The organism is Rhodococcus sp. IEGM 1366, assembly GCF_033142425.1.
Lineage (GTDB): Bacteria > Actinomycetota > Actinomycetes > Mycobacteriales > Mycobacteriaceae > Rhodococcus_F > Rhodococcus_F globerula.
In genome coordinates this window covers 1-57,671 of the sequence record NZ_JAWLRZ010000004.1, presented here as the reverse complement: position 1 = coordinate 57,671, position 57,671 = coordinate 1, and the positions used below count along the sequence as shown (strand labels likewise).

The following is a 57,671-nucleotide window of genomic DNA, read 5'->3' as shown; positions in this document are numbered from 1 at the left end:
TCGCCGGGATATCCCAGCGAAGATGCTGTAATCGCGCGGGCCGAAAAGCAGTTGCGGCTGATCATTCTGGGTATGGCTACCTGGGATCCCTCTCGAACCTAGAAACAGAGTCGAACACTACGAACTCGTACACGAGGCGTAGTTCCGGTCAGTAGTGGATCCGGAACCCGCCGATGAATGTCAGGGTGTTGCCGTCAGGATCGCTGATGCTCGACAACTGCACACCTTTGTTTGCATCCACCACCGCATCCAGCGTCAGTCCTCGCGCACCGATCGCCTCACGGTGCGTCGTGAGGTCGTCCACGGCAAAGTTGAGCAGCGCCAGACCCGCACGGCGAGTGTCCACCGTGACCTGCACCCATCCGGTGTCAGTCACGCGCCATTCCGCCAAGTTCACCATCGGGCGATTGTCAGGCCCGCGGCCGAACAGACTCGAGTACCACTGCACTGCCTCTGTCAGATCTCGAACGGGGACAACAGCGAGAACATGATCGATCGACATAAGTGTTTGTACCTCTCGACGTAGACGATGGCGCTCGTACTTAGATACTGACCCGACAGACCGGGCTAACTCATCGGCGAATTGCTTCTCTTATCGCAGCGTTCGCGAACATTCCAACGCAGCACACACCTGTTCTGCCGCGATCCGTGAGACCCTCGACGCATGAGCGATGTCATCATCATCGGTTCCGGATTCGCCGGATTATGGGCCGCGCTCGGCGCTGCTCGGCGGCTCGACGAACTCGGGATACCGGCCGGGCAGGTGTCGATCACGGTGCTCAGCGCCCAGCCCTTCCACGACATCCGGGTGCGCAACTACGAGGCCGATCTCAGCGCCTGCCGCATCCCGCTGGCCGATGTCCTCAACCCGGCCGGGATCGCCTATGTCACCGCGGAGGTGACCGCAATCGACACCGGTGCGCGGACCGTCTCCGCAAACGTCGGTGGTCAGTCGCAGACGTACGGCTACGACCGCCTCGTTCTGGCGGCAGGTAGCCGTGTAGCCCGACCCGATATCCCGGGTCTGACGGAGTTCGGGTTCGACGTCGATACCTACGACGGCGCAATGAAACTCGACGCTCATTTGACCCTGCTGGCCGAAGGACCCGTCACACCCGCCGCGGCGACCGTGGTGGTGGTCGGGGCCGGCCTGACGGGCATCGAAACCGCCTGCGAGCTGCCAGGCCGGCTCACTGCCCTGTTTGGCACCGACGTGACCTCGCGCGTGGTGCTGGTGGACCACAACCCCAACGTCGGATCGGATATGGGTGCGTCGGCGAGGCCGGTCATCGAAGCGGCATTGTCCAACACCGGAGTCGAGACACTGACCGGGATGAGTGTGACCACGGTGGACCAGGGTGGGGTCACACTGTCTTCGGATGAGATGGTGCCTGCTGCGACGGTCATCTGGTGCGCCGGCATGAAGGCAAACCCGTTGACGGCGCAATTCCCGGTCGAACGTGATCGGCTCGGACGGCTCCCGGTCGACGACTATCTCCAGGTGATCGGCGTACCAGGCGTATTCGCTGCCGGCGACGTCGCCACCGCGAAGATGGACAATCAGCATCAGTCGGTGATGTCCTGCCAGCACAGCCGGCCGATGGGCCGCTACGCCGGGTACAACGTGATCGGCGATCTGCTCGGCAATCCGATGCTGACCCTCCGCATCCCGTGGTATGTCACGGTTTTGGACCTAGGCCCGGCAGGTGCGGTCTACACCGAAGGCTGGGATCGGCAAGTTGTGGCGACCGGCGCACAGGCAAAGGCCACCAAGAACACCATCAATACCCAACGCATCTATCCGCCGTTGACCCGCGATCGGGCCGCCCTACTGACCGCCGCCGCACCGGTACTACAGACACGGCCGGCCCACGGACACCAGTAGCCTGCCTTTCGCACACCTTCCCGCAAGCGTATCGCCTGCTGAGGTGGCCGGCGGTCATCAATTCAGTCCGAATTGTGGTGTGGATCCGGAGTTGCCTCGTACGGTGGCACCATGTCCTCCACGAATACGTTTCGGATTCCTGTCGGCGACCTGACCTTCGACGTCCTGATTTCCGGTCCGGACGACGGCGTCCCGCTTCTTGCCTTGCATGGATTCCCCGAAAGCGCCGCGTCCTGGGGCAAAGTGACTCCCCTACTGACGTCCGCCGGATTTCGCGTCATAGCGCCGCATCAGCGCGGATATTCCCCCGATGCCCGTCCCTCCGGCGTCGACGCCTATCGCATCGAGCACCTTGTTGCCGATACCGTCGGCCTGCTCGACGCCCTGGGGTTGCCCGACGCTCATCTTGTCGGCCACGACTGGGGATCCGCAGTGGCCTGGCAGGTTGCGGGACGGCATCCACAGCGAATTCGCAGCCTGACCGCAATCTCTGTTCCCCACCCCACCGCTTTCGGTTGGGCGCTGCGCGAAGACCAGGATCAAAAGGAACGCTCGACGTACATCCGACTGCTCCGCCAGGAAGGGAAGGCCGAAAAGGTGTTGTCGGAGGACAACTTCCGACGATTGCGGGCGATGTTCGACGGCCAGATCGATCCCGAGTTCGCCGACGAACATATTCGCATCCTCAGTGGCGATGGAGCATTGACCGGCGCATTGAACTGGTATCGCGCCATGACTCGCGATTTCGGAGACATAGCCCCCACCACTGTTCCGACGACGTACGTCTGGAGTACGGCCGACACCGCACTCGGCCGCGCCGCAGCGGAACGATGCGGTGAATTCGTGGATGCGCCGTACGAATTTGTGGTTCTGGAGGGCGGCAGTCACTGGGTACCCGAGGAACGCGCCGAGGAACTGGCGGACGCGATAATCCGACGAGCGGGAGCCTGATCCGACCTACACCTGAGCTTCTATGTAGGTTGTCATACATATACTGACTGCCTACTACACCGATTTCACCGTCAGGAGCTTGTCGTGACCACAACCGTTGCACCCCCGCATCCGTTTGATGCCGCAGTCGACCTGGAATCCATTACGCCGGGTCTCTCGACCGGGCACACCAGTACCGCATACAACAACATGGTCGGCCCGTTCGGCGGAATCACCTCGGCCACGTTGCTGGCCTCGGTTCAGCGGCACCCCGAGTGCCTAGGTGAACCACTGTCGCTGACGGTCAATTTTGCGGGCCCGATCGCCGAAGGCCAGTTCGAGATCACTGCGCGTCCGGTGCGCACCAACCGAACGACACAGCATTGGTGGATCGAACTCGCTCAGAACGGCACCGTGGCGACTACCGCAACAGCTGTGTTCGGCCTCCGCCGCGATACCTGGGACTCCACGGAAATCGAGATGCCTGCGGTGCCGGCTGCAGAAGATGTTCCCGCGCAACCGTTCCCCGAGTTCATCGCGTGGGCTCAGAATTACGAAATGCGGTTTATCGAGGGCGCAATCCCCGATCTGGAATCCGGCGAGCATCCCGACTCCGTCTCGACTCTCTGGGTTCGCGACAGCCCGCCGCGCGCGCTTGATTTCTTCTCGCTGACCTCGTTGTGCGATGTGTTCTTTCCGCGAGTGTTCCTGCGCCGCGGCAAGATGGCTCCCGCCGGAACCGTATCGCTGACGATCTACTTCCATGCCGACGCCGCAGCGCTGGCCCGGCAGTCCGATCGCTCCGTCCTCGGAACCGCACGCACCCAGCGTTTCGGTAACGGTTACTTCGATCAGAGCGCCGAATTATGGGGCAGTGACGGCGAACTGCTGGCCACCACTCACCAATTGGTCTACTTCAAGGACTGACAGCCTCCGCACTGTCGCCTTCGGGCGCCTTGACCAGCGACAAGGCAGCCAGACCCACAGCAAGAACCACCAACAGTCCGACGATGCCGGCGCGATCCGCACCGAACATCCACGCAAACAGGCCGAACAGTGTCGGCGCAAGAAACGATACTGCTCGGCCTGTGGTCGCATACAGACCAAAAAGCTGACCTTCACGACCGGGCGGAGTGATGCGCGCCAGGAACGTTCGAGCGGACGATTGCGCCGGCCCGACAAACAGGCACAGCGCGAGTCCGAAGATCCAGAACATCACCGGCCCGGACACCGCGATCAAGATTGCACCGACCACGATCATCGACGCGAGCGATACGGTGATGACCTGCTTGGGCCCGATCCGGTCGTCGAATCGCCCTGCCACCAAGGCACCGATGGCCGAAATAACGTTGGCCGCAACGCCGAACAACAGTACGTCCGCAGCACTGATGCCGTACACATTCACGGCAAGGACAGCACCGAAAGTGAACACCCCGGCGAGTCCGTCGCGGAACAAGGCGCTCGCGATCAAGTACCAGATAGTGCGACGGTCGACGATCCACAGTTCGCGCAAGTCGCGCCACAGCACGCGGTAGGAATCGAGGAACCCCGCCTTTGCCGCACCCGGATCTGCGTCGGGCGTAGGCAACTCGGGCACCTTGAAGAACACCGGGATCGCGAAGACGGCAAACCATACCGCCGCAAGCAGTGCCACCATCCGGATGTTCAGGCCGCCGTCGGTGGTCAATCCCAGAAAACCTCGCGTGTCGCCGTCACCGACGATGAACCCGAAGTAGCAGAGCAACAACAGAACAATTCCACCGAAATAACCCATGGCCCAGCCGAACCCGGACACGCGGCCCAAGTTCTCCGGCGTCGACACCTGCCGCATCATGGCGTTGTACGGAACTCCGGCCAGTTCGAAGATCACCGAACCGATGGCGAGGAGCACAAGCCCCAGCCACAGATACCGATAGTTGTCCTCGACGAAGTACAACCCAGCCATCGACAGAACGGTGATGCCGGTGAGGATCGCCAACGACCACTTGCGCTTGCCTGACGCGTCGAACCGTTGTCCGGTGACAGGAGCAAGAATCGCGATGAAGAATCCGGCGATTCCGAGTGCCCAACTGAGCCATGTTGTGGCCGACACCGAGCCGGGTAGATCGTCGCCCACTGCGTCGGTGAGGTAAACGGAGAAGACAAAAGTCAAGATCACCGCGTTGAATGCGGCCGATCCCCAGTCCCACAGCCCCCACGCAACGACCTGACTCTTGGTCGCCGCGGCGCCTATCCCTGCGGGCGGTTCCGCCTGCGTACTTGTCGACTCTGCGCTCATGATCGCGAGCATATTCGAGCAAGAGGGACAAAACAGGGCAAACTTTTCAGGGTATGCACTTGGTTGCATATGGAACGAGGTGCATACATACTTCACTCATGGCACTCGAACACGCGCTCCTCACCTCGCTAACCGAGCAGGAGGCGTCGGGCTACGACCTGACCCGTCGATTCGACAAGTCGATCGGGTTCTTCCACAGCGCGACGCACCAGCAGATCTACCGCGTACTCAAGCGGATGGACGAAGCCGGGTGGCTCGAGGTGGAAACCGTCGCTCAGGACGGGCGCCCGGACAAGAAGGTGTATCGGGTCTCCGGAGCCGGCCGCGCCGAGCTGACGCGCTGGATAGCCGAACCGTCCGAACCCAGCCATCTGCGTAATGAACTGGCCGTGAAGATCCGCGCCGCCGGTAGCGCAGACATCCCCGCACTTCGAGACGAAGTCGCTCGCCACCGCGACGGCCACGCCTCCCGACTCGACGTCTACCGACTTATCGAGAAACGCGACTTCCCCAATCCCGCAGCCCTATCCGGATCGCCCCTGCATCAGTATCTCGTTCTGCGCGGAGGTATCCGCGTCGAAGAGGGCTTTGTCGACTGGTGCCAGGAAATTCTGGACGCCCTACCCCCTGCCGACAACAACTCTGCCGACAACAACTCCGCTGCCAGCAACTCGGAAGGACACCCGCAGCCATGACCACTCCGCAGTTCCCCCTCCTGTTCGAACCCCTCGACCTCGGGTTCACCACACTGAAGAACCGCGTAGTCATGGGTTCGATCCACACCGGTCTCGAAGACCGGGCCAAAGACATCGACAAACTTGCCGAGTACTTTGCCGAACGCGCGCGCGGCGGCGTCGGATTGATCGTCACCGGCGGCTACGCCCCCAACCGCACCGGCTGGCTCCTTCCGTTCGGAGCCAAGCTGACCAACAAGATCGAGGCGCGCCGCCATCGCCGGATCACCAAGGCAGTACACGACGCAGGTGGCAAGATCGCATTGCAGATCCTGCACGCCGGTCGGTACAGCTACCAACCGTTCAGTGTGTCGGCGTCGTCGATCAAAGCGCCGATCAACCCGTTCCGGCCACGGCGGCTCACTGATCGTGGGGTGCGCTGGCAGATCCGCAACTACGTCCGTTGCGCCAAGCTCGCTCAATCCGCCGGATACGACGGCGTCGAAATCATGGGCGGCGAAGGCTATTTCATCAACCAGTTCCTGTGCGAGCGCACGAACAAGCGTAAAGATCAATGGGGCGGTAGCTCCGAAAACCGTCGACGCATGGCCGTCGAGATCGTCAGACGTACCCGCCGCGCCGTCGGCCCGAACTTCATCGTCGTGTTCCGCCTGTCTATGGCCGATCTGGTCGAAGGCGGTCAGACATGGGATGAAATCGTCACTCTGGCACAGGAAATCGAAGCTGCGGGCGCCACGATCATCAACACCGACATCGGCTGGCACGAGTCACGGGTGCCCACTATCGTGACCTCCGTACCCCGCGCCGCCTTTGTCGACATCACCGGCAAACTCGAAAAGCACGTCAGCATTCCGGTGGTCGCATCCAACCGGATCAACATGCCCGAGACGGCTGAGGAAATTCTCACCCGCGGCGACGCGCAATTGATCTCCATGGCCCGCCCGATGCTGGCCGATCCCGACTGGGCAAACAAAGCACAACGCGGAGCACCAGACGAGATCAATACCTGCATCGCCTGCAACCAGGCCTGCCTCGACCACGCCTTTGTGCGCAAACATGTGTCCTGCCTGCTCAATCCACGCGCGGGACGCGAGACGACGCTCGTTCTCTCCGCCACCCGCCGCAGCAAGAATCTTGCTGTTGTCGGCGGCGGACCTGCCGGTCTCTCTGCAGCGTTGAATCTCGCACAACGCGGCCACACAGTCACCCTGTTCGAGGCGTCGGACACGATCGGCGGCCAGTTCGGGATCGCGCAGTTGATCCCAGGCAAGGAAGAGTTCACCGAAACCATCCGGTACTACACCAGGCAACTCGACCTTGCCGGCGTCGACGTCAAGCTTGAAACACGCGTGACTCCAGCCGATCTCATCGGATCCTTCGACGAGGTAGTGGTCGCCACCGGAGTGACGCCGCGAGTCCCGAACATCCCCGGCATCGAGAATCCGAAGGTACTGACGTACGCCGAGGTGGTCCGCGAGGGCAAGCCCGTCGGCAAGACCGTCGCTGTGATCGGGGCCGGGGGTATCGGCGTCGACGTCAGCGAATTCCTCACTCACCCAACATCACCCACCTTGCACCTGAAGGAATGGAAGCAGGAGTGGGGCGTCACGGAACCCGAGATGGCACCGGGAGCGCTCACCACACCCATCCCGGAGCTTTCGGAGCGTGAGGTCTACCTCCTGCAGCGCAAGCCCGGACGCATCGGAGCCGGCCTCGGCAAGACTACCGGCTGGGTCCACCGCGCCGCGTTGAAGAACAAGGGTGTGCATGAACTCTCCGGCGTGAACTACGAACGGATCGACGATGCCGGCCTGCACATCACCTTCGGCGAGAAGCACGAGAAGCCTCGCCTCCTCGAGGTCGACACCATCGTGATCTGCGCCGGACAGGAATCCGTGCGCGATCTCGTCGACGAGCTGACCGTTGCCGGCATGGTGACCCACATCATCGGCGGGGCAGACGTAGCCGGCGAACTCGATGCAAAACGTGCCATCGAACAGGGCACACGACTGGCCGCGAAGATCTGACCGACTACGCTGACTGATCGTGAGCCTGCCGACACCCACCACCACAGCCCGCGCCGTCGTGACCGGTGCCTCCTCCGGAATCGGAGAGGCACTGGCCACTGATCTGGCCTCCCGCGGACACTCCCTGATCCTGGTCGCACGACGCGGCGACGTCATGGAGGGTCTTGCCGAGACACTTCGCGCCAAGCACGGCGTCGACGTCGAGGTTCGTGCCTGCGATCTCTCGGACAGCGCGGCCCGTGCCGTCCTGGTCGAGGAACTGGGCACGCGTGAGATCAGCATCCTGTGCAACAACGCCGGTATCGCCACCTTCGGGCCGGTAGCCGAGCTCGACCCGAGCTACGAGCGCGCGCAGGTCGAACTCAACGCCGTCGCGGTGCACGATCTCACCCTGGCCGTTCTGCCCGGAATGGTCGAGCGCAAGTCCGGCGGCATCCTGATGGTCGGATCGGCCGCGGGAAACATGCCGATTCCCAACAATGCGACCTACGCCGCCACCAAGGCCTTCGTGAACACGTTCGCGGAATCCCTGCGCGGGGAACTCAAAGGCAGCGGCGTCAACGTCACTCTCCTCGCCCCCGGACCGGTTCGCACCGAGACCCCGGACCCCGCCGAGGCCTCGATCGTCGACAAGCTGGTCCCGGACTTCTTCTGGATCTCGAGCGAGTACACGGCCAAGGTCTCCCTCGACGGTCTGGCCGAGAACAAGATGCGCGTTGTCCCGGGCATCCTGAGCAAGGCGATGTCCGTCGCCGGCGGTTACACCCCGCGCGCAGTTGTCGCCCCGATCGTTGGCACGTTCTACAAGAAGCTCGGCGGCTGAGTCATCCGAATTTCTCGCTCGTTGGCTGTAGGGGCAATCCTTCTCACGACCGGAGGGTTGCCCTTACTGCTACCCACCACGGCAAACGCGTGCTCGTGTGTTTCCTTCGAGTCGCCGCAAGAGGCAGTGAGTGTCTCCAGCACCATCTTCCTCGGCACGCCCACCGAGAAATCCTCGGACGGGTTCGAGGACACCTATCTGTTCGACGTCAGTCGCGTCTACAAGGGTGATGTCTCGTCCGTGACGTCGGTGGGAACACTCGCAAACGGGAATGGTTGCGGCACAAGCTACGTACTCGGTACCGAACGACTGATGTTCCTGTCGGCGCCCTACGACGTCGACGCCGAATACGAGGGATACAGTTGCGCCCCCTATACCGGAACCGATTTCGACGTCCAGGCAACAGTTGAATCCGTCTACGGCGCAGGTTATGTTCCGGAAGCCGGCGGTACTCCGTCTATCGGCGTCTATATCGACAAAACAGCGGTCGTTGGCGGTGTCGCGGCGGTTGCGCTGGTGGCGGCGCTCGGTTGGTTCGGTTGGAAGCGACGACGAACGACATAAAAGGACGCCGTCAAACTCAGTCGTATCCCCGTCAAATACCCGTCAAGACAAGGTCCACCGGCACTTTTCCGGAGTAGATCTGTTGGTAGCCCCGCACCGAGCGGGTCACCCTCAGGAGATCGACGTGACGCTTCTCGACATCTTCCCGTCCCTACGCAGCGCGATGACACCGCGCTTGGATCCGGCTTTGTGGCCCATCAGCACTCGCCACGATCAGAGCGGACGGATCTGCATCGGCGACGTCTCTCTCGAAGAGATCGCCGACCAGTACGGAACCCCCACCTATGTCGTCGACGAGGCCGACGTGCGCCACCGCTGCCGGATGTATCGCGAGATCTTCCCCGACGCGGAAATCGTGTACGCGGGCAAGGCTCTCATGATTCGAGCGATGGCAAAATGGGTCTCCGACGAGGGGCTCGGGGTAGACGTCTGCTCGGCCGGCGAACTCACCATCGCACTGACAGCCGGTGTGGACCCGGCACGAATCATCCTGCACGGCAACGCCAAATCTGTCGCAGAGCTGAGAGTAGCCGTCAACGCGGGTGTCGGGCGGATAGTTCTCGACTCCCACAGCGAAGCACTACGACTGGCCTCGGTCTGCACCCGGCCGCAGAAAGTACTGATCCGAGTCACGCCCGGTATCGACATTCACGGACACAAGGCAGTGGCCACCGGCATCGTCGACCAGAAGTTCGGCCTGCCGGCATTCTCCGAAGAATTGGATCGTGCGGTTGCCGCCGTCAGCGCAGCGCCTCACCTCCAACTTATCGGCCTCCATTGCCATCTCGGTTCGCAGATCACCGATCCCGAACATTTCCGCTCCGGGATCAACACGATGATCGCGCAAATGGACGACATACGTCGTTCTCACGGGATCATCCTCACCGAACTCGATCTCGGGGGCGGGCACGGAATCCCGTACGTCCCCGGTGACGCGCAACTCGACCTGACTCGACTGGCAATTGTCATCGACGAATCACTCGATGACGCCTGCACCCGAAATCGCTTTCCTCGCCCCGAAATCGTCCTCGAACCCGGCCGGGCCATCGCCGCTCGGGCCGGTGTCACGCTGTACCGCGTGGCGAACATCAAGACCATCAGCGGCGGCAGGACATTTGTCTCCGTCGACGGCGGCATGAGCGACAATCCGCGAGTGTCGTTGTACAACAGTCGCTACGACGTCGAATTGGTCAACCGACATTCGAATGCGCCGCTCGAGGAAGTGACCGTCGTGGGGCGGCATTGCGAATCGGGAGACGAAATTTCCGTCGGCATACAACTTCCCGCAGACCTTCACGAGGGCGATCTGTTGGGAGTGCCGTGTACCGGCGCCTATCACCACAGCATGGCATCCACCTACAACAGTGTGTGCCGTCCGCCGGTGATTGCCGTGCTCGGTGGCGTCGCACGACCATTGATCCGACGCGAATCGATCAACGATCTACTCGCCCGCGAGGTCGGCATCTGACACTCGCGGGCGTCGAATCGTCAGCGCCTACGGCGGCTACCGGTTCCGAAGATACTGCGCGAGATTTCCCGACCGGCAGCAGATGCCGCCGATTTGAGGAAGCTCTTGACCGCAGAATTGCCGAGAATCTGCTCGGCGATGTTGGGACCCTCCGGCGCGGCCGGTGGCGGCGGCGGAAACTGCGACAGATCCGGTAACGGCGGCAGATCCAGCGACGGGTCTGCCGTTGGCGCCCCGGCCACCTTGGCCGTCAGCCTCTCGTACGCCGATTCGCGATCGATCGTCTGACCGTACTTCTGGTGGAGCGGACTCGACGCCGCCGCGGCTGTGATGGCGTCGTTGCCGATCGTGTCCATCAGGGAGCGAGGCGGACGAATCTTGGTCCAGGCCACCGGTGTCGGCGCACCCTTCTCCGAGAGGACGGTCACGATGGCCTCGCCGGTTCCCAACGACGTGAGTGCCTTCTCGAGGTCGTAATGCTCCGTCTTCGGGTACGTGCGGACCGTCTTGTTGAGCGCCTTCTGATCGTCCGGAGTGAACGCACGCAGAGCGTGCTGCACCCTGGCTCCCAGTTGCGACAAAACAGAATTGGGGATGTCGGTGGGCAACTGCGTGCAGAAGAACACACCGACACCCTTGGAGCGAATCAACTTCACGGTCTGCTCGACTTGCTGAAGGAAAGCCTTCGACGCGTCGGCGAACAACAGATGAGCCTCGTCGAAGATGAAGACCAACTTGGGTTTCTCCAAGTCCCCTTCTTCCGGCAGGGTCTGGAACAGGTCTGCCAGAACCCACATCAGGAACGTGGAGAACATCGCCGGACGCGCGGCCTGCGCGCCGAGTTCGAAGAGTGTGATGACGCCGGCGCCACCGACAACCCGCAGCAGGTCCTCGGTTTCGAGTTCCGGTTCACCGAAGAAGGTGTCACCACCGTCGGCCTCGAGATTGACCAGCGCGCGCAGGATGACCCCAGCCGTGGCCGTTGACACGCCGCCGATTCCCTTCAGATCTGCCTTGCCTTCGGCACTGGTGAGGTGCGCGATGACCGAACGCAAGTCCTTGAGATCCAACAACGCCAGGCCCTGAGTATCCGCCCAGTGGAAAATCAATCCGAGCGTGGACTCCTGAGTCTCGTTGAGCCCCAGCACCTTACTGAGCAGGATCGGCCCGAAACTCGTGATGGTGGCGCGGACCGGAATCCCGATCCCGCCGGTTCCCAGCGACAGAAATTCGACGGGCATACCGGACGGAGTCCAGGAGTCGTCACCCGTCTCGATCGCCCGAGCTGTGATCTTGTCGTTGCTCTCCCCCGCTTTGGACAATCCCGAGAGATCACCCTTCACATCCGCCATCACGACGGGCACACCCGCGGCGGAGAGCTGTTCCGCGATGCCCTGCAACGTCTTGGTCTTGCCCGTACCGGTTGCACCGGCAATCAAGCCGTGACGGTTGACGGTGGCCAAGGGAATACGTACCCGGGCTGCCGGATCTGCAACTCCGTCGACAACAATCGACCCCAGCTCCAGCGCCCGACCCTCCGACGAATAGCCCGCGGCGATCTCGGCTGCAACACCCGATGGAGCCGGGGGCGTGGCTGCGCCTTGCGCAGCAGCACTCTCTGCGGCGAGAGCCTCACGCTCAGCGTCCTCGGCGGCCTGTGCGGCCTCGGCAGCAACTCGAGCAGCTTCGGCAGCAGCGGCCTTGGCCACTTTCGCCTTCTCGGCCGGCGTCAGTGAAACAGCGCCGTCCTTGGGATCCACGGTCATACAAGGCCCTCCTCATTTGCACTACAAAAGAAGATCTACGCGCGTCGAGATGTCACCGCAGACCTTATCCTTCCGGCCGTGCCCACTACTGTGTTCCTGGTGCAGGACAAATTGGTATGGATCGATTGTGAAATGACCGGGCTGCGGCTGGAGTCGGACAAACTCATCGAGATTGCGGCTCTGGTAACCGACAGCGAATTGAACATCTTGGGCGAAGGCGTGGACATCGTCATCCACGCCGACGACGACGCGCTGGCCGCAATGCCGGACGTCGTGAAGAAGATGCACGCCAAATCGGGTCTGACCGAAGAAGTTCGCAAGTCGACGGTCACGCTTGCCGAGGCGGAAAAGGAGGTGCTCGCCTACATCCGTGAGCACGTGCCCGTCGCCGGCACCGCTCCCCTGGCGGGCAATTCCATTGCCACCGACCGCGGATTCATCTCGCGGGACATGAGCGCGCTGGACACCTACCTGCACTACCGGATGATCGACGTCAGCTCCATCAAGGAGCTCTCGCGTCGCTGGTACCCGCGAATCTACTTCGGCCAGCCCGAAAAAGGCCTCGCGCACCGCGCCCTGGCCGACATCAAGGAATCCATCCGCGAACTCAAGTACTACCGCAGTACCGCATTTGTCCCCGCTCCCGGACCGTCCAGCGCGGAGATCGCAGCCGTCGTAGAGGGCCTCGGGCCTGCCTGACCTGCCGATTGGCATCCTGGCCAACTTTCAGGCTAGTATCTTCTACGTCAAAGCAACCGGGTCAAACCGGTCGCCGAGGCAATGGTGGGCGTAGTTCAGTTGGTAGAGCACCAGGTTGTGATCCTGGCTGTCGCGGGTTCGAGTCCCGTCGCTCACCCAAAGGGAACCCCCGGAAATGTCGAAAGATATTTCCGGGGGTTCTTTTGGTTTGTGCGCCAGCCCCAATTTCCCCTTCCACAGCCAGGTGTGGGTGGGGTGCCGACCGCGACAAATCACTCGCTGGCTGCGCTGCTGCTCTTGCCGCGAATCGGACACGCGCCGAGCTACGCGCAGTCGAGCACCCGTGCCCGGGCCGAGCGAACGTACCTCCCGTCGCCTCAGATAGACCAAGAGGTACTTTCGCTCACAAAAGGGTGGGAGATGCAGAATGCCCCCAACCGGACGGTCGGGGGCATTCTGACGTTCAGCACTTCAGGGACGCACTCAGACGTCCGCGTTACCGGCCTTCCACACGTTCCACGGGATGTTCCAGTCCCCCAGGCCGTCGGTGCCCGAAAGCGTGCCACCGACGGTGTTCTTCACGATGACGATGTCGCCGCGTTTGGTGTTGTCGTACACCCACTTGGCATTGGCGGGGCTCAGGTTGAGGCAGCCGTGACTGGTGTTGGAGTAACCCTGCTGCCCGACTGACCACGGCGCTGAATGGAAGAAGATGCCGCTGTAGGACATTCGCGTCGCCCAGTCGACCGGAGTCTTGTATCCGTCAGCGGAAGTGACAGGCACTCCGTACGTCGAGGAGTCCATGACCAAGTTCGCGAACCTGTCACCGATGATGTAGACACCGTTGTCGGTGGGGGTGCTGTCCTTACCCATCGACGTGGGCATGGTCATGACGGTTTCGCCGTTCACCTGGAAGGTGACCTGTTTCGTGTTGTCGTCGGCAACGGCGATCACGGAATCACCGATGTCGAAGGACGTCGTGGCGTCCTCCTGACCGAAGACGCCTTTGCCCAGATCACGGCCGTATACGTTGACCTTGACGTCGACCTTCGTGCCCGGCGCCCAGTACGCCTCCGGACGCCACCGAACCTCGCGGTTGTTGACCCAGTAGAAAGCACCTTCGACAGCCGGCGTCGTCGTGACGGTGATCGACTCTTCGGCAGCCTTGCGATCCGGAATGTTCTCGTCGAACTGCACGGCGATCGGCTGGCCGATACCGACCACGGAACCCTCGCCCGGCATCACGTACGGCTTGGTGAGGTTGCCGGGCGCGCTGGTCGTGAACGACGTCACCGTGGTGCTGGCGCCGCCCAATCCGTAGGCCTGGGCCTCGATCTTGTACTTGCGGTTGTAGCCGAGGGGTTCAGCGGTCACCCACGACGCTCCGTCGGCCGCGAGGGTGCCGGCAACGGTCTTACCTTCGGCGTTGACCATCCGAACGTCGGACAGGCTGCCGTCGGCAACGTCGATGCGGACCGGATCGCCCGGGGAGAAACCGATTGCGCCGTCAGCGACGGTGGAAGTGACTTTCGGCTTGATGAGCTCGGTCAACGGGTTGGAATCGATCGGCGCGGCGCCCTCGTTGTCCACGGCAGCCCCACTGGACGTGCACGCGGTCACCAGAACCAACGCTCCCAACGACACGGCGGCCATGGCGGCGCCCCTCGAGATTCGGCCTGTCCCTCCACGCACGGACATGCCCCACCACTGACGACTCATTTGTTCGACTCCGCTTCACATGTTAACGACCAGCAATTGCGCCAGGTCAATGATGCCAGGCACAGTCGTTACTCACGGTCATGAAAACCCCGTCGAAGAGTAACGTTCGAATATCAATCGTTTCGTACCGATTGGAATGTTACCGATTTCGGTCAATGTCACAGAAACCACCCGTCCAACGACGGCCCACCAGGCGATTTGCTCCCGACGGAACGGTTCGGCTAATGTTCTGTCTCGCAAGAGCGAGCGCCTATAGCTCAGTTGGTAGAGCAAGTGACTCTTAATCACTGGGTCCGGGGTTCGAGTCCCTGTGGGCGCACTTGCAAAGATCCCCATCGTGGAAACACGGTGGGGATCTTTTTTGTGTCCGGGCGGCGAATACACTCCAGCGAACCCGACAAAATGGAGCGAGCCATGACTGATCTGCCCGATTCGGAAGTCGCATTTGCCGGTGTCGTCGGTCAAGCCGAACTGATCCGCAGCGGCCAACTGTCGGCTCGTGAGTTGACCGAACATGCACTCAGACGTATCGAACGCCTCAATCCCACACTCAACGCCTTCACCCGCGTCCTCGCCGACGAAGCAATCGCCGAAGCCACCCGACTCGACGAGCGCCAGGCCTCCGGCGACCCTGTCGGTCTCCTGCACGGCGTGCCCATCGCGATCAAGGACGAGAACGACGTAGCCGGAACACCCACCACCTACGGCGGTGCTGCAGTCACTCGGATCGCGAATTCGGACTCCGAGGTGGTACGACGCTTACGCGACGCCGGAGCAGTCATCATCGGAAAAACCACGATGCCGGAGTTCGGCATCTGGCCGTTCACCGAGACCGCCGCGCACGGCTACACCCGAAATCCCTGGAACACAACAGTATCCACGGGAGGATCGAGTGGCGGCACGGCAGCAGCTGTCGCGTCGGGCATGGTTGCCGCAGGAATCGGCGGCGACGGCGGCGGTTCCATCCGGCTTCCGTCGGCATTCTGCGGATTGTTCGGACTGAAAGCGCAACGCGGCCGAGTAAGCACCGCACCGAACGGCAACCTGTGGCGCAGCCTCGGGACGCTCGGCCCGCTTACCCGCTCGGTCGAGGACAGCGCACTCGTCTACGACGCCATTATCGGCACCACGCCGGTGGACGACTACCGAGCCGAACCACTCGGGGCCCGCTTCACCGAAGGTGCGGTGTCCCCGCTGCACCCCCTCCGTATTGCCGTGTCCACCCGCTGCCCCGTGCGCGGCGTCACGCCGGCGCCCGAAGTGGTTGCCGGGGTTCGTGCGGTCGCAGAAATGTTGAGCGCGTTGGGGCACCACGTCGACGAACATGATCCCCGATACCCCGATGCAACGGCGTCGTTCCTCCCCCAGGTACTCGGCGGCGTACGCGACGAAGCTTTGCGGGTCGATCGGCCCGATCTTCTCGAAAAGCGAACTCGCGCACTGTCTTCGATCGGCAGAATCGCGTCGCCCCGGCGCGTCGGCAGGGCGGCGTACCGGCGTGGCCAACGGATCGCGCACACCGTCAACCAGGTTTTCGACACGTATGACATAGTGCTGATGCCGACCACACCCGCCTTGCCGCGGCGGATCGGTCAACTCGAGGGCACAGGACTGCTGTCCGCCGTCCGCAAGGCTTTGCCGATCGCGGCGTACTGCTCGATCTGGAATGTGTGCGGCAATCCGGCGGCGGCCGTTCCGGCGGGATTTTCGACCGACGGGCTCCCCCTCAGCGTCCAACTGGTGTCGCGACCGAACGGCGAGCTGACAATTTTGTCGCTCGCACATCAGCTGGAGGGTCGGATCGGGTGGACGAATTCCCGTCCGCCGCAGGCCTGAAAGACACGTGCGATGTAACTGCCGTCACGATTACGACGACGCGTTTTGCAAACTGAGGAGCCCGTCGGCTAATGTTCTGTCTCGCAAGAGCGAGCGCCTATAGCTCAGTTGGTAGAGCAAGTGACTCTTAATCACTGGGTCCGGGGTTCGAGTCCCTGTGGGCGCACTTGCAAGAAGGCCCCCATCTCATCGAGATGGGGGCCTTCTTCATGTCCGACGCCGTTCGGTGATCAGCGAATGATCTTGCGAATGACCAGGAGTCCGACAACGGATCCCACGGCGATCAACGCGTACTTCACGTTCGGCTCGTTGAGCTTGGCGAGCACCGTCTTCTTGGTGTTCTCGACCAGCCGCTTCGGGTTGGTCCGTACCGTCAGTTCGTCGAGTGTGCTCGCGAGCTGGTTACGCGCCTTCTCGATCTCGCGCTCGATGCTCTCGGTGTCCCTGGGCACGTGTCCTCCAACTTGTCTGTGTGCTGTCGCTTGATGTTCGTTGCCGCTACGTCCGTGCAGACGCAAGGCGTCGACACCTGGTTCTACCGTAGAGGAGCAGATTGCCCGCGCGCCCACCTGGCGCGCAATTTCTCGACTAACCTCGATTCCCGTGACCGAGAACAGTAGATTGTCTGCCGGCGATATCGCGCCGGATTTCACGCTCCCCGACGCCGAAGGCAACGAAGTTTCGTTGCACGACTACCGAGGCCGCAAGGTCATCGTGTACTTCTACCCGGCGGCCAGCACGCCGGGCTGCACCAAGCAGGCCTGCGACTTCCGCGACAACCTCGCCGAATTGAACGGGGCGGGCCTCGACGTCATCGGCATCTCGCCGGACAAGCCCGCCAAGCTCGCCAAGTTCCGCGACAACGAGGAGCTGACCTTTCCGCTGCTCTCCGATCCGGACAAGGCGACGCTGGAGGCCTGGGGCGCGTTCGGCGAGAAGAAGATGTACGGCAAGACCGTCCAGGGTGTCATCCGATCCACCTTCCTCGTCGACGAAGAGGGAAAGATCGAGGTTGCCCAGTACAACGTCCGGGCCACCGGTCACGTCGCCAAGTTGCGACGCGACCTGTCCGTCTAGCTACTCGAACCGGCTCGAGACTCGAACCGACTCAAAAACAGGGCTTGCGCGTACGCGAGATTCTCGATCTCCGACGGGTCGACGCTCTCGTTCGGGGCATGGATGCGGCACTGCGGTTCCTCGACGCCGATCAACGCGATCTCCGCGTCGGGGAACTGCTCCGCCAGCGCGCTACACAGGGGAATCGAGCCTCCCTGTCCGGCAAATCCGACTTCGGCGCCGTACGCCGCACTCAGAGCCGCTGTGAGCTGCTTGAATCCCGGCCCACCCGTGGAAGCACCGAACGGCATTCCCGTCGCCTCCGGGTCAACGCTCACCCGCACGCCCCACGGCGCCGCAGCCAGCAGATGCCCGATCAGCAAGTCCTGGGCCTCGGCGGGATCCGTGCCGGGTGGAACGCGCAGGTTCAACCGTGCGGAAGCTCGTGGCGTAATTGCCGCAGCCGAGCCGACCACGGGCGGGCAGTCGATCCCCAAGATCGTGAGCGCCGGCCGCGCCCACACCTGGTCGGCCACAGAACCCGAGCCGACCAGATCGCCCCCTTCGAGGACTCCCGCATCGCCGCGGAATTGTGTGTCGTCGTACTCGACGCCATTCCAGTGCTGATCGCTGACAAGACCGTCGACGGTGGTGTTGCCTTCTTCGTCGTGCAGGGTTGCCAGCATCTGCACCAACGCGGTCATCGCGTCGGGCGCCGGGCCGCCGAACACCCCGGAGTGCACCTCACCTTCGAGCGCCGAGACGTGGACGACCACATTGGCGATACCGCGCAATGACGTCGTGATCGTGGGCTCCCCCACTGCGGTATTGCCGGTATCGGCGATCAGCATGACATCGGCGTCGAACAGTTCGGGGCGCTGCCGCAGCAGGTCTTCGAGGCCTCCGGTGCCCATCTCCTCCGAGCCTTCGGCGACGATTCGCAGGTTGACAGCCGGCGCCTGCCCGGCTGCTGCGAGCGCTCGGAGTGCGGTCAGGTGCATGACGAGGTTGCCCTTGCAATCCGACGCGCCTCGCCCGTACCACCGTCCGTCGCGCTCGGTCAGCGTGAAAGGTGGCGAATTCCAAAGCTCTTCGTCTCCGGGCGGTTGAACGTCGTAGTGGCAGTACAGGAGAACGGTCGGGGCATCCGCTGGACCAGGCCGAAATCCGATTACCGCAGCGGAACCGTCCGACGTCTCGACCGCCTCGGCGTCCGCAAATCCCTGTTCGCGGAACGCGCCAACCACCCAGGCGGCAGCTGCCGCACATTCTTCCGGCGGGAATTGCCGCGCATCCGCGACCGACCGCAACGCAACCAACCGCGTCAGATCCTCGTGGGCGCGGGGCATGAGCTCGCGTACTGCAGCTCGCAACTGTTCGGCCATTTTGGTCTCCTTTTCTCGCCGACTCCAGTGTGCCCGAATCACCGATGAGCAACCCTCTCCTGCAGCGCACCTTCGGTCACCTAGTATCGAAGAGTGGCAACGTCGTCGGATTTCCAGCAGTCGGTCGGGTGATCTTTCGGTGAGCCCGGATATTCCACAAGCGCCAAATTCTGCTGCAGATGCCGATAGCCTCGAATCTGTGCAGCCCTCTACCCGCAACCGCGTACGCCGTCGGCCGGACCCCGCACTCGAAAATTCTCAGAGCGACGCACCTCAGGAACTGCTTCCACGCAAACGTCCGACGCAGGAGCGAAGCCAGCGCAAGTTCGATGCCCTTCTCGCCGCCTCCCGCGACCTTCTCACCGACGTCGGTTTCGAATCGTTCACGTGCGAAGAGGTCGCGGCGCGCGCTGACGTTCCCATCGGGACGCTGTATCAGTTCTTCGCCAACAAGTACGTCATCGTGTGCGAATTGAACCGTCAGGACCTCGTGGGGGTGCAACACGAACTGGCGCAGTTCGGCGGTGAGGTACCGTCACTCGATTGGCTGCGGTTCCTCAACAGTTTTGTCGACCACATGGCCGGACTCTGGACGTCCGATCCGTCGCGCCGCGAGGTGTGGTTGGCAATGCAGTCCACGCCGTCCACGCGGGCAACCGGTGTCATTCACGAGAAGCAGTTCGCGGAAACCGTCGCCAAGATGCTAGGTCCGCTCACACCGCGCTCACCGCGGGATCGCCGCATGATGATGGCGGAAGTGCTTGTGCACGTGGTGTATTCGATGCTGAATTTCTCCGTGCAGGACGGCCAGAGCCACGCCGACGCCGTAGTGGAACTCAAGCGTCTGATGGGTGCGTATCTTCTGGTGGCGGAGAAGGAATCTCGATTGAAGGGCCGCGGCACAGCCGACTACGAGGGCTGACGCCAGCTCGACCCTAAGTCGATTCGATCACGGCAAATGCGCCGGCCATGTCTCCGTCGTGCGTCAGCGAAATGTGAATCTTCACGTCGGTGAGGTGTTTCGCGACGTCGCCCCGCAATCTGATGCTGGGCCGCCCCCACGCGTCGGAGACGACTTCGATTTGATTGTGGATCATCTCCCCCAGCACCGGCGGGCTGGCGAAGAGAGCAGTGGACCACGCTTTGATCACTGCTTCCTTCGCCGCCCACCGGGCCGCGAAATGTCTTGCCGGATCGGAACTCCGAGTATTGGAATCCCGACGCTCGCCCGGTGTGAAGTTGTCGAGCATGGCCGTTCCCGGCCGTTTCAGTTGCTCGGCGAACTCCGACACCGTGACGAGGTCGAAACCGATACCCAGAACTCCCATCCTGCGATTATCTACTTGCAGCCAGGCAGATTCGAGCGGTAACGCTGATCTTCACCCAGGCGTGCGTTCTCGCTGAGGAGAACATCCGCTTCGAGCTGACGCGAAGCCTTTGCGGGCGTTCCGTCGGCGCCGAGACGACGATCGGCGGGACGCTCGTAGAGGCTGTCGCCACCGCACATCGCCTTGGCGAGGCGACGCTGACCGTCGATGGTGCGCTGCTGCGCGGCTGCAACATAGTCCGCACGCTTGTCGGCGGGCACCGACTCGACAAATGCCTGCGGGTGGACAACCGCGATCAGTCCGGAGACGTGACCGAAGCCCAGGCTGGTCAGCAGGCCGGCGCGCAGCGGGAGCTGCTCGCCGAACTTGAGCGGCTGACGTGCCCACACGAGGTGCTCGAACTCGGCCATCTTGTCGTCGACGCAGTCGAGGCTGCGGTTCGGCGGGATGACGCCCTGGCTGAGCACCTGGCACAGACCGATCAGCTGGAAGGCAGCTGCGCCGCCCTTGGCGTGGCCGGTCAGGCTCTTCTGCGACACCACGAACATCGGAGCACCGTCACTGCGACCCAAAGCCCCGGCGAGACGCTCGTGCAGTTCTGCCTCGTTGGGATCGTTTGCCGCGGTGGACGTGTCGTGCTTGGAGATGACCGCGATGTCGTCCGCGCTGACGCCGAGGGCGTTGAGCGAGAGTGCGAGCTGCGAATCCGCTCCGCCGCGTCCGGCACCCAGTGCGCCGATTCCCGGAGCCGGGATCGACGTGTGGACACCGTCTGCGAACGATCCGGCCCAGGCGACAACGCCGAGAACGGGCAAGCCCATTTCCAGTGCCAGGTCACCGCGAGCGAGCAGGATCGTGCCACCACCGGCGGACTCTACGAAGCCGCCGCGCCGGCGATCGTTTGCCCGCGAGAAGCGGCGATCTTCGATGCCCTTGGCGTGCATGTCCGACGTCTTGGCCGTGGCCGACATGTCACCGAAGCCGATGATGCCTTCCGCGCTCAGGTCGTCGAATCCACCGGCAACAACCAACTGGGCCTTGCCCAAGCGGATCTTGTCGACGCCCTCTTCGACGGACACGGCTGCCGTTGCGCAGGCCGCGACGGGGTGAACCATCGCGCCGTAGCCACCGACGTACGACTGAACGACGTGCGCCGCAATAACATTCGGCAGAGCTTCCTGCAGGATGTCGTTGGGACGGTTCTCGCCGAGCAGCGTGTCGATGTACAAGCTCCTCATGGACGTCATGCCGCCCATGCCGGTGCCCTGCGTGTTCGCCACCAGGCTCGGGTGAACCCAACGCAGCAGTTCGCTCGGAGTGAAGCCGCCCGTGAGGAATGCGTCCACGGTCGCAACGATGTTCCACAGTCCGACGCGGTCGACCGAATCGGCCATGTCGGCGGGGATGCCCCACTTCGTGACGTCGAAGTTGGTCGGAATCTGGCCGCCGACACTGCGGGTCAGCTTCATCTTGCGCGGAACACGGATCTCGGTGCCGGCGCGGCGCGTGACCGTCCAGTCACCGGACTCGGCCGAAACCGACGCCACTGTGTTCTCGGGATCGGATTCGACGAAGGCCTGAGCCTCTGCCTCGCTGCCGACCACGAAGCTCAAATCCTTGTCCAGGAACACGGAGGTGAGCAGCGGTGCGGTGTTGTCGATCATCTGGCCTTCGTCGACGTAGCGACGGATGCCGCACCGTTCGACAACTGCGTCGTGGTACTTGTCGGCGATTTCCGCCTCTGGCACCAGATCGCCTGATTCGACGTCGTACCAACCCGGCTTGGGGTCGTTCTCCCAGACGATCAGTCCGGTGTTCCACGCCAATTCGAGAACGCCTGCGGCAGAGAGCTGCTCGTCGACCTCCATCTCGAAGCGGGTACGCGAGGAACCGTAGGGGCCGAGCTCTCCGGCGCCCACGATGACCACGAGGTCCGCGGGAGTGACATCGAGTTCGGGCCAGCTCGGAGCCTTGATCGAGGCATCGATGCGTGCCGGTGCGGACAGCGCGAGGATGGTGTTCTCGTCGACTGCTTCGTCAACTGCCTCGGCGATCTCTGCGGTCGCGGCGGCTTCCTTGGCGAGGGCGCCCAGGTCGAGGTTCGCCTCCGCAAGTCCACCGGTCAGGTCGACCTCGAGCGGAGCCTCTGCTGCAGCGCGCCGCGACTCGCGGGTTGCCGTCTTCAGCAGTTGGGTCGCCATCTCCTGGGTGGACCAGGTGCGGACGCCCGCAGCTTCGACCGCGTCGACGATCGGATCGTTGTGACCCATCAGACCGGTTCCGCGGACCCAGCCGATGACGGCGTGTGCCAACGTGACTCGCTCGGCCCAGTTGCGCTCGGCCTTCCAGCGGTTGACCACGGCGATCAGCGAAGCCTTGGCCTCACCGTATGCACCGTCACCACCGAACGTTCCGCGGTTCGGCGAACCGGGCAGGACCACGTGCAGATGCGTGTCGACGTCGCTGTCGTAACCGATCTTCGACAGACCACCGATCAGGCGCTCCACCGACCACAACAGCACGCGCATTTCCATTTCGGCGCGAGCGCCGGCGTCGGAGAGTTCTCCGCCGACGCGAGGAGCCGCGAACGGGAAGAGCATCGTCGGCGTCATAGCCGGCTTGATCAGCTTCTTTGCGCCACCGGCATTTTCGGTGGCCTCGTTGCCGATCCAGTCGATCAGTGCGTCGACGTCGGTGTACGACGCCATGTTGGCAGGAACCACCCAGAGAGCGGCACCGGCACGAGCGTTCTCGCGGTACAGGTCACGGTAGAAGCCGAGACGCGAGCCGTCGAGACGCGACGTGGTGACGAATACCGTTGCGCCACCGGCCAGGAGCTTGCCCGTGACCGCTGCTGCGATCGAACCCTTGCTGGCTCCGGTCACGACTGCGACCTCGCCGGCCCACTCAGGTGCGTCGGATTCTGCAGTCACGGCCGCATCAGCGATGCGGGTGTAGACCTCGGCCAGCGTCGTGCGACCTTCGTCGGTGGCGCGGGTGGCCCACCACTTTGCCTGTGCGGCAACGGTGGAACCGGCACCGATGAAGTTCTCGACCGACAGAGTCTCACTGCCGAGCCAGATGCGAGCGAGATCCTCACGCGCACTTGCCCAACGGTCGTCGAGCAGGACCGCCTTCTGAGCGTCGAATGCCGGAGCAACCAGACGCGGCCAGTCGGAACCGAGTTCAGCCGAGACCAGGTCGACCAGTTCGGTGTCCTCGACCGTTGCGGCCGGAGCCTCTTCGCTGAGTCCGAGCTGTTCGAGCACGAGGCGGGCGGCCGAAGCCAGAACGCCGTTGCGGCCCGTGATGTTCTCGGTGAACTCACCCAAAGCGGCTGCGTCGACGGTTCCACCGCCGCCACCACCGGTTGCCGGCAGCGAAACGCTGGTGCCGCGAGCGGACGCAACCGAAGCAACGGCGCTGTCGATGACTGCGTCGACTGCTGCTGCGTCGGCCAGAGCGCCGGAGGTCAGGCCGCCGAGGTCGCCGCCGCGGATGCTGGCACCGTCACGGGTACCGAGCGCTACCGCTGCGGTGACGTGGTGCGCCCAACCGTCGCCGAGTTCCCAGACCTTCTTGACACGATCGGCGATGTAGCCGGGACGCTTGCCCGAGGGGCCGAAGACCTTACGCAGGTGATCGTTGATCGAATCGGAAAGTACCGGTCCGAACGGCTTGTACGTACGCGCCAGCTTGTCGACAGTGGCTGCGAGCGAGCCCATGTCGGCATCCGCCGCACCGTCGATGGCACCGAGCGACAACTCGGATCCGAGGTCGACCAGAAGCTGGTTACGACGTGAGGACACACCGTCGCACAGTGCCTCGATCGTGTCGGCGGGGCCGACCTGATCGGGACGCAGCTTGGTCCACAGGCTGATCAGAACCTTGGTGGCGTCTGGCGCCTTGAAGGTGATGTCGTCCGGACGCGGTCCGCTGGACGTCGCGACGGGTGCAGCGGCGACCGGTGCGGCAGCGGCAGCCGCCGGAGTGGCAGCGGGTGCTTCCACCTCGTCGTCATCGTCGGCAGCAGCCGGATCGACATCCGTGCCGTAGACGATCGCGGCTTCACGCTCGATGTTCAGAACCTCGACCGGGTAGCCGAAGCGGCCCGGCAGCTTGAGGGTCTGCGATGCGAGGTTCGCGACGGTCGGGGCAGCGCCGAGGCCGACCTCGACAAAGCGCTCGACACCGAGTCCACCTTCGGACTCGTCACTGAACAGCAGATCCTGGGTCTCGATCCAGCGGACCGGGCTGGCGAACTGCCACGCCAACAGCTCGATCAGGATGATCCGGGACAGTTCGTGGCTGCGCGTTGCGTAGCTGTCGAAGTCAGCAAGGACTTCCTGCAGCTGCTCCGACGGCACCAGGTCGGCGATTTCCTGAACGAAGTCGCGGCTCAGCGAGAAGAGCCTCGGAACGAGGTTCGGGATGTAGCGGCCGATAAGGATGTCCGGATCGATGTCGTGCGGGAGCAAGTCCTGCAGGCATACGCGGAAGTCCGCCACGCCGCCACGAAGGACGGTGGAGTGGAACGGCACGTCGATGCCGGGAACCTGGATGTAGGCGCGCTTGCCACCGAATTCCGCACGGAGACGATCGATCTCGACCTCGAGTGCGTCGAGGCCGGCAACGGATCCGGCTATGGCGTACTGGCTGCCGCGCAGGTTCAGGTTGACGATTTCGAGGAACTCACCGGACGCCTCGGCAACACCGGCGACAAAGTCCTGCACGTCGTCGTCGGACACACCGATCTGCGACGGGCGAATGGCAGCCATGCGGTAGTCGGAACGGCCCGCTGCGTCACGGGGAACCAGCTGGTGCATCGCAGATCCGCGCTGGAAGACAACTTCGAGAAGTGCTTCGAGCGGGAAGACCTCGGCAACAGCGGCGAGTGCGTTGTACTCACCCACCGAGTGACCGGCGAGGAACGAGCCTTCGATGAAGGTGCCGGACTCGCGCAGTTCGGCAACCTGGGCTACACCGAGAACAGCCATCGCGACCTGGGTGAACTGCGTCAGGTGCAGAACACCGTCCGGGTGCTTGTGCTCGACGCCGCGGGCCTTGACGGTGACCGGGTTGTCGCGCACCACAGCAAGAATCGAGAATCCGAGCGCCTTGCGGGTGTGCTTGTCCGCACGCTCCCAGACGTCGCGCGCAGCCTTCGAGCGAGCGCGGGCGTCGAGGCCCATGCCCGGACGCTGGATGCCCTGGCCGGGGAAGGCGTAGATCGTCTTCGGTGCAGCAGTGCGTCCCGTGGCAACCATGACCAGGTCACCATCGATCCGGCAACCGACCTCGACGATCTCGGCACCCTGATCGATACCGATGCGATCGACGCGGACGTCGATCTCGGCGCCGGGGCGGACCATTCCGAGGAAACGAGCGGTCCACGCGGTCAGGCGACGCGGAGGGGTGCGGGTCTCGTTGGGATCAACCGCGGTGACAACCTGCTGCGCCGCAGCCGAGAGCCACATACCGTGCACGATCGGGGTTCCGAGGCCCGCGAGCAAAGCGGCGTTGTCGGACGTGTGAATCGGGTTGTGGTCACCGGAAACCTGAGCGAATGCGCCCATGCTGACCGGAGCCAGGATCTTCGCGTCACGGCGACGACGACGCGAGGTATCGATAGCGGCATCGCTGATCGATCCACCTGCGCGCGCCGGGTCGGCAAGCTCGCCTGCGCCGGTACGTCCGCGGATGGCAAAACGCTCGGTCATGGTGACCACGGCGGGAGCGTCGAGGCCCTCGCCGAGCATGGCACCGACCTCGACCTTGACCTCGACGACGCGACCGAGGTCGGTGTCGAGAACCGAGGCGACCTCGGCATTGACCACGAGAATGCTTGTCTCGGTAGGCAGTTCACCGACGAAGTCGACGGAGTGGTCGAGGTGGACGAGATCGAGCATGCCTTCGATGACGGAAAGACTGTCGAGCTTGGCTGCGCCGAGGACGGCGAATACTGCGGGCCAGCACGCGCCGACAACCACGTCCGGAACAGCCTTGCCGCTCACGCTCAGTGTGGTCGGCAGACCGGAACCGGTGACTCCGGCGTGATCGGCGATGCGGTCGGGTACCCACGCGACATTGAGGCGTGCGGTGCCGTTCTTGACGGTCGGCAGTTCCTGTCCTGCAGCAACTGCCAACAGTGCGGACATCGCGGCTTCAGCGTCGGCCTCGGTGACGACCGGGGCGCCGCCGTCGACAACGGAGCTGGGAATGGTGATCGTGATGTCGACCGACTTGTCGGCCACCAGCGGAACCGAGAGCAGGACGTGAGTCTCGTCGACAACCGTCAGGCTCGATCCGGTCGAGGCGTGAACAGCCTTGTCAACGGACTCGGCACTCCACTCTTCGAGGTCGCCGAGACGACGGACCGGGTTCTGGGTCAGGCGGCCGGCCCACTGGAGATCCGGTGCCGACAGAACGGCGTCGAGCAGACCGGGAGCGGAATCCTGGTGGCGACGGGTCGCGAGGACAACCGGAGTGGTTCCGGCAGCAACCAATTCGTCGTACGTGGCCTTCTCGAAACGATCGAGCAGGTCACCGACGGGCTCGTCGACACGCGTGATGCCGGCAACGGCAACGGTGCCGGGGATGACGCACACCTGATCTGCGGTGTACCGCGGATCGTGTGCCTGCCACAGGGAGTCACTGCGCCACCAGCGGCGCACGTCACCGTCGACGACGGGAACGAAGTTGACCGGCTTGCCCGGCGTCTTGCACAGCGAGATGAAGAACGAGACGTCTGCGGGATGCAGAACCGTGCTCGTGTAGTCCGGGTACGACGCCTGCAGTGCGCAAATCGCAGCTTCGGGACGCTCGAGGGTCTCGGCATCGCCGAACAGGGTCGGGATGGGGCCGCGGTCGACGGGGTGCAGACGAGCCTCGGTGCGCTGGAGCATCTCGCCGAAGCGAGCACGCCAGGTGATGTCGAGCCACGGGCTCGTCGTTGCCTCGGCGATAGCGTCCTGAAGGTCTGCGCCACAGTCGAATTCCTTGGCCGCGTCGATACCGACGGTCAGCTCGAGGTAACGACGCAGCCACTGCGCGTACGTCATGGTCTCGATGTCACCGAAGTACGGCTTGGCGGTGACGTCGAGTGCTGCGATGATCTCGTCGCGGCGCTCGGCAACGGCGTCGGCGTCGCCGGCAACCTCGTCGAGGAGGCGTCCGGTGCGCGATGCGGCGTTGTCGATCTCGTGGATGTCGGCACCGAGCTGGCTACGGCCCGAAGCCATTCCACCTTCGGCAGTGCCCGCACCGACCCAGTCCGGAGTACCCGGTGTGTCGACGAGGAGCTGCTTGACCTCGGGAGACGTGGTGGCCTCCAGCGTCGCCATGGCTGCCGTGCCGACGAGGATGCCGTCGACGGGCATTGCCGGGAAGCCGGCTCCGACAGACCAGCGGCCGGTCAGGTAATCGGCTGCGCGCTCGGGTGTTCCGATGCCGCCGCCGACGCAGATGATCAGGTTCGAACGCGTACGCAGCTCGGCGTACGTGTCGAGGAGCAGGTCGTCGAGGTCTTCCCACGAGTGGTGTCCGCCGGCGCGGCCACCTTCGATGTGAACGATGACGGGGAAGTTCGGAACCTCGTTGGCGATGCGGATCACCGAACGGATCTGCGCCACAGTGCCCGGCTTGAATGCGATGTTGGTGATGCCGATCTCGGACAGCTCTTCGATAAGCGCAACGGCCTCTTCGAGTTCCGGGATACCGGCGGTGACGATGACGCCGTCGATGGGTGCACCGGCAGTACGAGCGCGCTGCACGAGGCGCTTGCCACCGAGCTGCAGCTTCCACAGGTACGGATCGAGGAACAGCGAGTTGAACTGGACCGCGCGGCCCGGCTCGAGGAGCATCTTCAGTTCTGCGACACGGTCTTCGAAGATCTCTTCGGTGACCTGTCCGCCACCGGCAAGCTCGGCCCAGTGACCGGCATTGGCAGCAGCGGCAACGATCTTGGCGTCAACCGTGGTCGGAGTCATGCCGGCCAACAGGATCGGTGAGCGACCCGTGAGCTTCGTGAAGGCCGTCTCGACGCCGATGCGGCCGCCGGGAAGCGCTACAGGCTTGGGCGCGAATTCGGACCACGAAGGTGAGACCTCAGGCGCAGCACCGGGGGTGAGCAAGTTGCGATGTCCACCGCGGGTGGACGCGGCGATGATGCCAACACCCTGCCCACGCAGCGAGGACGACGTCATACGGGTCAGCTGGTCGCTGGGTCCGAGATCGAGAATCCACTGCGCGCCGGCGTCGATGGCACCATTCACTGCCTGCACCCAGTTGACCGGGTCGACCAGAATGGCCTGCGCAAGTGCGCTGGCGCGATCTGCGTCGAGGCCGCAGCGCGCTGCCCAGCTGCCGACCAGGTCGACTGCGTCGGCGAGCGCCGGGTGGTGGAAACCGATTTCGGTGTCGAGGGCGTCGAAGGTGGGAGCGAAGACCGAACCGCCACGCTTCTTTCCATCACGCTCGCGGGCTTCGTTCGCCTCGAGCTGCTCGCAATGTTCCTGCACGCGGGCCAGCTGAGCGGGCGGTCCGGCGAGGACAACACGGCGGCGTCCGTTGCGAATAGCGAGGACTGCTGCACGATTGTCCGTCGTGGTCTCGGCAAGTTCGGCGACAATCGCGGCGAGGCGCTCGGGATCGACGTTGGACACGGCGACCATCGGCTTGCCCGACGCGCTCGCGATGATGCCGCGACGACGGCCGACCAGGCTGGCTGCGGCGCCGACGAGCTGAGCAACAGCAAGAAGCTCGCCGTCGTCGTTGCCACCAGCTGCAACTGCAGCAGTCGCGAGCACGCCCTGCGAATGTCCGATGACGGACACGGGCGGATGCGCTGCAATATCGAGACCCTGCGCAGTCAGCGCACGCAACGCCGCAAGTTGCGTGAGGAAGACGCCGGGGAGCGAAACGGGTGCTGCGGTGAGTGCTGCAGCAGAGGGACCTGCCGGCTTCTCACCTTCTTCTTCGTCAACGATCTCGGCTTCGAGAATCCACGCGACCGGATCGAATCCGATCGGGCGCACCACCACAAGATCCTGCGCGAGCGGAGCGAGGCGCGCTGCTGCGTCGTTGACCAAGTCGGTGAGAATCGGCTCGAGGCCGTTGTCGCGGCTGAGTTCTTCGAGCGTGCTGAGCCACGGGGCGCCCTGTCCACCGAAGGCAAGGGCGTACGGCAATCCGTTGTTCAGTGAATCGACGAGGGCACCTTTACTGTTCGTGCGGGAGGCTCCCCCGTCGACGCCGACGCGGCGTCCATCCTTCGAGTCGCGTCCGTTTCCTGTAGGTGTCGTGTCATCGATCGTCACGCGTACGTCCTCTCCTGGTCACCTCTGCGGCGAGGTGGGAATTGTGGGTCTGCCCGGGGCGCACGTTCTGCAACTCGACCGAAAGAATCGGCATGTCTGCGCCTGCCGTGCACGTTAAGGCTGACACAGGATCATGAGGATTTCCTCACGTTTGCTGACGGCTCGAAATACGGGACTTTCCACGCGGTGATCTTCCTCACGGGATGTCGAGAAAGTGACTCGCGAGTAGGTCGCAAACGCGCTGCCAGGGACTGTTACTCGGATTTCCACAAACCTGAGGAACTCCTCATATTTATCGTTACCAAATCGTTACCCTCTTGACGGTTGGCCCATCGCGTGCCTTTCACCCCAAAACCTGTCGGACTCGCGCGCTAGGTTCAGCGCGTCCGATCGGACAACTTTCTCGGGGGGAGAAATCATGGGTACCGACACCACAAAAATCGTCATCGACTTCATCGCACGCGAGCTGCCACAGTCCGCGTGGCCGCACTGGACCGACGGGTGGGCACACGAGGCCGAAGCAGCCATCCTCGACGCGGCCTTCTCGGCCCGCGCCGCGTACGGAACACCCACGACGGGCGTGCGGGCCGTCATCACGCGGTGGCGTCACCACCGCCAGTCAGACGCACCACTGGACAACCTCTCCGCTCTGGCAGCCTTTGCGGAGCGCGGCGACGAACTGGCCGTCATTCTCGGCAACCGTCAGCGGGTGCCGGGCAACTACTCCACCAAAGCGGAGGCTGCCGCACTGGGCGCCGCATCACTGGTTGCCGTCGGATGCACCGGAAGTGCAGATATCGGCAACACCGACGCGCATCGAGCGGCAATCATGTCGGTTCCAGGGTTCGGAGCGCGCACATTCGACATGCTGCTGTTCCTGTCCGGCACACTCACACCCGATTCGGTGGAACTACTGACTCGTTTTGCCACCGAGGCAGCCGGTAGCGCCGAACCGCTGGGCGGCGTGGAGGCAACGTCACTGCTCGCTGCAGTGGCTGCAGAATTGGATGTCCCCGCAACAACTCTCACGCACGCAGCGTGGCGGTACCAACGCACCGCCGAACAACCACGGCGACCGGCAAGATCGGACCCGGTTCCAGCCATGTGAGGGCCGTGTCCGCTGCATGTGAGGGCCGTGTCCGCCGTCGGGTCGGCAATCGCGTATCCTGTGAATTCCGCGCGCGAGTGGCGGAATTGGCAGACGCGCTGGATTTAGGTTCCAGTGTCTCAGGACGTGGGGGTTCAAGTCCCCCCTCGCGCACAACGCAGAGCCCCATCGAGATCGTTTCGGTGGGGCTCTGCTTTTTGGCATCTACGACACCGTGTCGGAGATCGCAGGGCGCGGCACTATAGCTCTGCGGTACCGTCGTAGTGTGTCGAAGAAGCCTACAAAAAGCCGACCTGCGCTGATCCTGCTGGTTCTTGTGTCAGCAGCGGTCTGCTTGTCGCTCGGCTGGTGGCAGTGGGAGCGCTTCGAAGCTGTGGGCGGCAGCGGGCAGAACCTCGGCTATGCGTTGCAGTGGCCACTGTTCGCCGCGTTTGTGGTGTACGCATATCGCAAGTTCGTTCAGCTCGAGGATGCCGATCCGGACGAGGTCGAAGCCGAGGAAGCCGCAGCGGAGCCGCGAGAGATTCCGGCCGATCTGCTGCCGCAGCGCCCCCGGGCACCGTTCGGCGACGCTGAACTCGATGCCGACGACCCCGAAGCACGCCAAATGCTCGAATACAACGACTACCTTGCGCAGCTCGCCGCTCGCGAGCCCGATAGGAGCACTACGTGAGTACCGGCCCGGAAGCGAGCACCGCTACCACCTCAGACAAGGCCACCAAGGCGCAGGCCGAGAAGCGGAAGAAGGTTGCTTCTGCGCTTGTTCGCTACCGCGTTCTGGCGTGGATCACCGGCCTGTGGCTGCTGTTCCTGACCGGTGAGATGGTCTACAAGTACCTCATCCTGGAAAACTCCGCGGATGCTCCGTCGTGGCTGTTCTACATCGGCCAGATTCACGGGCTGTTCTACATGCTGTACCTGGTGTTCACAGTCGACCTGGCTATCAAGGCCCGCTGGAAGGCAGGCACGACGGTTGCCACGGCACTGGCCGGCACCATTCCGTTCCTGTCGTTTGTGTTCGAACACAAGCGGACCATCCAGGTCAAGAGCGACTACAACCTCTGATTCTCCGTAAAGCAAAGGCCCTGAACGTCATTCACGTTCAGGGCCTTTTCTCGTGTGTGCGATCAGTCGGCCAGTGCCGCCAGCGCGGGCACCAGCTGCACCAGCGCTCTCCCGCGATGCGAGGCCGCGTCCTTCTCGGCCGGAGTCAGTTCCGCCGCCGAGCGGGTGTCACCGTCTGGGCGGAAGATCGGGTCGTAACCGAATCCGCCGTCGCCTGCCGGTTCCCGGCCGATGACGCCGCGCCATTCACCGCGGACCACGGTCTCGTCGCCGCCGGGGATCACCAGCGCGCAGGCCGAGACAAAGGCCGCGCCGCGCCGTTCGTCGGGCACGTCACCCAACTGAGCGAGCACCAGCGCAGTGTTGGCGCCGTCGTTTCCGTGGGTACCGGACCAGCGGGCAGACAACACACCGGGCATCCCGTTCAGCGCATCGATCTCGACACCGGAATCGTCTGCGATACACGGCATTCCGGTGGCAGCGGCTCCGTCACGAGCCTTCGCGAGCGCATTTTCTTCGAATGTCGCACCGGTCTCGGGCGCTTCCGGAAACGGCGGCACCTCATCGAGCCCGACCAGTTCGATTCCGCTCACACCGGCCGCGTCGAGAACGCGATGGAGTTCCTTCAGCTTCTTGGCATTTCTACTTGCTACCAGTACTCGTACGCTCACAGCTCAGGCACCGAACTTCTTCTTGGGTTCCGGGTTCTTGGGTTCGGGCAACACACCCGGATACGGCTCCGCCAATGCCTGACGCTGGATCTCGAACAGCTGCTCACAGCCCGCCAGCGCGGAGTCGAGAAGCTTGTCCAGGGTCGAGCGCGGGAACGTGGCACCTTCGCCGGTGCCCTGGATTTCCACCAAGGTGCCGGTATCGGTGGCGACGACGTTCATGTCGACCTCGGCACGCGAATCCTCTTCGTACGGCAGATCGAGGCGCACTCGTCCGTCGACGACGCCGACGCTGACGGCCGCGATGCCGCACGAGATGGGCTGAGGGTCGCTCAGCAGATTGGCAGCGCGAAGATACGTCACCGCGTCGACGAGAGCTACGTACGCCCCCGTCACGGCGGCGGTACGGGTGCCACCATCTGCCTGCAGGACATCGCAGTCCAGAGCAATGGTGTTTTCGCCGATGGCCGCGAGGTCGATGCAGGCCCGAAGGGATCGACCGATGAGCCGGCTGATCTCCTGGGTGCGGCCACCGACCTTGCCCTTGACGGATTCACGTCCACTGCGGGTATGCGTAGCTGCGGGCAGCATCGCATATTCGGCGGTGAGCCAACCGAGCCCGGAACCCTTGCGCCACCGTGGAACACCCTCTTCGACGCTGGCCGTGCACATCACTCGGGTGTTTCCGAACTCGACCAGAACCGAGCCGGCCGGATGGCTGGTGAACCCGCGGGTGATCTTGATCGGGCGAAGTTCGTCGTCCGCCCTGCCGTCTTCTCGTGTAGTCACCTTCGTGAGCCTAGCGTCCCACCCCAGGCAACACGTCAGATGTCGTAGACGCTTCCCGCGGACACAGCGTGAACCGGCCCTGCGAACTCGGATTTCGCTTCGGCGATGACGTCCTCCCTGGACGTCCACGGCGGGATGTGGGTGAGGAGTAGTTCCTTCACTTCGGCCAACGTCGCGATCCGGCCGGCTTCCTTGCCGGACAGGTGAATACCTTCCGGCCGATCAGGACTGTCCGTCCACGACGCCTCGGAAAGGAGGATGTCGGCTCCACGAGCAAGCTCGACGACGTTGTCACACATTCCGGTATCGCCGGTGTACACGAGAATCCGTCCGTCGGCGTCCGTGATCCGGAATCCGTACGCCTCGGGCGGATGATTCATGCGGCTTGCCACGACGGTCAGTTCACCGAAGGTGACGGGTTCGTTCTCCGCCCACAACTTCAGATCGATGGTGTCGGAAATATCGTCCATCTCCCCCGCGCACTCGGCGGACGACGTTCCGATCCTGCACGCTGTATCTGTCGGGCCGTACACCAACGCTCGCCCCTCGGGGCGGTTCGGATGATAGCGACGCCACACGAGCAGGCTCGGCATGTCGAGGCAGTGATCGGCGTGCAGATGTGAGAGCAGAATCGTCGCGTCCCCTGGGTCCGCGTAACGCTGCAGAGCCCCGAGCACTCCGGGACCGAAATCTATGACGAGCGGCGGGGTACCCGGCGCTGTGAGCAGGTAACCCGAAGCCGGTGAATCCGGCCCCGAGACGCTGCCGGAACACCCCAGGACGGTCATGCGCATAAGGTCATGCTGCCACGTCGACCCATTAACAAAAAAGCTCCCGGTCGTTTTGGCGAGTCGAAGTCACACCGCCGGTGGGGTGTGACCCACGTCCGATCAGAAAGTTGCTGGTCGGGCAGGTGTTGTAGCGCCGGCGCGGTTCGCTCGATCGCCGGAGGAGAGTGCCCACGCCGCTACGACGCCGCCGACCGCACCGAACAAATGCCCCTGCCACGAGACACCCGGCGTGCTGGGCACCACGCCCCACAGGACTCCGCCGTAGATCACGAAGACAACAACGCCGATCAGAATCTGGCCGAAACTCCGGGTGAAGAATCCACGCGTCAACAGGTAGGTCACCCACCCGAAGATCAGCACCGACGCCCCGACGTGATTGGTATTCGCTCCGGCAACGAGCCACGTTCCGACACCGCCGATCACCCAGATGATTCCGGTCGCAGCCAACCCTCTCGATATGCCAGACACCAGAACGAGATAGCCGAGTATCAGTACGGGGATGGTGTTCGCGATCAAGTGTGCCCAGTCGTCGTGCAACACGGGTGCAAACAGGATGCCCCACAAACCGTCGAGCGTTCGCGGTGAGACTCCGGCGTTCTGGACATTCTGACCGGAAATGACGTCGATGATCTCGATGACGTACAGCACTAGTACAAATCCGCCGACCAGCACCGCGGACTGCTTCCACACCGACGGCGGTTTCGGCGCGGGAACCGGTGCCCGTGAACCGAAATCAGGACTGTTGAAATCCATCGTCATCGCGTGCGTCCTCACAGTAGATGTGTCTACTTCGAGGTTACCGGCGCTCGCCGGGCTAGACGAAAGCCGACGGGAACAGGTCTCGGTAACTCGGGATCCCCGCCACCGATGTCGCGTCGAGAATCGCCTTGACGATCGCGCGTTCCACGACCTGGGCGGCGGCCGCACAGACAGCGTCGAGGATCGGCAGATCCGCCGGGAACGCTGCAGGCACGTCGATCGCCGATTCCGGCGTGTGCGTTCCGGTAGCGAGCGCAAAGATCGTGTCGCCGTCCAACGGCGAATGGGCCGGACGGATTGCCCTGGCCAAACCGTCGTGACCGGCAACTGCAACGCGTCGGCACCCGGCTTTGGTCAGGGCCGCGTCGGTAGCGACGACGCCGATGCTGGTGTTGAGCACTGTCCCTTTGGCACCGATTGCGTTGGCTGCGTCGAGCTCGCACGGAATCGGCATGCCGATCCCGAAGGACGCCTCCCCCTCGGACCCGACGCCCCACGGCAGACCGGTGCGCGGATCGAAGACCGAGCCGACCGGGTTTGCCACGATCAAGGCCGACACAGTCGTCCCCTTGGCCGGTCCGTCCGTGATCACGACGCTGGCAGTTCCGACGCCGCCTTTGATCCCACCGGCACGGGCACCGACACCGGCGCCCACTGTTCCGGTCGCATATTCACGCGACGCGGATTCTGCTGCCAGATATCCGAAATCGGCGTCAGGTCGAATCTTCCAGTCCCCGACCGGAAGATCGAAGATGACGGCGCCCGGCACGATCGGCACCACCTGGCCAGGCAGGCCCATCGCGATTCCGTGGCCGTGTTCCTCGAGCCAGCGCATGACACCGTCGGCGGCAGCGAGGCCGTACGCACTTCCACCGGTCAGGAGCACGGCATTGACCTGCTGAACCGAATGGCTCGGGTCAAGGAGATCGGTTTCGCGAGTACCCGGCCCGCCGCCCCGAACATCAACTCCCGCAACCACTCCCGCCGGGGCCAGCACAACGGTGCATCCAGTCGCGGCCCCCGCCCCCAGAGCAGCGTCGTCGTCGAGCCGATGATGATGACCGACAGTCAAACCGGCGATGTCGGTCAACGAATCCGTGGGGCCGGGCGCCGTGGTGATCACGGCATGAGCGCCTGAACGAGCGAATCCTGCATCCATGTCAGCCAGTGATAGACATCAAGATGCGGTGCTCGCGGATCATCCGGATCCAAACTTTCCGGAGTGTCTGCGTCGATACCGAGATTGGTGCCGAGAGCCAGACGAACGTCGTTGAGCGCGGACAGCCACGCGTCGGCCTGCTCCTGGGTCAGGAGGATCTTGCCGCCGTCTGCGGGGAGCGAGGCCAGCAAAACCCTGCCGGCAGCCTTCTTCGCGTCGATGATCTCGGGTTCGTGCAAACTCCGCAGCGCTCCGTTGACATTGGCGCCGGCGTCGTCGAGATCATCGGAATTCGGGGACGCCTTACTGGGGTCGGTTCGCTGAAAATCTGGGAGCAACCGCGCCAGAACCGGATTGTCGGGCGATTCCGAATTACCGGTTCGAAGACCGGTGAGCGCCGCCAACTCGTCCTGCGGTGCGCCGGACTCACGATCTTCCAGCAGTCCGATCACCGACTCTACGAGCGAACTCAGGACGGTCACCTCATGAGCGTCCATCTCGGATTTGAACTTCACTCCGGAAAGCGAGTTCTTCTTGATCCACGTCCGCACGCGTCGGACTCCCCTCTTGTGATCGGATCGAACTTGTCGAAGGTGAGCGAGCCCTAGGTGTCGTCGCGCTGCATCGTGGCCCACAGTCCCGCCGCGTGCAGACGCCGAACATCGGCTTCCATCTTGTCGCGCGAACCACTGGACACGACGGCCTTGCCCTCCGAATGCACCTTCATCATCAAATCGGTGGCCTTGGCCTTGCTGTACCCGAACAGTTTCTGGAACACGTAGGTCACGTAGTGCATCAGATTGACCGGATCGTCCCAGACGATCGTCACCCAAGGCCTGTCAACAGCTTCGATGATTGCAACAGCCTCCGACTGCTCCGGGACCGCGCGCGGCGCAGAGGCAGTTGTGGAAACAGTCGCAGAGCCGAAAACCATGTCTCCAGGGTACGGCGCGATCCGAGGTGACAACACCCACCCTCGTGGTCTCCCGCCTAGAGTTATGTGCGTGCCTACGCAAATCTCCGACACCCGTGACGCCGCCGCGAGTACCGCTCTGCTCACCGACCAGTACGAGCTCACCATGCTCTCGGCCGCGCTTGCCGACGGATCTGCTTTCCGTACCTGCAGTTTCGAAGTATTCGCGCGCAGACTTCCCGACGGCAGGCGTTACGGAATCGTCGCCGGTACGGAGCGATTGCTCGACGCTCTCGAGCACTTCCGTTTCGGGGAACCCGAACTGGCGATCGTCTCGAAGTTCCTGGACGACACCACCGTCGAGTGGCTGCGCAATTACCGGTTCTCCGGCGACATCGACGGTTACCGCGAAGGCGACTTCTACTTTCCCGGCTCGCCGATCCTCTCCGTCCGCGGATCGTTTGCCGAATGCGTGTTGCTCGAGACACTGGCCCTCTCGATCCTCAACCACGACAGCGCGATTGCGTCGGCTGCGGCCCGCATGGTCAGTGCCGCAGACGGTCGACGGCTCATCGAAATGGGCTCACGCCGGACCCATGAGCAAGCCGCAGTCGCGTCGTCCCGCGCCGCGTACCTCGCCGGATTCGACGCCACGTCCAATCTCGAAGCTGTCCGCCGCCACGACGTTCCCGGCGCGGGTACCAGCGCCCACGCCTTCACCCTCCTGCACACCACCGACAACGGAACCGACGAGGCCGCGGCCTTCCGCGCGCAGGTCGACGTACTCGGTGTCTCGACCACATTGCTGGTCGACACCTACGACATCACCGAAGGCGTGAAAACCGCTATCGCCGTAGCCGGAACCGAGCTTGGTGGGGTGCGTATCGACTCCGGAGACCTCGGGGTGGTCACCCGCCAGGTGCGTCGACAACTCGACGACCTCGGCGCCACCAAGACCCGCATCGTCGTCTCCGGCGACCTCGACGAATATGCCATCGCAGCGCTGCGCGCCGAACCCGTCGACACCTACGGCGTCGGCACGTCCCTCGTCATCGGCTCCGGCGCTCCGACGGCCGGCATGGTCTACAAACTTGTCGAGGTGGACGGAATTCCCGTCGAGAAGCGCAGTACCAACAAAGCGTCGCGCGGCGGAGCGAAGAAGGCACTGCGCATCGCTCGCCCGACCGGAACACTGGTCGAGGAAGTGATCTATCCCGCCGACGCGCCCTCGCCGATCGCCGCCGCGGACGGCGCGACCGAGCTGATGATTCCGTTGGTACGCGGCGGCAAGACCGTCGACGGCGTCCCCACATTGGAAGAGAGCCGAGCAGTCGTGAAAGCCGGGCTGCTCAGCCTCCCGTGGGAGGGCCTCAAGCTCTCACGCGGAGATTCCGCGGTACCGGTCCGATTTGTCGGTGGCGGTCACCGATGACTGCACGTGCATTGATCGTGGTGGACGTCCAGAACGACTTCTGTGAGGGCGGCGCCCTCGCCGTCGACGGCGGCGCTGCCGTAGCTGCGGCAATCAACACCTTCGTCGACTCTCACGAGTACGACGCCGTCGCAGCGACCCGCGATTTCCACATCGATCCGGGCGCTCACTTCTCGGAAAACCCCGATTACGTCGACACGTGGCCGGTGCACTGTGTGGTCGGAACTTCGGGCGCCGACTTCCACCCGGCTTTCGATGCATCGATCGCCGGATCTGCCGTGTTCTCCAAGGGTGCGTACAGCGCCGCGTACTCCGGGTTCGAAGGGTTTTCCGAGGACGGCACGACCCTCGAGGAGTGGTTGCGGGCGCACGACATCACCGACGTCGACGTCATCGGCATTGCCACCGATCACTGCGTGAGGGCCACGGCACTCGACGCGGTCCGCGCCGGCTTTGCCACCACAGTCCTCCTGCCACTCACTGCGGGTGTGGCAACCGCCACGATCGAAGCGGCTTTGACGCAGATGCGCGAGCACGGAGTGCAGCTCAGCGGCCGTGACGAACATGCGCCTTCGAGTGGCGTCGATATTTCTGACGTAGGTATCCACTAACCTGCTTCAGTGGCCGATGAACTTCCGAATGTCCCCGAACTGCTTCGCACGGCGGTGCAGGCGCTGGGCGGTGCCGAGCGGACCAGCCAGCTCACGATGGCGTCGGCGGTAGCGCATTCGATCGATACCGGTGAGCATCTTGCCGTCCAGGCCGGCACCGGTACGGGCAAGTCGCTGGCCTACCTGGTGCCGAGCCTGCGCCATGCCGTCGAGTCCGGTCGCACCGTCGTCGTGTCGACGGCCACCATCGCCCTGCAGCGGCAGTTGGTCGATCGTGATCTCCCCCGCCTGGCCGATGCACTGAAGAAGCCACTCGGGCGTCGCGCGGAATTCGCAATCCTCAAGGGCCGCAACAACTACCTGTGCATGAACAAGATCCACACCGGTGCCTCCGAGCAGCCACCGGAGGACGAACTGTTCGATCCGTTCACAGTCTCCCGGCTGGGCCGTGAAGTGGTGCGCTTGACCGAGTGGTCGTCGGACACCGACACCGGCGACCGCGACGAACTCGTGCCAGGTGTGTCCGATCAGGCGTGGCGGCAGGTCAGCGTGACGTCCCGCGAATGCATCGGAAAGAACCAGTGCCCGGTCGGCGAGGACTGCTTTGCCGAACGCGCCCGCGTCGAGGCGTCGAAGGCAGACGTCGTGGTCACCAACCACGCCCTACTGGCGATCGACGCCATTACAGGCATCCAGATTCTGCCCGAGCACGACGTCGTTGTCATCGACGAAGCCCACGAATTGGTCGACCGCGTGACCGGGGTCGCGACGGACGAGCTCACCGCGGCCGCCATCAGCGCAGCCGCTCGTCGCTGCGGCAAGATCGTCGAAGAACAGGACGCCGATCGTCTCGAGGCCGCCGGCGAAGGCTGGGCCGGACTCCTCGAAGAACTTCGCCCCGGACGCTGGGACGGGCTTCCCGACGGCGCTGCTCCCGCGCTCGCGGCCATCCGCGATGCCGCGTGGGCCCTGCGCACAGCCATCGGCCCGGCCAAGCCCGGCATGATGGCAGCCGATCCCGAAGCAGCGGCCGCCCGCAATGCGGCACTCTCCTCGGTGGAAGACATTCACGACAGCGCCGTACGAGTCCTCACTGCTTTCGACGAACCAGATCCCGCCCAGCGCAAAGATGTGGTCTGGCTCTCGTCCGACGAGTTCCGCGGATCGGTCCGCCGCTCCGTCCGGATGGCCCCGCTGTCCGTCGGCGGTTTGCTGCGCTCACGCCTGTTCGCGGAATCCACTGTGGTGTTGACGTCCGCAACACTCACCGTCGGAGGTTCCTTCGACGGTCTTGCGATCAACTGGGGACTACCCGCGCAGTCGTCGGTTCGCCCCGATTCCGGAACCGCGATCGGAAGCGAAGCCCCTTCCGATGCCAACGCATTTCGTTGGAACTCGGTCGACGTCGGATCGCCGTTCGACCATGCGAAAGCCGGAATCATCTACATTGCCCGCCACCTGCCCACACCCGGCCGGGACGGCTTGTCCCCGGTCTACCTCGACGAAATCGCCGAACTCGTCGAGGCTGCGGGTGGGCGCACCCTCGGACTGTTCTCGTCGATGCGCGCCGCCAAAGCCGCTTCCGAAGCCATGCGTGATCGCCTCGACACGCCGATCCTGTGCCAGGGCGACGACGCCACCGGCACCCTCGTCAAGGCCTTCGCCAAGGATGAACCCACATCACTGTTCGGGACACTGTCCCTATGGCAAGGCGTCGACGTTCCCGGCCCGTCGCTGTCCCTGGTGATCTTGGACCGCATTCCATTTCCGCGGCCGGACGATCCGCTGCTGATGGCTCGTCAACAGGCCATCGAGGCACACGGCGGAAACGGCTTCCTCAGCGTCTCGGCCAACCATGCAGCGCTGCTCCTCGCCCAGGGAGTGGGCAGACTGTTGCGTAGCGTCGACGACAAAGGTGTTGTGGCCGTACTGGATCCGCGTCTTGCAACAGCCCGGTATGCCGGATACCTGCGGGCGTCATTGCCACCGTTCTGGGAGACGACCAAGCCCGAGGTCGTCCGCAAGGCACTGACCCGTATCCGCGATTCGCGGCCCTGACGCACTTCTGCCCCGGACCTTGTGACAAGGTCCGGGGCAGAAAGTGGGTTTACACAGCCGGGGTCGTGACCAATCCCAGCTCTGATGCGTTCACCAGCAGACGGTGATGCGGTAGAACCCGAACCGTGTAGCCGACCGATCCCGAAACCGGAAGCGCTACTTCGGCTTCGAAGATATCGATGCCGTCTTCCGAACCGAAATGCGTCATCGGGAAGGTGACCACATCGGTCAGTTCCTCACCCGGAGTGACGCGTCCGATGACTGCTTGCACCTCAACGTCGGACACCGACAAATCACCGAGACGAACCTGAGCCTTCAGCGAGAGAGTCGCACCGATTTCCGGGGTATCCGGCAACCCGGAACCGTCAACCTGCACAACGCTCACGGACGGCCACTGCGATTCGATCCGCCGACGGAACTCGGCAACCTCATGCGCTCCGGCGTAGTTGTCCGCCACCACAGCCCGAGCAGATTCTGCCGACGGCGCGTAGTACTGCACTGCGTAGTCACGAACCATGCGTGACGCCAACACCTTCGGACCCAGATTCTCGAGTGTGTGGCGAACCTTCTCGACCCACCGCGTCGGCAGGTCGGCAGCGTCACGGTCGTAGAACGTGGGTAGCACCGCGTGTTCCAGCAATTCGTAGAGCGCGCTCGCTTCGAGATCGTCACGGCGAACGTCGTCGAGGACGCCGTCGGCGGTCGGGATTGCCCAGCCGTTCTCACCGTCGTACATCTCGTCCCACCATCCGTCACGGATGGAGAGGTTGAGTCCGCCGTTCAGTGCAGACTTCATACCGGAAGTTCCACACGCCTCGAGCGGGCGCAGCGGATTGTTCAGCCACACATCGCAACCCCAGTACAGGTAGCGGGCCATCGACATGTCGTAATCCGGCAGGAAGACGATGCGATGACGGACATCCGCCTCGTCGGCGAACCGCACCACCTGCTGAATGAGCGCCTTGCCACCGTCGTCTGCGGGATGCGACTTTCCGGCCACCACCAACTGCACTGGCCGCTTTTCGTCGAGGAGCATCGCGCGCAGTCGATCGGGGTCGCGCAGCATCAGGGTGAGTCGCTTGTACGTCGGCACGCGCCTGGCAAACCCGACAGTCAACACATTCGGGTCGAAAACTCCACTGGTCCAACCCAGTTCGGCTTCGGTGGCGCCGCGCTCGAGCCACGACGCCTTCACACGTCGACGCACTTCGTTGACGAGTTTGCCGCGCAAGTCGTTGCGCGTTTCCCAGAGTTCGGTGGCGGACAGCTCGTGCAAGCGCTCCCAGCCGCGCGATTCCTCGAGCTGCTCCTGTCCGACGATCCGGCGGGCGACGTTCATCCATTCCGGCGCCGCCCAGGTGGGTGCATGGACACCGTTGGTCACCGAGCCGATCGGAACCTCGTCAGCGTCGAATCCCGGCCAGAGACCGTTGAACATGTCGCGACTGACGATGCCGTGCAGCTTCGACACACCGTTGGCACGCTGGCCCAGTCGAAGGCCCATGTGCGCCATGTTGAAGATCGACGGATCCGATTCGCGGCCCATGCCGACGATGCGATCGACCGTCAGGCCGGGAAGAAGCGTCGATTCGTTCTCGCCGTTGGAACCGCCGAAGTAGTGGCGAACCAGATCTGCCGGGAAGCGGTCGATTCCGGCGGGCACCGGAGTGTGGGTCGTGAAGACGGTACCGGCGCGTACAGCCGCCAACGCCGAATCGAAATCCAGCCCGCTGGTGGTGACAAGTTCACGAATTCGTTCGATACCGAGGAAACCGGCGTGGCCCTCGTTCATGTGGAACACCTCGGGATCGGGCAATCCGTATGCCGCGGTGTACGCCCGAACCGCACGTACGCCACCGATACCCGCAAGGATTTCCTGCTTGATGCGGTGATCCTGATCGCCGCCGTACAGACGGTCGGTCACGCCGCGGAGATCGGGATCGTTCTCAGCGATGTCCGAATCGAGGAGAAGCAGGGGCACCCGGCCTACCTGTGCGATCCACACCCGCGACCGGAGAACTCGCCCACCGGGCATCGCAACGTGGATCACTACCGGCGATCCGTCGTCGGACGACGGGCCGGCATCCGTCAGCAAACGCAGGGGCAACCCCTGCGGATCATGGGGTGGGTAGTGCTCGGCCTGCCACCCGTCGGCTGTCAGGGACTGGCGGAAGTAGCCGGATCGATAGAGCAGTCCGACACCGATCAGCGGCAGTCCCAGATCCGATGCGGCCTTGAGATGATCGCCGGCCAGAATTCCCAGGCCACCCGAGTAGTTCGGCAGGACTTCGCTGACGCCGAATTCCATGGAGAAGTACGCAATTCCCCCAGCCAGCGACACCCCCTTTGCCTGCTGCGACTGGTACCAGCGCGGAGTGCTCAGGTAGCTGTCGAGATCGGCGGCTGCGGTGTCGAGGTCAGCGAGGAAGTCGTCGTCGCTGCTGAGCTCGTCGAGTCGGGCGGGATCGACTTCTCCGAGCATTCGAACCGGATCGAACTGAACTGCTTGCCAGAGTTCAGGGTCCAGGCGCGAGAACAGATCCTGAGTCTCGGGATGCCAGGACCAACGCAAGTTGGTGGACAAGGGGCCGAGCGCTGCAAGGCGCTCTGGAAGGTGGGCTCGGACAGTGAACCGACGCAAGGCTTTCACCCCGCGAACCCTAGTCGAGTTGAACCACCGTGTCCGCTGGAGCGACGACAAGGCGCTGTACCCACTACGGTTGAACTCGGCCACACCAGTAACACTCCACCATCAGAAATGGAGCTTCCCGTGACAGGACGCCTCGGTATCGACGACGTGGTACCCGCGATCTCGGGTAACTATCCAGCCAAGGCCGTAGTGGGTGAAGTGTTTCCCGTACACGCCACGGTATGGCGAGAGGGCCACGACGCAGTTGCGGCCACCCTCACCGTGCGCGGACCCCGCGGAACCAAACCGATACGCATCCAGATGGACCCGGGCAGCGAACCGGACACCGTCGACGCTGTATTCGTTCCGTCCACCGAGGGACTCTGGACGTTCCGGATCGAAGCGTGGAGTAATCCCGTCGCAACCTGGAAGCACGCCGTCGAAGCCAAACTGTCCGTCGGGCAAGGCCCGGCAGAGCTAGCCAACGACCTCGAGATCGGCGCGCGACTCTTCGAGCGCGCCGCCCAGGAACAGCCCCGCGCCAACCGCTCGAAGTTGGAGGCGGTGACGGCGTCGCTGCGCAGCACCGCGCCGGTGACAGCCCGGGTCGCCCCGGCATTTGCGTCGGACGTCGCCGAGTTGCTCCGCGCGCATCCCCTGCGCGAGTTGGTCACCAAGGGCGAACCGCACAACGTGCTGGTCGACCGCAACCGAGCACTGTTCGGTTCGTGGTACGAGTTCTTCCCCCGCTCCACCGGTGGCTGGGACGAGAACGGGGTGCCGAAGCACGGCACGTTCAAGACCGCGTCCGAGGATCTACCGCGCATTGCCGCAATGGGTTTCGATGTTGTCTACCTGCCGCCGATTCACCCGATCGGTGAGATCAATCGCAAGGGCCGCAACAACACGCTCACTCCCGAACCCGGGGATGTCGGATCGCCATGGGCCATCGGCTCCGCTGAAGGTGGGCACGACGCAGTCCATCCGGAACTCGGAACGCTCAAGGATTTCAAGGCGTTCGTGTCGCGGGCACGCAAACTCGACCTCGAAGTGGCACTCGACCTCGCACTGCAATGTGCACCCGATCATCCTTGGGCAGCAAAGCATCCCGAGTGGTTCACTGTTCTGCCAGACGGCACCATCGCCTACGCGGAGAACCCGCCGAAGAAGTACCAGGACATCTATCCGATCAACTTCGACATCGACCCGGACGGGTTGGACAGGGAAATCCTGCGCGTCGTTCGCCACTGGATCAACGCGGGGGTCAAGATCTTTCGGGTCGACAACCCCCACACCAAGCCGCCCAACTTCTGGGAAAAGCTGATCTCCGAAGTCAAGAAATCCGATCCGGACGTTCTCTTCCTGGCCGAGGCGTTCACCCGGCCTGCCCGCATGTACGGCCTGGCCCGACGCGGCTTCACACAGTCGTACACGTACTTCACGTGGCGCGTCGCAAAGTGGGAACTGACGGAATTCGGCAACGAACTCGCAGCCAAAGCCGACGAGGCGCGCCCCAATCTCTTCGTGAACACCCCGGACATCCTGCACGAGTCGCTACAGCACGGCGGACCCGGAATGTTCGCGCTGCGGGCAGCTCTCGCCGCAACACTCGCACCGACGTGGGGCGTCTACTCGGGGTACGAACTCTACGAGCACCAGGCGGTGCGTCCCGGTAGCGAAGAGTATCTGGACTCGGAGAAGTACGAACTACGTCCGCGCCGGTTCGCGGAAGCCGCTGCGCGCGGCGAATCCCTCGAACCCTGGATCACCACGCTGAACCGCATCCGCCGCGCGCACCCCGCTCTGCAACAACTCCGCAACCTGCATTTCCACCACATCGACAATGACGCGATCATCGCCTACTCGAAGTTCGATCCGATCACCGGCGACGCCGTACTCACCGTCATCAACCTCAATCCGTTTGCCGCGGAAGAGGGAACGATCTGGCTGGACATGCCGGCACTCGGGCGCGAATGGCACGACCACATGAGCGTGCTCGACGAAGTCAGCGGCGAGCAATATCAGTGGGGCCAAGCAAATTTCGTTCGCCTAGAGCCGTGGCGGTCCGTCGCCCACATTCTTGCGCTACCGCCAGTTCCCTACCCCGCCAGAACTTCCCTGGCATACCGCGGAGGTAAATGATGGTCGCCGAACTGCCTGCCGGGGTTGCTCCAGCGCCCCACGATCTGGAATTGCTTGCCCGCGGCGAACACCACGATCCGCACAGCGTCCTCGGCGCGCACGCACACCCCGACGGAACAGTGCTGCGTACCCTTCGGCCACACGCCGAGTCGGTCGACGCCGTCATCGGCGGAATGGCCTTTCCCCTCCACCACATTTCGGGTGGGGTCTTCGCCGCACTGGTCCCCTACCCGGAACTCATGGACTACCGGTACTCGGTCACCTACCCGGGTGGGCATACCGTCGTTGTTGCCGATCCGTACCGATTCCTCCCCACGCTCGGCGAACTTGATCTCCATCTCTTCGGCGAGGGTCGGCACGAACGCCTGTGGGATATTCTCGGCGCCCACCCGCGCAGCTACGAAACGCCGGACGGAGTAGTCGAGGGAACCTCGTTTGCGGTGTGGGCGCCCGCCGCCCGCGGCGTCACCGTCATCGGCGACTTCGATGGCTGGGGTGGGCAATTCGCGCCCATGCGCGTCCTCGGTTCGACAGGAGTCTGGGAACTGTTCCTGCCCGGAATCACAGCAGGCGAACTGTACAAATTCCGCGTCCACGGACGAGACGGTTCGGTAGCGGACAAGGCCGACCCGATGGCCTTTGCCACCGAGGTACCGCCGGCGACGGCGTCACGCGTGAGTACCAGTTCCCACATCTGGCACGACGCCGACTGGCTCGAGGCCCGCGCGAACGTCGACCCAGCGCAGTCACCGATGAGTGTGTACGAAGTGCATCTCGGATCCTGGCGCCCTGGCCTCGACTACCGGCAGATGGCCGAGCAACTCGCGCAGTACGTCACCGAAACCGGGTTCACACACGTCGAATTGCTCCCAGTCGCCGAGCACCCGTTCGGCGGTTCCTGGGGATATCAGGTCACGTCGTACTACGCTCCGACCGCACGATTCGGGACACCCGACGATTTCCGCTGGTTTGTCGATCACCTCCATGCCGCCGGCATCGGTGTCCTCGTCGACTGGGTTCCCGCTCACTTCCCCAAGGACGAGTGGGCACTGGCCCGCTTCGACGGCACACCGCTCTACGAACATGCCGATCCGCAGCGCGGCGAGCAGTTGGACTGGGGTACATACGTATTCGACTTCGGTCGACGCGAGGTCCGCAACTTCCTCGTCGCCAACGCACTGTTCTGGCTCGACGAATTCCACATCGACGGCCTACGCGTCGATGCTGTCGCATCGATGCTCTACCTGGATTACTCCCGCCCGGAGGGTGGCTGGACTCCCAACATTCACGGTGGCCGAGAGAACCTGGAAGCAGTTGCGTTCCTTCAGGAGATGAACGCCACCGTCCACAAGAAGCACCGTGGCGTTGTCACCGTTGCGGAGGAATCAACCGCGTGGCCTGGAGTCACCCGCGCGACCAATGTGGGCGGTCTCGGATTCAACATGAAATGGAACATGGGGTGGATGCACGACACCCTGGGATTCCTGGGCCGCGACCCCGTCCACCGCACGTACCACCATCATGAGATCACCTTCTCGCTGATGTACGCGTGGAGCGAGAACTACCTACTGCCCATCAGCCACGACGAGGTCGTCCACGGCAAGGGAACCTTGTGGACACGTATGCCCGGCAACGATTTCGCGAAAGCCGCGGGGCTTCGCGCTCTCCTCGCGTACATGTGGGCGCACCCGGGTAAGCAGCTTCTGTTCATGGGCCAGGAGTTCGGCCAGACGGCCGAGTGGTCCGAAGAACGAGGCCTCGACTGGTGGCAACTCGACGACCCGAACACCGGCAATCTCCACCGCGGCGCGATGCAGCTGGTCAGCGATCTCAACTCTGCATACCGCCGGCATCCGGCAATGTGGACCCTGGACACCTCGCCTGGCGGGTATTCGTGGATCGACGCCAACGACACCGAGAACAACGTCCTGAGTTTTCTGCGTTACGGTACTGACGGCTCGATTGTCGCCTGCCTCTTCAACTTCTCGGGCAGCGAACACTCGAGCTACCGCGTCGGGCTACCGGAGCCCGGCCGATGGGTGGAAATCCTCAACACCGATGCGCAGGCGTACGGCGGCTCGGGGGTGGGCAACCTCGGTGCGGTCACAGCGACGTCGCAGTCGTGGCACGGTCGGCCGGCGTCAGCTCAGGTCGCACTTCCCGCCAACGGTGCGATATGGATCAGTCTGGAGCGTTGATGGTGGGTCGGCGAGCAGCACTAGTCACTTCGTCGTTGTTGGCAACTGCTGCCGTGTTGTCCGGCTGTTCGCAGACCTCCAGTGGCCAGGCCGTCTCGATCTACCACGACCCTTTCCGTGTTGCCGGCCTCGATGCGTCGTCCGGTCCTAGTGGCCTGCGACCCGGTGCGCCCGACGCCGAACGCGACATCGTCGGCACCGACGGCGGTTCCATCGACGCACTCGCCGCCAACGCGATCACCGACATCGAAACCTTTTGGAACACGCAGTATCCAACGCTGTTCAACGAGCCGTTCCAACCTGTCGACACGCTGATCTCGTGGGATCCCACCGAATCGAACGGCCCGGACTTCTGCGAGGAGACCACAGAAGACCTCATCAACGCCGGCTACTGCAGCCTCGACCACACCATCGGGTGGGATCGCGAACTTCTCCTTCCCGAGGTGCAGGAAAAGTTCGGGGACGTCGCCGTCGCGTTCATCTTCGCGCACGAGTACGGCCATGCCGTCCAGCGCAAAGCCGGAATCGTCAAAGGTGGGTCCGAATCGGCCTTGGTGCGTGAACAGCAGGCCGATTGCTTCGGTGGTGCGTTCCTGCGGCACGTTGCCGAGGACAAGGCAGCACACTTCACCATGAATACGTCCGACGGCCTGAACAAGGTGCTCGCCTCTGCGGTCGCTATCCGTGACGACGATCCCAACGATCCCGACTCACACCACGGTTCCGCGTTCGAACGCGTCACCGCAACACAGATCGGGTTCACCGACGGCGCGTCCGCCTGCACGCGTATCGACCAGGAAGAAATCGAATCCCGGCGGGCTGAATTGCCCCAGCAATTCGACTCCGAAGGCGATTCAGGAGAACTCCCCGTCACCGAGGAAACGCTGCAGGAGTTCCTCACGACATTCCAGTCGGTCTTCGAATTGGAGAATCCGCCGACAGTCACCTTCACCGGCGCGGACACCGGATGCGCCGACGCCGTCGCCACCGAACCGGTCTCGTTCTGCCCCTCGACCAACACCATCGGCATCAATGTCGACGAGTTGGCGGAACGCGGAACACCGGGACGGGTCGGTCGACGCGAATTGATGCAGACCGACATCACCGGCGACTACAACGCATACGTACTGCTCGCGTCGCGGTACACCCTCGCGATGCAGCAGCAACGTGGTCAGGCACTCGACACACCACAGACCGCGCTACGGGCGGCCTGCTTGGCCGGAGTGATCACAGCCGCACTGAGCCCCTCCAACGCAGCCGAGTCCGGAGCACAGGTCACCCTGTCCCCCGGCGACCTCGACGAGGCCGTCTCCGGCTTGTTGACGGACGGGTTGGCTGCCAGCGACGTCAACGGCGACACCGTCCCGAGCGGCTTCGCCCGGGTCGACGCCTTCCGTACCGGTGTGCTGGGTGGGCAGGTGTCCTGCGACAGCCGCTATACGGAGTAGCGGCCGTAGGACGCCTACGACCATTACACGGAGTAGCGGCCGTAGGACGCCTAGTAGAGCGCTGCCGCCAGTTTGCGGCGGGCTGCCATCACCATGGGCTCGGCGGGATCGAACAATTCGAAGAGTTCGAGCAGACGCGTCCGCGCCGCGGCCTTGTCGTCTCCTGCACTGCGTGACACGACGCCGATGAGGCGAGCAAAAGCTGCTTCCGGTTGCTGTCCGGCCATCTCCAGGTCCGCTGCCGCGAACTGCAGTTCGGCATTCGACGGATCTGCGTCGGCCGCCGCCACGGCGTCGGGTTCGGTGTTCTGGGCACGCGCCATGAACTTGACCTGGCGAACAGCGTTGAGGGCCTCGGCGTTGGTCGGCTCGGCGTCGAGAATCACCTGGTATGCCGCAATGGCACCGTCGAGATCACCGGCGTCGAGGGCGGTTTCGGCAGCAACGAATCGTGGATCTTCCACTTCTGGTTCGTCGCGCTCAGCCGTCGGAACGGGACCGCTGAGCTTGCCGGCGGTAGCTTGCAGAACGGCGGCAAACCACTGAGTCAACTGCTCTTCGGGCTGCGCGCCCTGGAAATCTGCCAACGGCTGACCGGCGGCAACTGCAACAACCGTCGGCACCGACTGGATTCCGAAGGCCTGCGCGATCTGGGGGCTGACATCGACGTCGACGTTCGCAAGAATCCACTGACCACCGGCCTGCGCGGCCAATCGCTCCAATACCTCGGTGAAGACGACAGACGGCTCGTACGCGCGCCCACCGAGGTTGACGATCACCGGCACCTGGCTCGACTTGACCAGAACTTCGGCCTCGAAGTTCGCTTCCGTCACCTCGATGACAAACCCATTGGCAGCAGAAACGGCCCCATCGCCGCTGGGATTACGCGGAGGTGGGGCCGTGGCCCGCTCTTTGAGAGCGGACAAGTCGACTGCGCCGCTCATAGCGGCTGCAACTGCTGACGAACGCGCTGGGGGCCTGGATCCTGGTCGAGTCACAAGTCCCAGTTTGTCACGAGTTGCCGGAACCTTCGAAGAGGCCTACTTCACTTAAGCGAGCGCGGGGTCTGCAGCGGCTGTGTTCACCTTGGACAGTTCCGCCAACTTGCCTGTGCGCGCGGCCCACGCCTCGAAAACAATCGTGCCGAACGGCGGGATGCTGGCAAACAGTGCCCAGAACGTGGTGACCAGGTTCCACTTCAACTGCTTTGCAGTCCAGAGCGCAACCAGGATGTAGATGACGAACACAGCACCGTGGAAGGGACCGAAGATCTTGACGCCTGCCACCATTCCCTCTTCGGGGATGTACTTGAACGCCATTCCGACCAACAGTCCGAGCCATGTGAAGGCCTCGAGGACGGCAATGAAACGGAACCGCTTTGCGGTGGTACTGAGATCGAAGACGTTCGCCATGAACCCCATTGTGCCCGAACAACTACGACGCCCCGTAGTGGTGTGAGGAATACCACGAGGCGTCGTAGAGCGAACTGAGGTGTTCAGGTGTATTTAGACTCTCAGGCCTTGGGTACGCGGACGATCAGTGCGTCGCCCTGCCCGCCGCCGCCGCACAGTGCGGCCGCGCCGATGCCGCCGCCGCGGCGCGCCAACTCGAGTGCGAGGTGCAGCGCGATCCGGGCACCGGACATCCCGAGCGGGTGCCCGACGGCGATGGCGCCGCCGTTGACGTTCACCTTCGCCGGGTCGAGGCCGAGCTCACGCGTGGAGGCGATACCGACGGCCGCGAACGCCTCGTTGATCTCGACGAGATCGAGATCGGTGGGGTTGATGCCTTCCTTCGCGCAGGCCTTCGCGATGGCCCGCGCCGGCTGGGACTGCAGGGTCGAATCGGGTCCGGCGACCACACCGTGGGCACCGATCTCCGCGATCCACGCCACACCGAGTTCTTCGGCCTTGGCCTTGCTCATCACGACCACGGCGGCGGCGCCGTCGGAGATCGGCGAGGCGGAGCCGGCGGTGATGGTGCCGTCCTTGCTGAACGCGGGACGCAGTTTGCCGAGGGATTCGACGGTGGTGTCGGCGCGGATGCCCTCGTCCTGCGCGAAGACGATCGGATCGCCCTTGCGCTGCGGGATGGAGACGGGGACGACCTCGTTGTCGAAGAGGCCGTCTTTCCAGGCGCGGGCGGCGTTCTGGTGTGAGGCCGCGGCAAACGCGTCCTGCTCCGCGCGGGTGATGTGGGTGTCGTCCTGCTGGTTGACCTGTTCGGTGAGCAGGCCCATCGCCTGGTCGGTGAAGATGTCGTGCAGGCCGTCGTACGCCATGTGGTCGCGCATCGTGACGTCGCCGTACTTGAACCCTTCGCGGCTTTTTTCGAGCATGTGCGGTGCGCGGGACATCGATTCCTGCCCGCCGGCGACGACGACGTCGAATTCGCCGGCGCGGATCAGCTGATCGGCCAGGGCGATGGCGTCGACACCGGAGAGGCACACCTTGTTGATGCTCAGGGCGGGAACGTTCATCGGGATGCCCGCGGCGACGGCGGCCTGGCGGGCCGGCATCTGGCCGGCGCCGGCGGTGAGAACCTGACCCATGATGACGTACTCGACCTGCTCCGGGGCGACACCGGCCTTCTCGAGGGCGCCCTTGATGGCGATGCCACCGAGATCGGACCCGGACAGGTCCTTCAACGAACCCATGAGTCGACCCATCGGGGTACGGGCTCCGGCAACAATCACAGAACTGGTCACGATTTCCTCCGGCTGCAAAAAGAGACATAGTCTTCGGGCGCACGTGGTATACGAGCCAAGTCACATCCCGACGTGTACTACTTAAACGGTAGCGCTACCGTGAACGGTATGACACAGACCTCCCCCAGTCCCGCTCTCGCAGCGCTGTCCTCCGACCTCGTCGTCGCCATCGACCACGTCGGAATTGCCGTTCCCGACCTCGATGTCGCCATCGAGTGGTACACCCAGCACCTGGGCATGGTCTCGACTCACGAAGAGGTCAACGAAGCACAGGGCGTGCGCGAAGCCATGCTCTCCGTCGTCGGTGCGCCCGCCGGCTCCACGGCCGTTCAGTTGCTCGCACCTCTCGACGAGAACTCGACTATCGCCAAGTTCATCGACCGCAGCGGCCCCGGACTACAGCAGCTCGCTTACCGCGTCACCGACATCGAAGCTATTTCCGACGAGCTCCGTGCACGCGGCGTCCGGTTGCTCTACGACGCACCGAGGCGCGGCACCGCGAACTCACGCATCAACTTCATCCACCCGAAGGACGCCGGCGGTGTACTCGTCGAACTGGTCGAACCGGCCGCGTCGCACTAGTAGGCCCGACTCCTGCAGATATGCCAGGTAGATTGTCGCCATGGCATACGAGCAGGACCGCGGTTCCATTCAACTTCCGTTTCAGATCGCACGGAAGGGATACGACCGCGACGAGGTACGCAACTACTTCGAGCGATTCGACGTAGAACTGCGTGTGACGGCTGCGGATCGCGATGCCGCAGCCGCGCAAGCCCGTGACCTTGCCAAGCAGTTGGACGATGCCCGCGACGACATCGACGATCTCCGTAAGGACGTCGACCGCCTTTCCGTTCCACCCACCACTGCGGAGGGCATGAGCGATCGCATCAGCCGCATGCTCCGACTGGCGTCCGACGAAGCATCCGAGGTTCGTGCCAAGGCCGAGGCCGACGCAGCAGAGATGACCTCCATCGCCGAACAGGACGGCGCCCGCCTACGCGGGCACTACGAGTCGTTGATCGCGGAGCTCGACGACCGTCGCAACGCGATGGAAACCATGCACGAGCAGACCATGTTGCAGGCCAAGACCGAAGCGGCGCGCATCGTCGAAGCCGCGCAGGCCGAGCGCGACCGTCTGGCCGCCGAATCCGAGGCGAAGCGAACTCAGATTCGCGAAGATTTCGACATCTCGATGGCGGAACGACGCGCCAAGGTTGTTGCCGCAGTCGACGAACTCGAAGCATCAAGCAAGGCAGAAGCCGAACGACGATTGACCGACGCCACGCGCGAAGCGCAGCGTCGTCTACAGGCTGCGACAGATCAGTCCGAGCGAAAGATCGCTCACGCCAAGGAACTTGCCGAAGAACTGCGCGTTCTACGTGGACGCATCCTCGCGCAACTCCTGGGAATCCGAGGTCAGCTCGACTCGGTGCCCGCGATGCTCGCCTCCGTCAACCGTGAGAGCGAATTGCTCGACGCTCCGACCACTCCGCCGTCCTCGGAATTCACCGACGACGAGTACGAGGAAACGAGCTACACAGAATCCGAACCGGAAACTGACGACTCGGATGACATCGAAGACACCAACACAGCCGAAATCGACACCCGCGAGGTCGAGCAGCGGGCGCAGTCCCGAAACTGATCCGTCACGACCACCTTCTGGTCAGGCCGCGGGTGCCGCGGCCTGACCAGCATCCGGTATGCCAATGCCGACGCTCCGCGGCCCCACCGGGCTCCGACGGCCACGTCACCACATGCGCAACTCCCGGCCTGATGTCGTGGTCACAGCCGGGGCATCGATAGAACTTCGTGGCATTGGCTCCCGGAATCGGCCGAACCATGTACAGCTCGCCGCCCGGACCGGGCTCCTCCCGGACCACTGCCCCGCCAAAAAGCACACCACGCGGTTCATCCGAAGCCGGACCTCGTCGACTGTCAGTACGACGAGATTGTTTCGGCATCGGTTTGCGGCGAGGCATTAGAAAAGCCGGAACTCGGTGCTCTCGGTCCCACGCAACGCCTCGTAGTCGAGGACAAGGCAGCGAATCCCGCGGTCGGTTGCCAAAGTCTTGGCCTGCGGCTTGATCTGTTGCGCCGCAAACACTCCCGTTACCGGAGCGAGCAGCGGATCACGGTTGAGCAATTCGAGATAGCGCGTCAGCTGCTCGACACCGTCGATCTCCCCGCGACGCTTGATCTCGACGGCAACCGAAGCACCATCGGCATCACGAACCAGAAGATCGACCGGCCCGATGGCCGTCATGTATTCGCGTCGTACCAAGGTGTAGCCCTTACCCAGCGTTTCGACATGCTCTGCGAGAAGCTCTTGCAGGTGCGCCTCGACGCCGTCCTTGATCAAACCAGGATCGATACCGAGTTCGTACGACGAATCATGTTCGACCTCTTCGAGGGTGATCCTCAGCTCTTCGCCGGCCTTGTTGGTCACGACCCACAGAATGTCGTCGCTGTCACCGGTGGTCTCGACCAACCAGCACGGCGGACTCATCCAGTTGAGCGGCTTATACGCCCGGTCATCGGCATGGATGCTGACGGAACCATCCGCTTTGACCAACAGAAGGCGTCTGGCGGTAGGGAGATGGGAAGTCAATCGACCTACGTAGTCGACACGGCAACGAGCAATAACTAAGCGCACTGCACCACCCTAAGGGATCGGTGCGACTAGTCTCGACACACTATGCAGCCCAGCAATGTCCCGAGCGCGCCCCTAGGGTCGTGGCTGCTCGGATCCACAGACGAGAGTCCCCGCCGACGACGCGTTCGCGTCCAAGCCCTCCTCACTGCTCCGCTCCTGGTCACCAATCTGATCGGGTCCGCACTGGCCGTCGTTCTCATCGGAGTTGTTGTTCCAGGCCCGAGCATCATGCGATCGGAGTTCGCGTGGATCAACTTCATCGCAGTGCCGATATTCACTGGGTGTGTCTTCATCGTCGGGTTGCTCTGGGGAACTACACGCCTCATCCATGATCTTCGGTGGGCAACGGACAACGTCCCGCCGACACCTGAGAATCAGCGCGCCGCGCTGCGTGGACCATGGCGATTGACCCGCGTTCAAGCCATCCTGTGGACGGTGGCATTGGCTACGTTCACCACGATGTACGGGATCGTCGACGCCAACACCATCCCGAAAGTGTTGTTCACCATAGCTTTCAGCGGAATCACGACCTGCGCGTTCTGCTATCTCCTCAGCGAGTTCGCACTTCGTCCCATCGCAGCCCGCGCCCTCGAATCCGGGACACCCCGCAAATCCGCGGTGCTCGGCATCACGGGGCGCACCATCCTGGTCTGGATGCTCGGCAGTGGAGTCCCTGTCACCGGTCTGATGTTGATCGCGATCTTCAGCTTCATCCGTCCAGCCTCCGGGCAGGCTCTCGCAATCGCCATCCTCGTAATCGGCGGAATCACTCTGTGCGTCGGACTCGGGCTGACCTATATCAACATTCGATCGGCTGCGGCGCCGATCCGATCCGTTCGGCGAGGTATGGAGCAAGTCACCCGCGGCGATCTGAGTGCTCACGTCGTTGTCTACGACGGTACCGAATTGGGCTTACTCCAAACCGGTTTCAATCGTATGGCGGAAGGACTGCGGGAGCGGGAACGCATTCGCGACCTGTTCGGACGACACGTCGGGCATGAGGTTGCAGCCAACGCGATGCGTCAGAATCCCGAACTCGGCGGCGAGGAACGTGATGTATCGGTTCTCTTCGTCGACGTGATCGGTTCCACCACGATCGCCTCGACAAACACCCCCACCGCCGTTGTCGCACTCCTCAACAGGTTCTTCGACGTCATCGTCGACGAGGTCGACGGGCACGGCGGATTTGTCAACAAGTTCGAGGGCGACGCAGCACTTGCCATCTTCGGTGCGCCGAACCGGATCGACGACCACGCGGGCAGCGCACTCGCAGCGGCCAGACAGATCCAGATCCGTCTGTGCGCCGAAGTGCCTGAAATCAATGCCGGCATCGGCGTCGCGTCAGGTATCGCAGTTGCCGGAAATGTCGGTGCGCGTGAAAGATTCGAGTACACCGTGATCGGTGATCCTGTGAACGAGGCAGCCCGTCTCTCCGAGGTGGCCAAGACCGTACCGGGAAATCTGGCAGCGTCAGGCCGCGCTGTTGCGGCGGCACACAACAGCGAAGCCGACCAGTGGCAGATCACCGACAGCATCACACTGCGCGGTCGCCTCGAAGAGACAGAACTTGCGATTCCTCGTGAGCCGGCGGAAGGCCTCATATCAACCCCTGTTCCGCCGACGGACTGAATCCGGTTACGAGCCGAAAATGTCCCCCAGTTGATTCAGTATCGACGTTGACGGATCGGGTTCTGGGGATACCGGGCTGACCGTACTGTCACCGCTGGCGATGTTGAACTGACCGACGGTGGACACCGACTTCGCGGGCGTAACACCGAGACAAGTGTAAATACCGCTGCCACCATTCGAGCTCGGCCAGATCTTGGCTCCAGACGACGGGTTGTCGTTGCCGAACGACACATTCGAATACTTCACGCTCACATCCGGAATGTCGCCACACGTCTTGATCCCGGAGAACTTCTCGATGAAGCCGATAGTCGTGCTCTTCAGTCCACCGAATGCGGCCGGAGTGGACCATGACCCCATCTTTGTGACCACTCCGGTGGAATCATTGGTAATCGTTCCCGACCACGTTGTTGCCGTCGACGACGAACCCGACTTCGTGATGTCGAAGGAATATGCCGTTCCGCGCGAATAGGGAACATCAATGGCACAGGTGACACCATTGCCCCCGTCAGCGCCCGACCGACATTCCGAAGACAGCGGCACACCACCGGCACCGAACAGCGAGAAACGGACACCGGCGGTGCCGTTCGGGTGCGGCTGAATCCCCGAGTAGTAGCCGCCGCCCTTCTCAAATGTCTGATACTGCGCATAGTAGACATAATCGGATGACAACGGGGTGTCCACCGCAACCGTGTAATGGAAGCTGTCGATCGTTGCGACCGGCGTGCGGGGAGTCACGTCGTAGGAGATGAAATGCTGCGGGTTGCCAGCGGGTATCGACGACGCCCCAGGCGCGGCAGCACTCGCCACCCCGACAAGTGCACAGACGGATCCCACTGCAACTATTGATGCGCCTACCAGTCTTTTCATACCTGGAAACGTACACATCAAAAGAATTCACGAATACACGATTTGAGAAACAATTTCAGAATTCTCGAATATTTCCAGCGAATTCAGACATATAAGTACATTCGACTGTTCTATTTGCAATCAATGAATAGATATATCCGAATTCTTACATTCGATTACAAATCTACAATTGTCTGTATGTGAGCTTTATGTTTCGGGGACACGAAAAAGCCCCCCAACAATGTTGGGGGGCTTTCTCAAGTTGTGTTCGGCGGTGTCCTACTCTC

At 63.3% G+C, this 57,671-nt stretch carries 47 protein-coding genes and 4 tRNA genes (1 of these 51 running past the window's edge); 29 read left to right on the top strand and 22 right to left on the bottom strand.

Annotated elements, in window-relative coordinates; genetic code table 11:
• On the top strand, positions 1 to 102 hold the 3' portion of the coding sequence (locus R4P64_RS13035) for a TetR family transcriptional regulator (protein WP_239654703.1). 531 nt of this gene lie to the left of the window's left edge; 102 of the gene's 633 nt are visible here — the last part of the coding sequence; its start codon lies beyond the left edge, outside the window; it ends in the stop codon at positions 100 to 102.
• A gap of 46 nt (positions 103 to 148) precedes the next feature.
• On the opposite strand, the gene R4P64_RS13030 is transcribed toward R4P64_RS13035, so the two are convergent.
• Positions 149 to 502, bottom strand: a complete 354-nt coding sequence (locus R4P64_RS13030) for a VOC family protein (RefSeq protein WP_045066909.1) — start codon at positions 500 to 502, stop codon at positions 149 to 151.
• A 162-nt stretch (positions 503 to 664) separates the two neighbouring features.
• On the opposite strand from R4P64_RS13030, the gene R4P64_RS13025 reads away from it, so the two are divergent.
• The 3 genes from R4P64_RS13025 (at position 665) to R4P64_RS13015 (ending at position 3,742) form a co-directional block, all read left to right on the top strand.
• Positions 665 to 1,885, top strand: a complete 1,221-nt coding sequence (locus tag R4P64_RS13025; RefSeq protein ID WP_317821142.1) for an NAD(P)/FAD-dependent oxidoreductase — start codon at positions 665 to 667, stop codon at positions 1,883 to 1,885.
• Positions 1,886 to 1,996: 111 nt separating this feature from the next.
• Entirely contained in the window at positions 1,997 to 2,836 is an 840-nt protein-coding gene (locus tag R4P64_RS13020) for an alpha/beta hydrolase (RefSeq protein ID WP_317821140.1), read from the top strand.
• Positions 2,837 to 2,920: 84 nt separating this feature from the next.
• A complete protein-coding gene (locus R4P64_RS13015; protein ID WP_045066907.1) occupies positions 2,921 to 3,742 on the top strand; it encodes an acyl-CoA thioesterase in 822 nt (273 codons plus the stop codon).
• Here the strand turns inward: R4P64_RS13015 and R4P64_RS13010 are convergent.
• The gene (locus tag R4P64_RS13010; protein WP_045066906.1) at positions 3,732 to 5,093 is read right to left on the bottom strand and encodes an MFS transporter; all 1,362 of its coding nucleotides are present in this window, start codon (positions 5,091 to 5,093) and stop codon (positions 3,732 to 3,734) included. The two genes, R4P64_RS13015 and R4P64_RS13010, sit on opposite strands and share 11 nt — an antisense overlap.
• 98 nt (positions 5,094 to 5,191) lie before the next feature.
• Here R4P64_RS13010 and R4P64_RS13005 point away from each other — a divergent pair, with 98 nt between their 5' ends.
• The 5 genes from R4P64_RS13005 (at position 5,192) to lysA (ending at position 10,670) form a co-directional block, all read left to right on the top strand.
• Positions 5,192 to 5,788, top strand: coding sequence for a PadR family transcriptional regulator (locus tag R4P64_RS13005; RefSeq protein ID WP_092808734.1), 597 nt, complete (start codon positions 5,192 to 5,194; stop codon positions 5,786 to 5,788).
• Positions 5,785 to 7,815 (top strand): NADPH-dependent 2,4-dienoyl-CoA reductase, encoded by a 2,031-nt coding sequence (locus R4P64_RS13000; RefSeq protein ID WP_045066904.1) that lies wholly within the window; start codon positions 5,785 to 5,787, stop codon positions 7,813 to 7,815. The genes R4P64_RS13005 and R4P64_RS13000 overlap by 4 nt, the downstream gene beginning before the upstream one ends.
• Positions 7,816 to 7,834: 19 nt before the next feature.
• On the top strand, positions 7,835 to 8,638 hold the full coding sequence (gene cmrA, locus R4P64_RS12995) for a mycolate reductase (RefSeq protein ID WP_033232762.1): 804 nt from the start codon (positions 7,835 to 7,837) through the stop codon (positions 8,636 to 8,638).
• A gap of 126 nt (positions 8,639 to 8,764) precedes the next feature.
• Complete coding sequence (locus tag R4P64_RS12990; RefSeq protein WP_317821134.1) at positions 8,765 to 9,202, top strand: hypothetical protein; 438 nt, start codon at positions 8,765 to 8,767, stop codon at positions 9,200 to 9,202.
• Between the two features lie 124 nt (positions 9,203 to 9,326).
• Positions 9,327 to 10,670 carry a diaminopimelate decarboxylase gene (lysA, locus tag R4P64_RS12985; protein ID WP_033232758.1) on the top strand — a complete coding sequence of 448 codons (1,344 nt, stop codon included), beginning with the start codon at positions 9,327 to 9,329 and terminating at the stop codon, positions 10,668 to 10,670.
• A gap of 20 nt (positions 10,671 to 10,690) precedes the next feature.
• On the opposite strand, the gene R4P64_RS12980 is transcribed toward lysA, so the two are convergent.
• On the bottom strand, positions 10,691 to 12,436 hold the full coding sequence (locus R4P64_RS12980) for a helicase HerA-like domain-containing protein (RefSeq protein ID WP_317821133.1): 1,746 nt from the start codon (positions 12,434 to 12,436) through the stop codon (positions 10,691 to 10,693).
• Positions 12,437 to 12,535: 99 nt separating this feature from the next.
• On the opposite strand from R4P64_RS12980, the gene orn reads away from it, so the two are divergent.
• Both orn and R4P64_RS12970 read left to right on the top strand, forming a co-directional pair.
• Positions 12,536 to 13,135 carry an oligoribonuclease gene (gene orn / locus R4P64_RS12975; RefSeq protein WP_072782550.1) on the top strand — a complete coding sequence of 200 codons (600 nt, stop codon included), beginning with the start codon at positions 12,536 to 12,538 and terminating at the stop codon, positions 13,133 to 13,135.
• Between the two features lie 84 nt (positions 13,136 to 13,219).
• Positions 13,220 to 13,292, top strand: a tRNA-His gene (locus R4P64_RS12970).
• 326 nt (positions 13,293 to 13,618) lie between these two features.
• Here the strand turns inward: R4P64_RS12970 and R4P64_RS12965 are convergent.
• Positions 13,619 to 14,833: an Ig-like domain-containing protein gene (locus R4P64_RS12965; RefSeq protein WP_372472369.1), complete on the bottom strand. Its 1,215-nt coding sequence runs from the start codon at positions 14,831 to 14,833 to the stop codon at positions 13,619 to 13,621.
• A gap of 267 nt (positions 14,834 to 15,100) precedes the next feature.
• On the opposite strand from R4P64_RS12965, the gene R4P64_RS12960 reads away from it, so the two are divergent.
• The 3 genes from R4P64_RS12960 to R4P64_RS12950 all read left to right on the top strand — a co-directional run bounded on the left by R4P64_RS12960 (position 15,101) and on the right by R4P64_RS12950 (position 16,856).
• Positions 15,101 to 15,173 (top strand) — tRNA-Lys (locus tag R4P64_RS12960).
• Positions 15,174 to 15,268: 95 nt separating this feature from the next.
• The gene (locus tag R4P64_RS12955) at positions 15,269 to 16,690 is read left to right on the top strand and encodes an amidase (protein WP_162487737.1); all 1,422 of its coding nucleotides are present in this window, start codon (positions 15,269 to 15,271) and stop codon (positions 16,688 to 16,690) included.
• Positions 16,691 to 16,783: 93 nt separating this feature from the next.
• A tRNA-Lys gene (locus R4P64_RS12950) sits at positions 16,784 to 16,856 on the top strand.
• 64 nt (positions 16,857 to 16,920) lie between these two features.
• Here the strand turns inward: R4P64_RS12950 and R4P64_RS12945 are convergent.
• Positions 16,921 to 17,142: a DUF3618 domain-containing protein gene (locus R4P64_RS12945; protein WP_033232750.1), complete on the bottom strand. Its 222-nt coding sequence runs from the start codon at positions 17,140 to 17,142 to the stop codon at positions 16,921 to 16,923.
• Positions 17,143 to 17,293: 151 nt separating this feature from the next.
• Here R4P64_RS12945 and bcp point away from each other — a divergent pair, with 151 nt between their 5' ends.
• Positions 17,294 to 17,767, top strand: a complete 474-nt coding sequence (gene bcp / locus R4P64_RS12940) for a thioredoxin-dependent thiol peroxidase (protein ID WP_045066898.1) — start codon at positions 17,294 to 17,296, stop codon at positions 17,765 to 17,767.
• Here the strand turns inward: bcp and R4P64_RS12935 are convergent.
• Complete coding sequence (locus R4P64_RS12935) at positions 17,764 to 19,131, bottom strand: dipeptidase (RefSeq protein ID WP_317821130.1); 1,368 nt, start codon at positions 19,129 to 19,131, stop codon at positions 17,764 to 17,766. The genes bcp and R4P64_RS12935 overlap by 4 nt on opposite strands.
• Before the next feature lie 199 nt (positions 19,132 to 19,330).
• Between R4P64_RS12935 and R4P64_RS12930 the strand changes: the two genes are divergently transcribed.
• Positions 19,331 to 20,053 carry a TetR/AcrR family transcriptional regulator gene (locus R4P64_RS12930; protein ID WP_317821128.1) on the top strand — a complete coding sequence of 241 codons (723 nt, stop codon included), beginning with the start codon at positions 19,331 to 19,333 and terminating at the stop codon, positions 20,051 to 20,053.
• A 13-nt stretch (positions 20,054 to 20,066) separates the two neighbouring features.
• Here the strand turns inward: R4P64_RS12930 and R4P64_RS12925 are convergent, their stop codons facing one another.
• Together R4P64_RS12925 and R4P64_RS12920 are read right to left on the bottom strand one after the other, a co-directional pair.
• Positions 20,067 to 20,459, bottom strand: coding sequence for a holo-ACP synthase (locus R4P64_RS12925; protein WP_033232742.1), 393 nt, complete (start codon positions 20,457 to 20,459; stop codon positions 20,067 to 20,069).
• 11 nt (positions 20,460 to 20,470) lie between these two features.
• A complete protein-coding gene (locus tag R4P64_RS12920; protein ID WP_317821127.1) occupies positions 20,471 to 29,776 on the bottom strand; it encodes a polyketide synthase in 9,306 nt (3,101 codons plus the stop codon).
• 418 nt (positions 29,777 to 30,194) lie between these two features.
• Here R4P64_RS12920 and R4P64_RS12915 point away from each other — a divergent pair, with 418 nt between their 5' ends.
• The 4 genes from R4P64_RS12915 to R4P64_RS12900 all read left to right on the top strand — a co-directional run bounded on the left by R4P64_RS12915 (position 30,195) and on the right by R4P64_RS12900 (position 31,949).
• Positions 30,195 to 30,884 (top strand): hypothetical protein, encoded by a 690-nt coding sequence (locus R4P64_RS12915; RefSeq protein ID WP_317821126.1) that lies wholly within the window; start codon positions 30,195 to 30,197, stop codon positions 30,882 to 30,884.
• A 71-nt stretch (positions 30,885 to 30,955) separates the two neighbouring features.
• Positions 30,956 to 31,037 (top strand) — tRNA-Leu (locus R4P64_RS12910).
• 112 nt (positions 31,038 to 31,149) lie between these two features.
• Entirely contained in the window at positions 31,150 to 31,557 is a 408-nt protein-coding gene (locus R4P64_RS12905; protein WP_175393702.1) for a transcriptional regulator, read from the top strand.
• Entirely contained in the window at positions 31,554 to 31,949 is a 396-nt protein-coding gene (locus R4P64_RS12900; protein ID WP_317821125.1) for a DUF3817 domain-containing protein, read from the top strand. The genes R4P64_RS12905 and R4P64_RS12900 overlap by 4 nt, the downstream gene beginning before the upstream one ends.
• 62 nt (positions 31,950 to 32,011) lie before the next feature.
• On the opposite strand, the gene rdgB is transcribed toward R4P64_RS12900, so the two are convergent.
• The 7 genes from rdgB to clpS form a co-directional block, all read right to left on the bottom strand.
• Entirely contained in the window at positions 32,012 to 32,620 is a 609-nt protein-coding gene (gene rdgB, locus R4P64_RS12895; protein WP_033232736.1) for an RdgB/HAM1 family non-canonical purine NTP pyrophosphatase, read from the bottom strand.
• 3 nt (positions 32,621 to 32,623) lie between these two features.
• Complete coding sequence (rph, locus tag R4P64_RS12890) at positions 32,624 to 33,409, bottom strand: ribonuclease PH (RefSeq protein WP_033232735.1); 786 nt, start codon at positions 33,407 to 33,409, stop codon at positions 32,624 to 32,626.
• Between the two features lie 35 nt (positions 33,410 to 33,444).
• Complete coding sequence (locus R4P64_RS12885; protein WP_317821124.1) at positions 33,445 to 34,203, bottom strand: cyclic nucleotide-degrading phosphodiesterase; 759 nt, start codon at positions 34,201 to 34,203, stop codon at positions 33,445 to 33,447.
• 96 nt (positions 34,204 to 34,299) lie between these two features.
• Positions 34,300 to 34,959, bottom strand: a complete 660-nt coding sequence (locus R4P64_RS12880) for a rhomboid family intramembrane serine protease (RefSeq protein WP_317821123.1) — start codon at positions 34,957 to 34,959, stop codon at positions 34,300 to 34,302.
• A gap of 55 nt (positions 34,960 to 35,014) precedes the next feature.
• On the bottom strand, positions 35,015 to 36,082 hold the full coding sequence (locus R4P64_RS12875) for a P1 family peptidase (protein WP_317545168.1): 1,068 nt from the start codon (positions 36,080 to 36,082) through the stop codon (positions 35,015 to 35,017).
• Complete coding sequence (locus R4P64_RS12870) at positions 36,079 to 36,669, bottom strand: DUF2017 domain-containing protein (RefSeq protein WP_172936736.1); 591 nt, start codon at positions 36,667 to 36,669, stop codon at positions 36,079 to 36,081. The genes R4P64_RS12875 and R4P64_RS12870 overlap by 4 nt, the downstream gene beginning before the upstream one ends.
• Before the next feature lie 53 nt (positions 36,670 to 36,722).
• Positions 36,723 to 37,052 carry an ATP-dependent Clp protease adapter ClpS gene (gene clpS / locus R4P64_RS12865; protein ID WP_033232727.1) on the bottom strand — a complete coding sequence of 110 codons (330 nt, stop codon included), beginning with the start codon at positions 37,050 to 37,052 and terminating at the stop codon, positions 36,723 to 36,725.
• A gap of 64 nt (positions 37,053 to 37,116) precedes the next feature.
• Between clpS and R4P64_RS12860 the strand changes: the two genes are divergently transcribed.
• Genes R4P64_RS12860 through R4P64_RS12850 form a run of 3 tightly spaced genes read left to right on the top strand, consistent with a single transcriptional unit; the run spans position 37,117 to position 41,132 of the window.
• Positions 37,117 to 38,463: a nicotinate phosphoribosyltransferase gene (locus tag R4P64_RS12860; RefSeq protein WP_317821121.1), complete on the top strand. Its 1,347-nt coding sequence runs from the start codon at positions 37,117 to 37,119 to the stop codon at positions 38,461 to 38,463.
• A complete protein-coding gene (locus tag R4P64_RS12855) occupies positions 38,460 to 39,074 on the top strand; it encodes an isochorismatase family protein (protein WP_045066890.1) in 615 nt (204 codons plus the stop codon). The genes R4P64_RS12860 and R4P64_RS12855 overlap by 4 nt, the downstream gene beginning before the upstream one ends.
• Before the next feature lie 9 nt (positions 39,075 to 39,083).
• Entirely contained in the window at positions 39,084 to 41,132 is a 2,049-nt protein-coding gene (locus tag R4P64_RS12850) for an ATP-dependent DNA helicase (protein ID WP_033232721.1), read from the top strand.
• Positions 41,133 to 41,181: 49 nt separating this feature from the next.
• On the opposite strand, the gene glgP is transcribed toward R4P64_RS12850, so the two are convergent.
• Positions 41,182 to 43,782 (bottom strand): alpha-glucan family phosphorylase, encoded by a 2,601-nt coding sequence (gene glgP / locus R4P64_RS12845; protein WP_317821118.1) that lies wholly within the window; start codon positions 43,780 to 43,782, stop codon positions 41,182 to 41,184.
• Between the two features lie 120 nt (positions 43,783 to 43,902).
• Between glgP and R4P64_RS12840 the strand changes: the two genes are divergently transcribed.
• From R4P64_RS12840 to R4P64_RS12830, 3 genes are read left to right on the top strand one after another with little or no spacing between them, the layout of a single operon-like run.
• The gene (locus R4P64_RS12840; protein ID WP_317821116.1) at positions 43,903 to 45,903 is read left to right on the top strand and encodes a maltotransferase domain-containing protein; all 2,001 of its coding nucleotides are present in this window, start codon (positions 43,903 to 43,905) and stop codon (positions 45,901 to 45,903) included.
• A complete protein-coding gene (gene glgB, locus R4P64_RS12835; RefSeq protein WP_411742675.1) occupies positions 45,903 to 48,101 on the top strand; it encodes a 1,4-alpha-glucan branching protein GlgB in 2,199 nt (732 codons plus the stop codon). Before R4P64_RS12840 ends, glgB begins: the two co-directional genes overlap by 1 nt.
• A complete protein-coding gene (locus R4P64_RS12830) occupies positions 48,101 to 49,549 on the top strand; it encodes a neutral zinc metallopeptidase (RefSeq protein WP_045066887.1) in 1,449 nt (482 codons plus the stop codon). Before glgB ends, R4P64_RS12830 begins: the two co-directional genes overlap by 1 nt.
• Positions 49,550 to 49,599: 50 nt before the next feature.
• Here the strand turns inward: R4P64_RS12830 and R4P64_RS12825 are convergent, their stop codons facing one another.
• The 3 genes from R4P64_RS12825 to R4P64_RS12815 all read right to left on the bottom strand — a co-directional run bounded on the left by R4P64_RS12825 (position 49,600) and on the right by R4P64_RS12815 (position 52,256).
• Positions 49,600 to 50,493 (bottom strand): tetratricopeptide repeat protein, encoded by an 894-nt coding sequence (locus R4P64_RS12825; protein ID WP_033232713.1) that lies wholly within the window; start codon positions 50,491 to 50,493, stop codon positions 49,600 to 49,602.
• Between the two features lie 105 nt (positions 50,494 to 50,598).
• Positions 50,599 to 50,961 (bottom strand): DUF3817 domain-containing protein, encoded by a 363-nt coding sequence (locus R4P64_RS12820; RefSeq protein ID WP_033233155.1) that lies wholly within the window; start codon positions 50,959 to 50,961, stop codon positions 50,599 to 50,601.
• A 101-nt stretch (positions 50,962 to 51,062) separates the two neighbouring features.
• Entirely contained in the window at positions 51,063 to 52,256 is a 1,194-nt protein-coding gene (locus R4P64_RS12815; RefSeq protein ID WP_317821112.1) for an acetyl-CoA C-acetyltransferase, read from the bottom strand.
• 108 nt (positions 52,257 to 52,364) lie between these two features.
• On the opposite strand from R4P64_RS12815, the gene mce reads away from it, so the two are divergent.
• Together mce and R4P64_RS12805 are read left to right on the top strand one after the other, a co-directional pair.
• Entirely contained in the window at positions 52,365 to 52,838 is a 474-nt protein-coding gene (gene mce / locus R4P64_RS12810) for a methylmalonyl-CoA epimerase (protein WP_141487029.1), read from the top strand.
• 40 nt (positions 52,839 to 52,878) lie between these two features.
• Positions 52,879 to 53,898, top strand: coding sequence for a hypothetical protein (locus R4P64_RS12805; RefSeq protein WP_033237401.1), 1,020 nt, complete (start codon positions 52,879 to 52,881; stop codon positions 53,896 to 53,898).
• A 4-nt stretch (positions 53,899 to 53,902) separates the two neighbouring features.
• Here the strand turns inward: R4P64_RS12805 and R4P64_RS12800 are convergent, their stop codons facing one another.
• Positions 53,903 to 54,235 (bottom strand): ATP/GTP-binding protein, encoded by a 333-nt coding sequence (locus R4P64_RS12800; protein ID WP_084702718.1) that lies wholly within the window; start codon positions 54,233 to 54,235, stop codon positions 53,903 to 53,905.
• The gene (gene nucS, locus R4P64_RS12795; RefSeq protein ID WP_033237400.1) at positions 54,235 to 54,909 is read right to left on the bottom strand and encodes an endonuclease NucS; all 675 of its coding nucleotides are present in this window, start codon (positions 54,907 to 54,909) and stop codon (positions 54,235 to 54,237) included. Before nucS ends, R4P64_RS12800 begins: the two co-directional genes overlap by 1 nt.
• 42 nt (positions 54,910 to 54,951) lie before the next feature.
• On the opposite strand from nucS, the gene R4P64_RS12790 reads away from it, so the two are divergent.
• Positions 54,952 to 56,538, top strand: coding sequence for an adenylate/guanylate cyclase domain-containing protein (locus R4P64_RS12790; protein ID WP_317821109.1), 1,587 nt, complete (start codon positions 54,952 to 54,954; stop codon positions 56,536 to 56,538).
• Positions 56,539 to 56,544: 6 nt separating this feature from the next.
• Here R4P64_RS12790 and R4P64_RS12785 read toward each other — a convergent pair whose 3' ends face one another.
• A complete protein-coding gene (locus tag R4P64_RS12785; protein ID WP_141487026.1) occupies positions 56,545 to 57,405 on the bottom strand; it encodes a DUF3472 domain-containing protein in 861 nt (286 codons plus the stop codon).
• Positions 57,406 to 57,671 lie beyond the last annotated feature (266 nt).

Coding starts and splice junctions, on each gene's coding strand:
- R4P64_RS13030 (WP_045066909.1), bottom strand. CDS start 502: ATGTCGATCGATCATGTTCTCGCTGTTGTCCCCGTTCGAGATCTGACA.
- R4P64_RS13025 (WP_317821142.1), top strand. CDS start 665: ATGAGCGATGTCATCATCATCGGTTCCGGATTCGCCGGATTATGGGCC.
- R4P64_RS13020 (WP_317821140.1), top strand. CDS start 1,997: ATGTCCTCCACGAATACGTTTCGGATTCCTGTCGGCGACCTGACCTTC.
- R4P64_RS13010 (WP_045066906.1), bottom strand. CDS start 5,093: ATGAGCGCAGAGTCGACAAGTACGCAGGCGGAACCGCCCGCAGGGATA.
- R4P64_RS13005 (WP_092808734.1), top strand. CDS start 5,192: ATGGCACTCGAACACGCGCTCCTCACCTCGCTAACCGAGCAGGAGGCG.
- R4P64_RS13000 (WP_045066904.1), top strand. CDS start 5,785: ATGACCACTCCGCAGTTCCCCCTCCTGTTCGAACCCCTCGACCTCGGG.
- R4P64_RS12980 (WP_317821133.1), bottom strand. CDS start 12,436: ATGACCGTGGATCCCAAGGACGGCGCTGTTTCACTGACGCCGGCCGAG.
- R4P64_RS12965 (WP_372472369.1), bottom strand. CDS start 14,833: ATGTCCGTGCGTGGAGGGACAGGCCGAATCTCGAGGGGCGCCGCCATG.
- R4P64_RS12955 (WP_162487737.1), top strand. CDS start 15,269: ATGACTGATCTGCCCGATTCGGAAGTCGCATTTGCCGGTGTCGTCGGT.
- R4P64_RS12935 (WP_317821130.1), bottom strand. CDS start 19,131: ATGGCCGAACAGTTGCGAGCTGCAGTACGCGAGCTCATGCCCCGCGCC.
- R4P64_RS12925 (WP_033232742.1), bottom strand. CDS start 20,459: ATGGGAGTTCTGGGTATCGGTTTCGACCTCGTCACGGTGTCGGAGTTC.
- R4P64_RS12915 (WP_317821126.1), top strand. CDS start 30,195: ATGGGTACCGACACCACAAAAATCGTCATCGACTTCATCGCACGCGAG.
- R4P64_RS12885 (WP_317821124.1), bottom strand. CDS start 34,203: ATGCGCATGACCGTCCTGGGGTGTTCCGGCAGCGTCTCGGGGCCGGAT.
- R4P64_RS12880 (WP_317821123.1), bottom strand. CDS start 34,959: ATGACGATGGATTTCAACAGTCCTGATTTCGGTTCACGGGCACCGGTT.
- clpS (WP_033232727.1), bottom strand. CDS start 37,052: ATGGTTTTCGGCTCTGCGACTGTTTCCACAACTGCCTCTGCGCCGCGC.
- R4P64_RS12860 (WP_317821121.1), top strand. CDS start 37,117: ATGTGCGTGCCTACGCAAATCTCCGACACCCGTGACGCCGCCGCGAGT.
- R4P64_RS12855 (WP_045066890.1), top strand. CDS start 38,460: ATGACTGCACGTGCATTGATCGTGGTGGACGTCCAGAACGACTTCTGT.
- glgB (WP_411742675.1), top strand. CDS start 45,903: ATGGTCGCCGAACTGCCTGCCGGGGTTGCTCCAGCGCCCCACGATCTG.
- R4P64_RS12830 (WP_045066887.1), top strand. CDS start 48,101: ATGGTGGGTCGGCGAGCAGCACTAGTCACTTCGTCGTTGTTGGCAACT.
- R4P64_RS12825 (WP_033232713.1), bottom strand. CDS start 50,493: ATGAGCGGCGCAGTCGACTTGTCCGCTCTCAAAGAGCGGGCCACGGCC.
- R4P64_RS12820 (WP_033233155.1), bottom strand. CDS start 50,961: ATGGCGAACGTCTTCGATCTCAGTACCACCGCAAAGCGGTTCCGTTTC.
- mce (WP_141487029.1), top strand. CDS start 52,365: ATGACACAGACCTCCCCCAGTCCCGCTCTCGCAGCGCTGTCCTCCGAC.
- R4P64_RS12805 (WP_033237401.1), top strand. CDS start 52,879: ATGGCATACGAGCAGGACCGCGGTTCCATTCAACTTCCGTTTCAGATC.
- R4P64_RS12800 (WP_084702718.1), bottom strand. CDS start 54,235: ATGCCTCGCCGCAAACCGATGCCGAAACAATCTCGTCGTACTGACAGT.
- R4P64_RS12790 (WP_317821109.1), top strand. CDS start 54,952: ATGCAGCCCAGCAATGTCCCGAGCGCGCCCCTAGGGTCGTGGCTGCTC.
- R4P64_RS12785 (WP_141487026.1), bottom strand. CDS start 57,405: ATGAAAAGACTGGTAGGCGCATCAATAGTTGCAGTGGGATCCGTCTGT.